Annotated in this window: 38 protein-coding genes and 2 tRNA genes; 20 read left to right on the top strand and 20 right to left on the bottom strand. The window is 60.7% G+C overall.

The annotated features are described in order from the left end of the window. Positions 1 to 155: 155 nt before the first annotated feature. From NW804_RS08640 to groES, 6 genes are all read right to left on the bottom strand, one after another. A complete protein-coding gene (locus tag NW804_RS08640; protein WP_414423332.1) occupies positions 156 to 1736 on the bottom strand; it encodes an iron uptake porin in 1581 nt (526 codons plus the stop codon). 285 nt (positions 1737 to 2021) lie between these two features. Next, positions 2022 to 2093: transfer RNA gene (locus NW804_RS08635), tRNA-Val, on the bottom strand. Between the two features lie 38 nt (positions 2094 to 2131). Next, positions 2132 to 3295: a GuaB3 family IMP dehydrogenase-related protein gene (locus tag NW804_RS08630; protein ID WP_414423331.1), complete on the bottom strand. Its 1164-nt coding sequence runs from the start codon at positions 3293 to 3295 to the stop codon at positions 2132 to 2134. 27 nt (positions 3296 to 3322) lie between these two features. Beyond that, positions 3323 to 4159: a DUF429 domain-containing protein gene (locus NW804_RS08625; protein WP_414423330.1), complete on the bottom strand. Its 837-nt coding sequence runs from the start codon at positions 4157 to 4159 to the stop codon at positions 3323 to 3325. 136 nt (positions 4160 to 4295) lie between these two features. Beyond that, positions 4296 to 5927: a chaperonin GroEL gene (gene groL / locus NW804_RS08620; RefSeq protein WP_414410901.1), complete on the bottom strand. Its 1632-nt coding sequence runs from the start codon at positions 5925 to 5927 to the stop codon at positions 4296 to 4298. A gap of 90 nt (positions 5928 to 6017) precedes the next feature. After that, on the bottom strand, positions 6018 to 6329 hold the full coding sequence (gene groES, locus NW804_RS08615) for a co-chaperone GroES (RefSeq protein WP_414393818.1): 312 nt from the start codon (positions 6327 to 6329) through the stop codon (positions 6018 to 6020). Positions 6330 to 6539: 210 nt separating this feature from the next. Between groES and NW804_RS08610 the strand changes: the two genes are divergently transcribed. Continuing rightward, positions 6540 to 7352, top strand: coding sequence for a PhzF family phenazine biosynthesis protein (locus NW804_RS08610; RefSeq protein ID WP_414423329.1), 813 nt, complete (start codon positions 6540 to 6542; stop codon positions 7350 to 7352). 52 nt (positions 7353 to 7404) lie between these two features. Here NW804_RS08610 and NW804_RS08605 read toward each other — a convergent pair whose 3' ends face one another. Continuing rightward, positions 7405 to 8388: an apocytochrome f gene (locus NW804_RS08605; protein ID WP_414393822.1), complete on the bottom strand. Its 984-nt coding sequence runs from the start codon at positions 8386 to 8388 to the stop codon at positions 7405 to 7407. Between the two features lie 153 nt (positions 8389 to 8541). Beyond that, a complete protein-coding gene (locus NW804_RS08600) occupies positions 8542 to 9060 on the bottom strand; it encodes a cytochrome b6-f complex iron-sulfur subunit (RefSeq protein ID WP_414405669.1) in 519 nt (172 codons plus the stop codon). A gap of 138 nt (positions 9061 to 9198) precedes the next feature. Between NW804_RS08600 and NW804_RS08595 the strand changes: the two genes are divergently transcribed. Next, positions 9199 to 9516, top strand: a complete 318-nt coding sequence (locus NW804_RS08595) for a DUF3067 family protein (RefSeq protein ID WP_414405649.1) — start codon at positions 9199 to 9201, stop codon at positions 9514 to 9516. 41 nt (positions 9517 to 9557) lie between these two features. Here the strand turns inward: NW804_RS08595 and NW804_RS08590 are convergent, their stop codons facing one another. Next, positions 9558 to 10799 carry an ATP-binding protein gene (locus NW804_RS08590; protein WP_414423328.1) on the bottom strand — a complete coding sequence of 414 codons (1242 nt, stop codon included), beginning with the start codon at positions 10797 to 10799 and terminating at the stop codon, positions 9558 to 9560. Positions 10800 to 11048: 249 nt separating this feature from the next. On the opposite strand from NW804_RS08590, the gene lepA reads away from it, so the two are divergent. The 5 genes from lepA to NW804_RS08565 all read left to right on the top strand — a co-directional run bounded on the left by lepA (position 11049) and on the right by NW804_RS08565 (position 15583). Then, positions 11049 to 12860: a translation elongation factor 4 gene (gene lepA, locus NW804_RS08585; protein WP_414393826.1), complete on the top strand. Its 1812-nt coding sequence runs from the start codon at positions 11049 to 11051 to the stop codon at positions 12858 to 12860. Further along, positions 12853 to 13494, top strand: coding sequence for a bis(5'-nucleosyl)-tetraphosphatase (symmetrical) YqeK (gene yqeK, locus NW804_RS08580; protein WP_414405651.1), 642 nt, complete (start codon positions 12853 to 12855; stop codon positions 13492 to 13494). Before lepA ends, yqeK begins: the two co-directional genes overlap by 8 nt. Next, positions 13495 to 13878 (top strand): ribosome silencing factor, encoded by a 384-nt coding sequence (gene rsfS / locus NW804_RS08575; protein WP_414412141.1) that lies wholly within the window; start codon positions 13495 to 13497, stop codon positions 13876 to 13878. 435 nt (positions 13879 to 14313) lie between these two features. Continuing rightward, positions 14314 to 14634 carry a hypothetical protein gene (locus NW804_RS08570; RefSeq protein ID WP_414420586.1) on the top strand — a complete coding sequence of 107 codons (321 nt, stop codon included), beginning with the start codon at positions 14314 to 14316 and terminating at the stop codon, positions 14632 to 14634. Between the two features lie 37 nt (positions 14635 to 14671). Then, positions 14672 to 15583, top strand: coding sequence for a histone deacetylase (locus NW804_RS08565; RefSeq protein WP_414420587.1), 912 nt, complete (start codon positions 14672 to 14674; stop codon positions 15581 to 15583). Here the strand turns inward: NW804_RS08565 and NW804_RS08560 are convergent. From NW804_RS08560 to sppA, 5 genes are all read right to left on the bottom strand, one after another. Then, a complete protein-coding gene (locus tag NW804_RS08560; protein WP_414393836.1) occupies positions 15580 to 16731 on the bottom strand; it encodes an NAD-dependent epimerase/dehydratase family protein in 1152 nt (383 codons plus the stop codon). The two genes, NW804_RS08565 and NW804_RS08560, sit on opposite strands and share 4 nt — an antisense overlap. Positions 16732 to 16817: 86 nt before the next feature. After that, positions 16818 to 17756, bottom strand: coding sequence for a spermidine synthase (locus NW804_RS08555; RefSeq protein WP_414423327.1), 939 nt, complete (start codon positions 17754 to 17756; stop codon positions 16818 to 16820). A 27-nt stretch (positions 17757 to 17783) separates the two neighbouring features. Further along, the gene (gene speD / locus NW804_RS08550) at positions 17784 to 18242 is read right to left on the bottom strand and encodes an adenosylmethionine decarboxylase (RefSeq protein WP_414393840.1); all 459 of its coding nucleotides are present in this window, start codon (positions 18240 to 18242) and stop codon (positions 17784 to 17786) included. A 225-nt stretch (positions 18243 to 18467) separates the two neighbouring features. Then, the gene (gene alr / locus NW804_RS08545; protein ID WP_414423326.1) at positions 18468 to 19679 is read right to left on the bottom strand and encodes an alanine racemase; all 1212 of its coding nucleotides are present in this window, start codon (positions 19677 to 19679) and stop codon (positions 18468 to 18470) included. A 46-nt stretch (positions 19680 to 19725) separates the two neighbouring features. Next, on the bottom strand, positions 19726 to 20733 hold the full coding sequence (sppA, locus tag NW804_RS08540) for a signal peptide peptidase SppA (RefSeq protein ID WP_414423325.1): 1008 nt from the start codon (positions 20731 to 20733) through the stop codon (positions 19726 to 19728). A 390-nt stretch (positions 20734 to 21123) separates the two neighbouring features. Between sppA and NW804_RS08535 the strand changes: the two genes are divergently transcribed. The 4 genes from NW804_RS08535 (at position 21124) to NW804_RS08520 (ending at position 26232) form a co-directional block, all read left to right on the top strand. Beyond that, positions 21124 to 21196: transfer RNA gene (locus NW804_RS08535), tRNA-Ala, on the top strand. Between the two features lie 174 nt (positions 21197 to 21370). Continuing rightward, a complete protein-coding gene (locus NW804_RS08530) occupies positions 21371 to 22561 on the top strand; it encodes a hypothetical protein (RefSeq protein ID WP_414423324.1) in 1191 nt (396 codons plus the stop codon). Positions 22562 to 22602: 41 nt separating this feature from the next. After that, positions 22603 to 24996 (top strand): primosomal protein N', encoded by a 2394-nt coding sequence (priA, locus tag NW804_RS08525; RefSeq protein ID WP_414423334.1) that lies wholly within the window; start codon positions 22603 to 22605, stop codon positions 24994 to 24996. Between the two features lie 153 nt (positions 24997 to 25149). Continuing rightward, positions 25150 to 26232 carry an isocitrate/isopropylmalate dehydrogenase family protein gene (locus NW804_RS08520; protein ID WP_414393849.1) on the top strand — a complete coding sequence of 361 codons (1083 nt, stop codon included), beginning with the start codon at positions 25150 to 25152 and terminating at the stop codon, positions 26230 to 26232. 24 nt (positions 26233 to 26256) lie between these two features. Here the strand turns inward: NW804_RS08520 and NW804_RS08515 are convergent, their stop codons facing one another. Beyond that, positions 26257 to 27183 carry a D-isomer specific 2-hydroxyacid dehydrogenase family protein gene (locus tag NW804_RS08515; RefSeq protein ID WP_414420592.1) on the bottom strand — a complete coding sequence of 309 codons (927 nt, stop codon included), beginning with the start codon at positions 27181 to 27183 and terminating at the stop codon, positions 26257 to 26259. A 409-nt stretch (positions 27184 to 27592) separates the two neighbouring features. On the opposite strand from NW804_RS08515, the gene pheT reads away from it, so the two are divergent. The 3 genes from pheT (at position 27593) to NW804_RS08500 (ending at position 33066) form a co-directional block, all read left to right on the top strand. Beyond that, positions 27593 to 30064, top strand: a complete 2472-nt coding sequence (gene pheT, locus NW804_RS08510) for a phenylalanine--tRNA ligase subunit beta (RefSeq protein ID WP_414423323.1) — start codon at positions 27593 to 27595, stop codon at positions 30062 to 30064. A gap of 100 nt (positions 30065 to 30164) precedes the next feature. Continuing rightward, on the top strand, positions 30165 to 31061 hold the full coding sequence (gene argB / locus NW804_RS08505) for an acetylglutamate kinase (protein ID WP_414423333.1): 897 nt from the start codon (positions 30165 to 30167) through the stop codon (positions 31059 to 31061). Positions 31062 to 31221: 160 nt separating this feature from the next. Beyond that, positions 31222 to 33066 carry an ABC transporter ATP-binding protein gene (locus NW804_RS08500; protein WP_414423322.1) on the top strand — a complete coding sequence of 615 codons (1845 nt, stop codon included), beginning with the start codon at positions 31222 to 31224 and terminating at the stop codon, positions 33064 to 33066. On the opposite strand, the gene NW804_RS08495 is transcribed toward NW804_RS08500, so the two are convergent. Next, complete coding sequence (locus NW804_RS08495; RefSeq protein WP_414393856.1) at positions 33063 to 33269, bottom strand: hypothetical protein; 207 nt, start codon at positions 33267 to 33269, stop codon at positions 33063 to 33065. The genes NW804_RS08500 and NW804_RS08495 overlap by 4 nt on opposite strands. Before the next feature lie 171 nt (positions 33270 to 33440). Between NW804_RS08495 and NW804_RS08490 the strand changes: the two genes are divergently transcribed. The 3 genes from NW804_RS08490 (at position 33441) to NW804_RS08480 (ending at position 35864) form a co-directional block, all read left to right on the top strand. Beyond that, entirely contained in the window at positions 33441 to 33812 is a 372-nt protein-coding gene (locus NW804_RS08490) for a hypothetical protein (protein WP_414393858.1), read from the top strand. A 70-nt stretch (positions 33813 to 33882) separates the two neighbouring features. Next, complete coding sequence (locus tag NW804_RS08485) at positions 33883 to 35394, top strand: AAA family ATPase (RefSeq protein WP_414393860.1); 1512 nt, start codon at positions 33883 to 33885, stop codon at positions 35392 to 35394. Between the two features lie 119 nt (positions 35395 to 35513). Further along, positions 35514 to 35864 carry a DUF1257 domain-containing protein gene (locus tag NW804_RS08480; protein ID WP_414360780.1) on the top strand — a complete coding sequence of 117 codons (351 nt, stop codon included), beginning with the start codon at positions 35514 to 35516 and terminating at the stop codon, positions 35862 to 35864. Positions 35865 to 35957: 93 nt separating this feature from the next. On the opposite strand, the gene NW804_RS08475 is transcribed toward NW804_RS08480, so the two are convergent. Continuing rightward, on the bottom strand, positions 35958 to 37196 hold the full coding sequence (locus tag NW804_RS08475) for a phosphoglycerate kinase (RefSeq protein ID WP_414393861.1): 1239 nt from the start codon (positions 37194 to 37196) through the stop codon (positions 35958 to 35960). A 134-nt stretch (positions 37197 to 37330) separates the two neighbouring features. On the opposite strand from NW804_RS08475, the gene pds reads away from it, so the two are divergent. The 3 genes from pds to NW804_RS08460 are packed head-to-tail and all read left to right on the top strand — an operon-like array spanning position 37331 to position 40545. Continuing rightward, on the top strand, positions 37331 to 38743 hold the full coding sequence (gene pds / locus NW804_RS08470; protein WP_414410914.1) for a 15-cis-phytoene desaturase: 1413 nt from the start codon (positions 37331 to 37333) through the stop codon (positions 38741 to 38743). A 48-nt stretch (positions 38744 to 38791) separates the two neighbouring features. Further along, entirely contained in the window at positions 38792 to 39679 is an 888-nt protein-coding gene (locus tag NW804_RS08465; RefSeq protein WP_414405664.1) for a phytoene synthase, read from the top strand. A 50-nt stretch (positions 39680 to 39729) separates the two neighbouring features. Further along, positions 39730 to 40545 (top strand): ABC transporter permease, encoded by an 816-nt coding sequence (locus tag NW804_RS08460; protein ID WP_414405665.1) that lies wholly within the window; start codon positions 39730 to 39732, stop codon positions 40543 to 40545. Here NW804_RS08460 and NW804_RS08455 read toward each other — a convergent pair. The 3 genes from NW804_RS08455 to NW804_RS08445 form a co-directional block, all read right to left on the bottom strand. Continuing rightward, on the bottom strand, positions 40542 to 45590 hold the full coding sequence (locus tag NW804_RS08455; protein ID WP_414423321.1) for a DEAD/DEAH box helicase: 5049 nt from the start codon (positions 45588 to 45590) through the stop codon (positions 40542 to 40544). The genes NW804_RS08460 and NW804_RS08455 overlap by 4 nt on opposite strands. A 92-nt stretch (positions 45591 to 45682) precedes the next feature. Beyond that, positions 45683 to 45889, bottom strand: a complete 207-nt coding sequence (locus tag NW804_RS08450) for a type II toxin-antitoxin system VapB family antitoxin (protein WP_414423320.1) — start codon at positions 45887 to 45889, stop codon at positions 45683 to 45685. A 30-nt stretch (positions 45890 to 45919) separates the two neighbouring features. Continuing rightward, positions 45920 to 46198: hypothetical protein (locus tag NW804_RS08445; RefSeq protein WP_414423319.1), on the bottom strand; the 279-nt coding region annotated here is incomplete at its 5' end.

Raw genomic sequence — 46198 nt, 5'->3', positions numbered from 1 at the left:
CGTGGAAGCAGGAAGAAAGCGTCAACCTGGAGCAAAAGTCCGCTTTTGTCCAGCGTTGTATAAGTCTTTCAGAGCGGCAAGGCTTGGGAAGCAAAAAAGGGATCCGTCGCCGCGGATCCCTAAGTTGTTTTTAACCTAGGCAGGACAGCAAGGGGTTAGAAGGTAAACACTGCCCGCAGAGCGCCCACACCAATGGTTGGGTCGTTGTCTCCTGGCCTGCCGCCGTTGGGGTTGCTTACAAAATAGGCAGCAGGTGTCAAGGTAATGTACTCATTGACCGGGAAGCTGTAGTAGACGTCCACTACGAAGGGGCGGGTATCCCACACGCCAGAATTGTCAGTGGTCACGATTGGCTGGCCGAAGACCACACCACCTTTGGCACCCTCCACGAACAGATCCGGGAAGACAAAGCCAAACAGCCAGCCGTTGAAGCTTTCGTCACCTGGATCGATAGTGCCAGCTGGTACCACATTAGGCAGGTTGTAATCGACATTGCCAGCGGTGAACCAGCCGGACACCGTAATCCGTGGACTTACATCCCACTTAGCGGCCACCGTAAAGGCATTGACCTGCGCAGAGGTGGTTACATCATTCCGGCGCAGCGGCCCTCGGAAGAGGTTACTGCCGGTGGCCAAGAAGCTGGGGCCTTTTGTGGCATCCTGCAGATAGGTGGTGGCGAACTGCAAGTAGAACTCCAGCTCTTTTGTAGGCAAAAAGCCCAGCTCCACCGTGTGAGCGCTGTCGTTGCCCGTCAAACCGCTGTCACCAAAGCCTCTGCCTAAGTCCTGGGCGCCGCGAGTGCTGTAGGCGTAGGCTAAGCGAAGCTGGTCGCTGAGACGAGAGCGGAAGCCAAACAGCGTTCCACTGGGCACATCTCCCGTGGATTTGGGAAGGTCGGCAAATTCAGAAAGGGCGTCGAAGGGAACGCTGTATTGAAGGACGCTGGACACCCCTGTGCCCGTGATGCCGGCGTAGATGGTGGCAGCGCGGTTAAAGGCAGGGAACTGATAGACCAACTGGGCCAGGGTGAAAGTGCCACCACCACCCCCTTGGAAGCCAACGCCTGGATCCCCAGAGAAGAAGGCGGTTACCGCATCGCGAGCCTGCAGGCGGATGCGCAAACGGTCGCGGCCAGCAAAGGAGGCGTCGAAGTTCAGCCGCACCCGATAGGGCAGGGTCATGTTGGCTTGGTCCTGCTCAGCCACAACCCTTCCCCCAACAACCCGATCCTCTGTCAGGGCGCTGCCCAGAATAGCCGTAATCACCTCGGCATTCAACTTGGTAACCGGGTTGAAGACCTTGCCTTTGAGGTCGTTAATATCGGCCTCTGCTGCCTCTACCCGCCCCCGTAGAGCCGCCAGCTCAGCCGCAAACTCCTCCTGCAGCCGCTGCAGCGTAGCCAAGTCCTCTTTGGAAACCTTGTCGGCCAGCCCAGCAGCGATCAGCTCGTTGATGCGATCCAAGCAGGCGTTCATCCCAGCGGCAAACTCATAGCGGGTCATGGCCCGGTTGCCGCGGAAGGTGCGGTCGGGGTAGCCGGCAATACAGCCGTAACGCTCGACCAGAGATTGCAGCGCCTGGAAAGCCCAGTCAGTAGGCTGCACATCCGAAAGTTCAGAGATGGAGGTGACAGGCCCCGTCGCTTGGGCATAGGCCACCCCAGGGGTCAAGACTGCCGCTGCACCTAGAGTCCCAGCCAGCAGCGTTTTCCAGTAGTTCGCGTGTTTTGCGGGCATGTTTCTCTCCTTGTTCTCTGTCCTCACACCTGTCTTGGCTGTAGCAGTGCCTTCTAGAAGTAACAGGCCGTCTACCTCGAGAGCGAGCCTGACAATTGCGGACTTTAGAAGAACAACATAGTACAGCCCCAGTCCATACCGTCTACCACTTTACACACTTTTTGAGCCAGACTCAATGCGAGATCCCCAGGGCTAGATAATTCAGGCTCCACACCCATTACTCTACCCCAGGGATCCGGCCCTGGCTAGCGGGTGTATCCCCCAAGCTGCCAGCCTGGATGAGGATGGGCGGTACCGGACTCGAACCAGTGACATCCTGCTTGTAAGGCAGGCGCTCTACCGCTGAGCTAACCGCCCTTGGGGATCCCGGCTACTGAGTTTAGCATTGGCGGGCGCTATCTCCCCATGCCCAGGCTCTGGGCTTTCTGGTACACCTTGCCCTCGGTGAGCAGGGAAGGGGCAATGCAGATCTCCACCTGCTGCATTTCCTTGAGGTTGGCAGCGCCCAGGGTAGCCATGCTGGTGCGCAGAGCACCCCAGAGGTTGTGGGTGCCGTCATCGAGGCGGGCGGGGCCGCACAAGATTTCTTCCAGGGTGCCGGTGCATCCCACGCGGATGCGGGTGCCGCGGGGCAAGACGGGGCTGGGAGTGGCCATGCCCCAGTGAAAGCCGCGACCGGGCGCCTCTTGGGCACGGGCCAAAGGGGATCCGATCATCACCGCATCGGCTCCACAGGCAATGGCTTTGCAAATGTCACCCCCGGTCACCAGGCCGCCGTCGGCGATGATGGGAACGTAGGTGCCGGTTTCGGCCAGGAACTGGTCGCGGGCGGCAGCACAGTCGGCAATCGCGGTAGCCTGTGGCACCCCCACCCCCAGCACGCCGCGGGAGGTGCAAGCGGCCCCCGGGCCGATGCCCACCAGGACCCCCGCTGCTCCTGCTTGCATTAGCTCTAGGGCCACCTCGTAGGTGACGCAGTTGCCCACCACTACGGGAATGGGCATAGAGCGGCAGAACTGGGCCAAATCGAGCTTTTGCATGCCCTCAGGCACCTTGTGGTGGACGGAAACCACAGTGGCCTGGACAAAAAACAGATCCCCCCCCGCTTCCGCGACCAGGGGACCGTATTGGGCAGCGTGGGCGGGCACACAGCTAGCGGCAGCAATGGCGCCGGCAGCTTTGATCTGGCGAATGCGCTCTTGGATTAGCTCTGGCTTGACCGGCTCGCTGTAGAGGCGCTGCATCAGGGGGACGAACTCGTCTTTGCCAACGGCGGCAATCTGCTCCAGCACCTCGTCGGGATCCGCGTAGCGAGTTTGGATCCCGTCTAGGTTCAGCACTCCAAAAGCCCCCAGCTTGGAGAGCAAAATCGCCATCTTGACATCCACCACGCCATCCATGGCGCTGGCAATGATGGGGATGGGTCGTTGGATCCCTCCTATAGTGAAGTGGGTATCCACCAGGCTGGGATCCAGGGTTCGCCTGCCCGGCACCAGCGCAATCTCATCCAGTCCGTATGCTCGTCTTGCCTGTCGATTGCGGCCCAGTTGGACGTTCATTTCTTTCCTCTTTAGCAAGAGGATCCCTTAATTAATCATGCCGCCAAGGAGGTCTCTAAAGCCAGAGAAAGTTTTGGGGTCGACTAGCCTCTTGGGCAGGGGTGTGAAGATGTGCCCTTCCTGCAGACTTCCGAAGCTGTGGCAGCGCTGGGATCCCCAGCGGAAGCCGTAGAGGGCGATGTAGGCGCACATCAAGGCATCGACTTGGTCTTCGTAGTTTTTGAGCTGGCGGCCTCTAAGGGATCCCACCTCCACTTGGAGCAGGGGCTCGTGGCCCTGCAGAGAGGGATCGGCGCTGGCCAAGGCGCGCAGATGTTGCTGGTACAGCCGCCAGGCCTGTTCTCGCTCCTGCCAGCTGCGGCGGGGACGCGCCTTGTAGGGGAGGCTGCGGCTAAGGCCAAACAGGCTCACGATGGCACTGTGGGGGAAGACTTCAGTAACCTGACGGGCCAAGCGCCCCTGCTCGATGCTGGCCTGCTCCTGAAAGCCATAGCGGGCGAGGGCTTGCACCAGCGCTTCTCCTCGCACCTGGCCATTTCTTTCTAGAAGCCGGCGGTTGGCCGGGTGAGCGCCAGCAGCGTAGGGTCGAAACACACGGTTGAGCTCGGCTTCTGCCTGCCGCTGGCCCCTCAAGTTAGGAACGCGCAAGGGGGCATCCACTGCCACCAGGCAGGGATCCCCTCTAGCTTGGGCTTGGATGTAGTCCACAATTTCCTCATTGGTCCCCAGGAGGCGGCTGTCCAGGAGGTAGCCTGTCAGGTTTTGAATGGCGGGATCCCGAATCTCCACCTCCAGCGTCGCCACCCCCGAAGGGTTGCGGGCTGACCAGGCCAGATCTAGGCCAATGCAGACTAACCGTGCCACGCCGCCTTCTCCTCTGCGCCCCCTGGGATAAGGAAAAGGGATCCCACCTGGGATCCCAAAAGCAGTCAGCTTTGCCCTGGCAAGGCAGCAGACTCTCTGCTAACTGGAGAAGCCGTTGCCTCTTCGTGCCAGGGGATTAGTAGTCGTAGTCATCCGCGCCGCCGCCACCAGCCGGCTTGTTGTTCTTGGGCTCGGGCTTGTCCACCACAATAGCTTCGGTGGTGAGCACCATGCCGGCAATCGAGGCAGCGTTTTGCAGGGCAGAGCGGGTGACTTTGGCTGGGTCAACGATACCCGCTTCGAACATATCCACATAGGCGTCGTTTTGGGCATCGTAACCCACCGTGAAGGGCTTCTCTTTCACCCGCTCCAGCACAATCGAGCCGTTCTGGCCGGCGTTCTCGGCAATGCGGCGCAGCGGAGCGCCCAGAGCACGGGCCACCAGCATAGCCCCCACCAGCTCATCGCCAGACAGGTTGGCCTGCGCCCACTCCGTAACCACCGGGATTAGGTGGGCCAAGGTGGTGCCGCCGCCGGGGACGATCCCCTCTTCTACTGCCGCCTTGGTGGCGTTGATGGCATCTTCCAGGCGCAGCTTGCGATCCTTCATTTCCGTTTCGGTGGCCGCGCCCACTTTAATCACCGCCACACCGCCAGCTAGCTTGGCCAGGCGCTCTTGCAGTTTTTCTTTGTCGTAGGTGGAGTCGGTCTCTTCAATTTGGCGACGGATTTGCTCGCAACGGGCTTTCACCGCCGCTTCGTTGCCCTCCGCCACAATGGTGGTGTGGTCTTTGGTTACCGTGACGCGGCGAGCCGAGCCAAAGGACTCAAGACGTGCATTCTCCAGCTTCAGGCCGCGCTCCTCGCTAATCACTTCGCCGCCGGTGAGGATGGCGATGTCCTCCAGCATGGCCTTGCGGCGATCCCCAAAGCCGGGCGCTTTCACCGCCACCACGCTCAGCACGCCCCGCAGCTTGTTCACCACCAAGGTGGCCAGGGCTTCCTTCTCAATGTCTTCGGCAATGATCAGCAGCGGACGACCGGCGCGGGCCACTTGCTCCAGAACCGGCACCAGGTCTTGCACCAGGGTAATCTTCTTGTCGGTGATCAGGACGTAGGGGTTCTCCAGAACCGCCTCCATCCGCTCCGTGTCAGTGACGAAGTAGGGGGAGATGTAGCCTTTGTCAAAGCGCATCCCCTCCGTCACTTCCAGCTCGGTGGTCATGGACTTGCCTTCTTCTAGGGAGATCACCCCCTCGCGGCCCACTTTTTCCATGGCCTCGGCAATCATGCGGCCCACTTCCTCATCGTTGCCAGCGGAAATGGCCGCCACCTGGGCAATGGCTTTGGAGTCTTCTACTGGGCGGGCGTGTTCGGCAATTTTGTCCACTAGGAACTTCACTGCCTTGTCAATGCCGCGCTTGAGGGCAATGGGGTTGGCGCCAGCAGCCACGTTCTTGAGCCCTTCTTTCACCATGGCGTGGGCCAAGACCGTAGCTGTAGTGGTGCCGTCGCCAGCGATGTCGTTGGTTTTAGAGGCAGCTTGACGGATGAGAGAAACTCCCGTGTTTTCAATGTGGTCTTCCAGCTCAATTTCTTTGGCAATGGTTACCCCATCGTTAACAATCTGGGGTGCGCCAAATTTTTTCTCCAGCACCACGTTGCGCCCTTTGGGGCCAAGGGTAACGGCTACGGCCTCTGCCAAAATGTCCATGCCGTGTTCAAGAGCGCGACGGGCTTCTTCGCTGAAAATAATCGACTTAGCCATAGTCAACCTCCAACGGTCAGCCAACGAAGGATAAGCTAGAAGCTAGCAGCAGTTGGTCTCTTTTACAGCACTTGCTGCCTCTTGCTAGAACTACTGAACAATGGCAAGGATGTCCCGCTCAGCTAGCAGCACATACTCCTCGGTACCCAGCTTCACCTCCGTGCCGGCGTACTTGGAGTAGAGCACTCTGTCGCCTACTTTCAGCTCTATTGGAATAACCTTGCCATCGTCATTGCGCTTGCCAGGACCGACCGCAACCACTTCCCCTACTTGGGGTTTCTCTTTGGCAGTGTCAGGCAAAAAGATCCCGCCTGCGGTTTTCTCATCCTGCTGGGCAACTTTCACCAGCACACGGTCGCCCAGCGGCTTTAGCGTAGAGACGTTCAGCGTTACTGCAGCCATACCAAGTGTCCTCCGTGATGCCTATGGCAGGAAGTCAAAGGGTGATTGAGGAGTCAACTAAACTTGCATCCGTTGAGGCTTTAGCACTCTCGGCTTCCGAGTGCTAGTTTATCAGTCAGCTCTGCAGCCTGACAATAGCTGCAACGACAGACGAGGCGGTTGGGTGTGGATCTCCCGACTTCCTCTGCGCCTTTTGGGGGAGGAGAGGCGGTGCGAATTCCCTTGTTTCAGGTGGATGCCTTTACGGCAGTGCCCTTTAGGGGCAATCCGGCAGCGGTTTGCTTGCTGTCCCAGGAGCTGCCGCAGGAGCTGTTGCAGGCAATTGCGGCAGAGAACAATCTGTCGGAAACAGCTTTTTTGCTGCCCCAGGGATCCTGGGATGGCCTCCCCCACTACAGCCTGCGCTGGTTTACCCCCACAACGGAAGTGGATCTCTGTGGGCACGCCACCCTAGCTGCTGCCCATGTGCTCTTGAGCGAAGTTCACCCAGAAGCTCAGGAGGTGGCCTTCTCCACCCGCAGTGGCCAGGTGTTGGTGCGGCAGCAAGGAAAGCGGCTAGCGATGGATTTCCCCTCCCAGACTCCCCAACCTTGGCTGGAAGCGCAAGAACAGGTGGCGGCGGCCTTGGGGATCCCTCCTCTAGAGTTGTACCGCGGCAGCATGGGGGTAGCGGTGCTGGCTTCGGCGCAGCAGGTGCGGCAAGTCCAGCCGAATTGGGCTCAGGTGGAGGCGCTCTCTGTCTCCGGGTTAATCGTCACCGCTGCCGGAGCAGATTTAGAGGAGGGAGCGGATTTTGTTTGCCGCGTTTTCGCCCCCCGCTTGGGGATCTCGGAGGATCCCGTAACCGGCTCTGCCCAGTGTCTGTTGGCGCCTTATTGGTCGGAGCGGCTGGGTCGAACTGAGCTCAGGGTGCGGCAGCTCTCGACGCGGGGGGGTGAGCTCTGGTGTCGCTATCTCGGCGCTCGGGTGGAGATTGCCGGGCAGGCAGTGCTGGTGATGGTGGGAGAGCTGAGGATTCCTTAGAAAAAACACCCCGGCTGGTTCCGGGGTGCTGGGAATGATGGGAAGGGTGGGGCTAGCCCAAAAGTTCTGCCGCCTGAATAAGTTCCACTTGCTTTTTCTTGAGTACCAAGAGGAGCTGAGTGATAGCCACTGCCGCCAGGAAGGCCACCATCCACTTCACCCGATCCGGGCTCTGCAGCACCAGATCCCGCTCCACTTGGCCAAAGCCGCCCACGTTGGGGTTGTTGGTAACCGGATCCCCTTCTTTGACGCTGTCGCCAATGTTAACCACCAACTCCGGCCCCGGTGGCACCACCAGATGCTGGATACCGTTCTCAGTTTCGAAGCTGAGCACTCGCGTGCCCGGCAACTCGTATTCGGGTGGCACCAGGGCGGCCAGCTCTGCCGGCAGGTCGCTAAGATCCGACTCGATAGTGGCGATGCTGGTCAGGCGGCCGGTGGCGGGAGCGCGGAAGACGTTGTTGTTGCTGAGGCTGCCATCGGGGTTGATCTGGCCACGGCCCCGGTTGGCGCCAATGTAAACCCGATATTTCATGAAAGCCACTGAGGGATCCTCTTTCGGGTCAGGGGCTACCACCGGGAAGACGATTTCCTGGTGCTGCTCACCGGGCAACGGCCCCACCAGGAGGATGTTGGGCTTCTGGTCACTGTAGGGAGTGATGTAGGTCTCAGCGGTCTCCTGCCGCTGCTTTTCGGTCATTTCCTCCTCGGTGGCCAGGCGGAAGCCCTCTGGCAAGATCACCACCGCGCCAACATTCAAGCCGCCCTTGCTGCCATCTGCTAGCACCTGCTGCTTGCTTAGGTCGTAGGGAATCCCAACTTTAATGGTGAACACCTGACCGGGGGTAACCGCCTGCGGCACTTCAGCCCGGACAGGCATGGCGTTCAGGTGGCAGTTGGCGCAGACAATTTTCCCCGTTGCCTCGCGGGGGTTATCGTAGGCCATCTGGGCATAGTAGGGGTAGGCTGCTGCTGGCGGAGATGCTACGACCATTAGCAGCAGCGCACACAAGGCCAAGAAAAAAATTCGCTTCATAAGCTCAACTCAAAATTGCAATTCCAATCTGCAAAAGCTCTGCAAAAGCTTTTTGCGCCCTCTCCTCGAGAGCCTGTGGACGCTCCGGCTAAGACCAACGCCGTGCCCTCTTCAGGCTTTCCTCTCGCCACCGCCAGCCCTGCAATGGCGCGTTTAGGCCTCGCGGAAATCGGGGCCCTGCCAGGGGCTAAAGCGAATGTTGTCGCCGTCCACCGTGACGCTGACTAGCTCCAACGAACGGGGAGCCGGCCCCCGGATGACCTTGCCATTGGCTGCGTATTGGGATCCGTGACAGGGGCACTTGAAGAGGTTTTCTCCTGCATTCCAGGGCACCACGCAGCCGAGGTGGGTGCAGACGGCGTTGAGGCCGTAGTTAGCCACCGCTCCATTGTCGATCACGATGTAGGTGGGATCCCCTTTCAAGCCCTGGGCCAGAACGCGATCCGTAGCCGCGTGGGTAGCTAGCAGCTCGCTGACGCGAATTGGCCTGCCGAGGGCATCTTGGGCAATTACCCCCTCCCCTGTCCCACCGGCAGAGGGAGGAATGAAATACTTCACCACCGGGTAGAGGGCACCCACGACCACCACCCCCACCGAGCCGCTGAGAAGGGCGTTCAAGAGAACCCGCCGGCTCATGGGGGGCGCCTCAAAGTTGCTCATCGCTTCGGTCATAATGGTCAGGAAAGCCTGAGAAGTTTTAACGTTCGTTGACAAACGACACCATCCTAACCGAGCCCCCTAGCCAATTTCATTAAGAAATGCAAAGCTAGGAGCAGCTCGAGGGGGAGGCCGATGCATCCAAGCCAACCTATGAGGGGATCCGAGTTGCAAGCTTTGCTGCGGGAGAAGTGGGGCTGCTCCTACGACGTGCAGCTGCGCCGCTTGGGGGGTAGGGTGGTGTTGTTGGTGATGTGGCGCTACCTAGAGCAGCCCTCTTTCCCCTTGACGGAAGCCGAGTATCTGGCTCGCCTGGAGTCGGTGATGGCCCATCTGCAGGCTTGGGGTGTGTGGGAAACGGTGCGGCGAGAAATTGAGGCTACCCGCCAGAAACCTCGCATAGGCAAGGCGGTGGCCATTCCTCTGAATTTGCAAGGGGTGGGAGAGCGGGCCTGCGAGTGGCTGCTGTAGCCTGGCTCTTCTTTACAACGGAAAACTCCACCGGCTTGGGGCTATCCAACTTCCACCAGGCCGGCCTGCAGGGCCTGCAAAAACTGGCGGGCGGTGCGACCGGAGAAGCCGTTCTGCTGCTGAGCCCAGATCAGCGCTTGGCGGCGCAAGGTATCTAAAGGCTGAGAGAGGCCCAGCCGCTGCGCCAAGTGTTCCACCGTAGCCAGATAGTCGGCTTGGCTAAAAGGGGCAAAGGTAAGGGTAAGGCCAAAGCGATCCCGCAGCGACAGCTTTTCCTGCACCGTATCCCAGGCGTGGATCTCTTGATCTTGGGGGTTGGGACGATCGCCAAAAAACTCGCGGATAAGGTGGCGGCGGTTGCTGGTGGCATAGAGGCGCACATTGGGCGGCGGTGGAACGAGATCTCCCTCCAAGAGCACCTTGAGCTGCTTAAACTCGGTTTCGTCCGCCTCAAAGGAGAGGTCGTCTACAAATAGGACAAAGGGCAGCGCCTGCTGTCGCAGCTCCGCCAAGATCTCCGGCAACTGCATCAAGTCTCTGGGTCTTAGCTCCAGTAGGCGCAGTCCCTGCGGGCCGTAGCGGCGCAACAACGCCTTCACCAGCGAAGACTTGCCGGTGCCCCGCGCTCCGTAGAGCAACACATGCAAAGCCGGATCCCCCCGCAGCAGCGCTTCGGTGTTGGCGGCCAGCTGCTGTTTCTGCTGTTCGTAGCCGTAAATCTCTTCCCATTCGGGCAAGTCGGGAGCAGGGATCCCTTCTAGCCCTGCTGGCCCCCAGCGAAAGGCCCAATAGCGGCCACAGAGCCCTACCCCTGCTTGGCAGTAGTGGGCAATCAAGGCCTCCAGGCTCTGGCCCCAATCGGCCAAGGGGCGAGGATCCCAGCCAGAGCTGCCGCTGTTTTCATCTGGCCAGGAGATCCCCAGGCCCAGCGCCTGCATTTGCTCGGCGATCGTCTCCTGGCTATTGGCTAGGATTTGCAGGCAACGGAGATCGTGGCGGGCCGCTTGCAGAAGGGGTGCTGGGATCCCTTGCGGTTGCAGCGCCGCCCGCGAGAAAGGGTTATCGGCCCAGCGGATCTCCCGGATCAGCCACTCCCGCCAGCTCAAGCCCTGCTGGGCCAAAAGCTCAAACCAACGCCCATAGGCTCTCCAGCAGGGCAAGGGATCCCCGCTCATCAACTGCTGAATGAGCTCCTGCCAGGCTAGGGCCAGGGGATGGGCGCAGATGTCCCGAAACACCAGCAGCCTAGCCGCCGCTTCCGCCGCTTCTTCTAGGGGAGTCATTACGGCCCGCTACCCCAAGCCTTGCGCCAAGAGGGCTGCCTCCAAGTAGCGCGAAGGGGCACCCTACTACCTACTATGCAACAAACCTTAACCCTGGTTTGTCAGCTAGCCTTCACCCCCACCCAGGTGGCTAAGCCCTGCTTGCGCCAGGAGTGCGGGCCACGGTGGTCAACCGCTGGATAAGCTTGGCTTAGCTAGAGGGACAAACAAGCTAGCATTGTAAAAAATCTTTGCCCTGACTTGGTTTCTATGACTGACGTCCCCGTCTCCCGCATTCGCAACTTTTCCATCATTGCCCACATTGATCACGGCAAGTCTACCCTTGCCGACCGGCTGCTGGAGGCAACCGGCACCGTCTCAGCCCGCGAGATGAAGCCGCAGCTTCTAGACAGCATGGAACTGGAGCGGGAGCGGGGCATCACCATCAAGCTACAGGCGGCCCGCATGAACTACCGTGCCCAAGACGGCCAGGACTATGTCCTCAACCTCATCGATACGCCAGGGCATGTGGATTTTTCCTACGAGGTCTCCCGCTCGCTGGCTGCCTGTGAAGGGGCGCTGTTGGTGGTGGATGCTTCTCAAGGTGTGGAAGCCCAAACCCTGGCCAATGTTTACCTGGCTTTGGAGAACAACCTGGAAATTATCCCCGTCATTAACAAAATTGACTTGCCTAGCGCCGACCCCGAGCGAGTCATTGCCGAGATCGAGCAGGTGATTGGCCTTGACTGCAGCGGGGCGATCCTAGCCTCTGCCAAAGTGGGCCTCGGTATCTCAGAGATTCTCGAGGCTATTGTGCAGCGGGTACCGCCGCCGCAGGATACGGTAGCGGATCCCTTGCGGGCTTTGATCTTCGATAGCTACTACGATCCCTACCGGGGTGTGATTGTCTATGTGCGCATTGTGGATGGGGAGGTGAAAAGGGGGGACAAGATTTGCTTCATGGCCTCTGGCCGGGAGTACGAGGTTACTGAGCTGGGAGTGATGCGCCCCCACCAAGAGCCGGTTGAGTCTCTCCACGCCGGGGAAGTGGGCTACATTGCCGCTGCCATTAAAAGCGTTGAGCACGCCCGCGTGGGGGACACCATCACCCTCGTTCATCGCAGGGCTCCTGAGCCTCTGCCCGGCTACAAAGAAGCCAAGCCAATGGTGTTCTGTGGACTTTTTCCCAGCAACTCGGATCAGTACGCCGAACTCAAAGAGGCCTTGGAAAAGCTGAAGCTCAACGATGCCGCTCTCCACTTTGAGCCGGAAGTCTCCCCTGCCATGGGCTTTGGCTTCCGCTGTGGTTTCTTGGGCCTCCTCCATATGGAGGTGGTTCAGGAGCGGCTAGAGCGGGAGTACGACCTGGACCTGGTGATTACAGCCCCAACGGTGGTTTATCAAGTTACCCTCAACAATGGCTCGGTGCTCCGGGTTGATAACCCCAGCAAGCTGCCTCCTCCCAACGAGCGCCTTAGCATTGAGGAGCCCATTGTCCGCGTGGAGATGATTTTGCCGGAGGAATTCGTTGGCGCGGTGATGGAGCTGTGCGAGACTAAGCGCGGCATCTTTAAGGATATGAGGTATCTGGCTCAGGGCCGCACGACGCTGGTGTACGAATTGCCTCTGGCGGAAGTGATCACTGACTTTTTTGACCAGTTGAAATCTCGCACCCGCGGCTACGCCAGCATGGACTACCAAATGGTGGGCTATCGGGCTGACGATCTGGTGCGCTTGGATATCCTCATCAATGGCGAGCCGGTGGACGCTCTCTCCACGATTGTGCATCGGGACAAAGCCTTTCAGGTGGGCCGGTCTCTAGTGGCTAAGTTGCGCGAGCTGATCCCACGCCACCAGTTTGAGGTGCCCATCCAAGCGGCGATTGGCTCGCGCGTCATTGCCCGCGAAACTATCCCTGCGCTGCGCAAAAATGTTTTGGCCAAGTGCTACGGGGGAGACGTAACTCGCAAGCGCAAGCTGCTGGAAAAGCAAAAAGAAGGGAAAAAGCGCATGAAGGCACTGGGAACAGTGGATGTGCCCCAAGAGGCGTTTATGGCAGTGTTGAAGTTGCAAAATGACTAACCTAGCCTTGCGGCGCGAGGAGGTGTTGGCCTGGCTGCAGGAGCGGGTGCCTCCTCCCCGCCTGCGCCACATCTTGGGAGTCGAGGCAATGGCCCGGCAACTGGCGGCTCACTACGGATTGGATGAGGAGAAAGCCGCTTGGGCAGGTCTGATGCACGACTTAGCTAAGTCTTTCCCGGCGGAGCAACTGTTGCAGCGGGTAGCTCGGGAGCGGGAGCTAGACGAGATTGAACGGGCTGAGCCCCACATCCTCCACGCCGAGGTGGGCTCCCTGTTGGCGCGGGAACAGTTTCAGGTGCAGGATGCGGAGATCTTGGCGGCCATCGCCAACCACACCCTAGGCCAGCCCGGCATGGGTCCGCTTAGTTGTGTGGTTTTTGTAGCCGATGCTCTGGAACCCAACCGCGGCAGCAGCCCAGAGCTGGAGCAGTTGCGGCGCCTGGCTTTTGTAGATTTATCTAAAGCTGTGGTGGGGGTTTGCGATCTAAGCCTGAGATTTTTGCTAAACCGGAATCAGGTGGTTCATCCACGCACCCTCATGACTCGCAATTATTTCCTGCTCCATCCTTTGGATCAAAAGGATTTCCAGAGGTCTGCGTCTCCAGTTCTTTCCGTCGTTTCAGGAGGGTCTTAGTTGCTACAGCTCATGCCTGCCCGTGCCAGGGATCCCGTCTATCGCATGGCGCTGAGTGCAGCTCGCGCAGCGGAAGAAAAAAAAGGTGGCGACATTGTCCTGCTGGATGTATCTCGGGTTTCCACACTGGCAGACTACTTTCTTCTAGTCAGTGGCTACTCGCTGACGCAAGTGCGCGCCATTGCCCAGGCAATTGAGGAAAGGCTTTGGGAGGAGTGGCAACGGACACCGCAGCGCATTGAAGGTCAAGACTCAGGCTCGTGGATCCTCATTGACTACGCCGATCTCATCGTCCACGTGATGATGCAAAACGAAAGGGAGTACTACGACCTGGAGTCTTTTTGGATCCAAGCCGAACGGGTTGAGTTGCCTTTAGCCGGCTAGATCCCTAGCTCTGCGGGTCGACCTTTCAGACTAGGGCTTTGCCGGTTTTCCCTAGTCGGCTGTCAAGAAATATGTGAAGCACGTAAAGTTTTTAATAGTTCCACAGTTTCTTACATAGTTGCGTGCTAGCATAAACGCCGAGGAGTAGTAAGACCCTTGTTTCCAGGTGCAGAAGAGTTTCTATAGTCTTTGTTAAAGTTCCCACTCTGCACTTTCCAAAACGCCGATAATTTCCCGCTGGCGGTAATGCCAGCAGGAGCACAAGGTTAATAATTGACGACAGCTTCCTGCTAGTGAGGGAGTTGATCTACTTTGGCTTGAATGTCAAGCCTCTAGGGGAAAGTCCAGTGCCAAGAGCAGGGGAGAAGTAGGAGCTAGCGCCCTTTGTTTAATGCTTGTTTAAAAGCGGCCGAGATTCTTAGGAGGGGAGTTCTGATGGAAAAAATGTTGGTGAATATCATTGAGTACCTGGCATTGGCAGAACTGGAAACTTTACTCTGCACCGAGCACCCCCACCAGCAAGTGTTTCATGACGCCAAGGAGCGGGAATCCCTGCTGCAGCAGATTCTCAACCGGGTTCCCCCTGCTTATAGGTTGCTGCCTGCCGATGAATGCCCTAGCCGCGACCAGCTTAGCCCCTCAGAACTGGAGTTGCTCCGCTCGGTGGTGCGGGATGTGGTCAAGCAGAAGCTGCAACAGGACTCTTTTGAAGATCCCTACGTGGGAGCAGCGATGTCGGAGGTGTTCTACGGGTAGAAGGAGGGTTAGCTACACTGCGAAGGCGCTGCCTTAAATGCTGCCCGTTTACTATTCCGAAACTTTTCTTAGCCACAATACAGGTCCCTTTCATCCGGAACGCCCGGCCCGCTTGCAAGCTATTTTCAAAGCCCTGCACAAGGCTCCCTTTGCCAACCAACTGGAGTGGCGGGATCCCCCCCTGGCTGAGCTGGGGGAGCTGGAGCGGGTCCACTCGCCTCGGCATATCCAACAGGTGGCCGAGCTGGCGGCAGCAGGTGGGGGTTACCTTGATGCCGATACAGTTGTCTCTCCAGGCAGCTTTGAAGCAGCGCGGCGGGCAGTGGGCGGCTGGATTGCCGCGGCAGCCTCGGCTTTGGCCACAGGACAGCCAGCTTTGGTGCTGTGTCGTCCGCCTGGGCATCACGCTGAGCCGGAGCGGGCAATGGGGTTTTGCCTCTTCAGTAACGCCGCCATCGCCGCCCTGTGGGCACTAGAGCAGTCAGGGGTCAGGCAGGTAGCCATTTTTGATTGGGACGTACACCACGGCAACGGCACCCAGGCGGTGGTGGAGCGCCATCCCCAACTGGCCTATGCCTCCATCCACCAGTTTCCTCTCTACCCCGGCACAGGACTGGCCGAGGAAACCGGGATCCACGGCAACCTCTGCAACGTACCTCTGCCTGCAGGATCCGACTGGTCGGCCTACGAAAAAGCTTTGCAGGAGAAGGTTCTGCCTTTCCTAAAAGCCTTTCAGCCCGATTTGCTGCTGGTGAGTGCCGGCTTTGACTGTGCCAAAGGGGATCCCTTGGCCGATATGCTGCTAGAGCCGGAAGACTTTGGTCGCATGACCCGTCTTTGCTTGAAAGAGGTAACCTCTAAGGCTGTCTTTGGCCTAGAAGGGGGGTATAACCTGGAAAACTTGGCCCGCGGCTGGCTAAGTGTAGCCCAGGCCTGTCTAGAAGGCTAGCCTCTCCATTTCACCTTAGGTAGAATCTGCCGCACGTCCACCCGGTCCTTGTACTTGAGGGCGAAGTTGAGCAGCGAATCCAGCAGCGAATCCGACAGGTAGTGAGGCTGAAGGCCCAGATCTAGAAGCTTGGTGTTCTTGGCGTTGTAGTAGTGCTCTTCCAGCTCAACGCGGGGGTTCTCCAGGTGTTGGATTTCCACCTTCAAGCCCATGGCAGCCGCAGCCTTTTGCACCATCACTGCTAGCTGCTCCACACTAAATTGTTCAGTGAACTGGTTCATCACCCGGAACTGGCCTGGCTCAGGAGGATTGGCGATGGCCAGCTCCACACAACGCACGGTGTCGCGAATATCCAAGAAGCCGCGCGTTTGACCCCCTTTGCCGTAGACTGTTAGCGGATGGCCGACTGCTGCCTGAACACAGAAGCGGTTGAGGGCTGTGCCAAACACGCCATCGTAGTCGAGGCGGTTGATCAGGACCTCGTCCATGCCTGTTTCTTCCGTGAGCACGCCATACACCACCCCTTGGTTCAGGTCGGTAGCCCGCAGGCCCCAGACGCGGCAAGCAAAGTGAATGTTGTGGCTGTCATGGACCTTGGAGAGGTGGTACATGGATCCCGGCTGCTTGGGATAGGGCAGGGTATCCTTGCGGCCGTTGTGCTCGATGGTGATGTATCCCTCCTCGATGTCAATGTTGGGAGTGCCGTACTCACCCATGGTGCCCAGCTTCACCAGGTGGCAGTCGGGAAATTCCTCCTTGATGGCATAGAGGATGTTGAGGGTGCCCACCACATTGTTGACCTGGGTCATCACCGCATGTTCGCGGCTAATCATCGAGAAGGGAGCAGAGCGCTGCTCGCCAAAGTGCACAATAGCCTCTGGCTCAAAGCGGCGCATGCAGGAAATTAGGGCTTGGTAGTTAGTAACATCGCAAACAAAGATGGGAATATCCTTGCCAGTCAGCCCCTTCCAGCGATCCACCCGCTGCTCAAGCTGGGCAATGGGTGTCAGACTAGAAACTCCCAGTTGCAGATCCCAAAGCCGGCGGATATACGAGTCGAGGATGGCCACCTCGTAGCCCCTGTTGGATAGGTACAGGGCCGTTGCCCAGCCACAGTATCCGTCACCACCAATAACTAAAACTCTCATTGGGGAAGCGGAATTCGCCTGTTCACGAATCTACCAAGTTATGGCACCAAAGACAAATACCTCAGGAGCCCATTTTTACCAGCGACTTAGTCGACCTGAGGAGGGTTGTCTAGGGTGTAGACGGTGGTCTCAGCGGCAATGGCGCGGCGCACATAGACAGGAACCTGGTAAAGACCCAGGAGGGCAGTGCCATCAAGGAAGCGCAGTTCCCCTCGACTGGGATCCAAGTGCTGAGCCAGAAGCTGGTCGATCTGTTCCGGCTCCGGCCTGGAGGGGATAGGAGCCTGAGCTGCTAGGGCAAATCCAAGAGGCCCGCCGTAGGTGGTGGCGTAGATGGCGTAGGGCTGCACAGCAGCAAACACGGTTTTGAGGGTGTGAACGATGCGGGTGTGCTGCTCCAACTCCAAGGGGCTTGTCGGCCCAGCCTGGAGGGCAAAAGCTCCACCGGGCTGCAACTTGGAGCGGATCTGGCAGAAAAACTCCTGGGTAAAGAGGCGGGCGGCAGGGCCAGCTTCCACAGGATCCGAAAGATCGGAGAGGATGACGTCCCAAACCGGCTCTGTCTCCTGGAGAAAGTCGAAAGCGTCGGCAATCACTACCTGCGCCCGCGGGTCCTCAAAGGCCCCCTGGTGCATTTCTGGCAAGTGTTCCCGACAGGCCTCCACCACCTCTCCGTCGATGTCCACCATCACCGCCTGCTCCACCGAGCGCCAGCGCAGCACCTCCCGCAGCGTTGCCCCTTCCGCTCCCCCCAGTACAAGCACGCGCCGAGGGATCCCACCCCCCTGGACAACTTGGAGAAGGGCGGGATGGACGAGCGCCTCATGGTAAAGGAACTCGTCCAGCGTGGTGGACTGCCAATGCCCATCCAGCATCAAGCCCTTGCCATAGGCCCCCATCTCAGCAATCAGCATTTCCTGAAAGGGGGTCTTTCGGTAGGCCAGGATGCGTGTAATAGCAAAGGCAGTGTAGCTCCAGGGGGTAAAGTACTCCTGGGCCCAGAAGAAGTTCCTTGGCAGGTTCATGGGTAGCTTGGCAAAGGTGGTGCAATCTCAGCGCCTTCGTCTAGCTGTTTCACAACTAACTGCCTCAGGCAAGGGCGTCACTTCCTCAAGGGACGCCGGCTCCGTGGTTCGGCGAGGCAGCTTGCGCAGCGAATGCCGTCGCGCTTGAAAGACCTCAATCAAATATTCACAGGCTGCTTCAGGCCGCGTATGGCGCCCGCAGGTAAACACATCCACCGCCGCATAACCCACTTCAGGCCAGGTGTGGATGGAGATGTGGGATTCTCCTAAGAGGGCCAGCGCCGTGATCCCCTGCGGCTCAAAGGGATGGTAAAGCTCACCCAAAAGGGTGGAGTTGGAGCGTCTTGCCGCCTCCCGCAAGGCTTGCTGCACCAGGGAGACATCATCCAAGAGGTGGGCCGGGCAGTCGTACAGCTCTAGGATGCAGTGGATCCCGATTAGAGCCAGAGACCTATCCCCTAATTGGCCAGATAGCGTGTGTACCATACTATCCCCTAATTGGCCAGATAGACGACAAGAGCCGTGCAAGCAAAAGCACAGTTTTCTAATTGTCTCACAAATTGAGGCAGATTACAAGGAGCAGCGGCTTTCTTCTGGCCTTTCGAGCAAGGGACGTGAGTTCTTCAAACCAGAGGAAAAGAAGCAAGCTCAGGAAAAAGCCCCAGGGGACGGGAATTCTCTAACTGGTGGGAGCTTGCGCCAGTGGCAGGCTCAGGCGTTGACTAGCACCCTTGGCAGGCGAGCAGAAAGCCCGCAAAGCAACTCGTAGGGGATAGTGCCCAACTGATCGGCCCAGTTTTGGATCGATAAGCCCATGCTGCCCAGATGGGGGCCCAACAGCTCCACCACGTCTCCCACTTGGATGTCCGGCCTCTCGGTAACGTCCCACATGCACTGATCCATGGTGATGGTGCCCACCTGCTGGATCAGGCCGCCACGCACCCACCCTCGCAGCCAGCCGGAAAGCCGCCTTGGGATCCCATCGGCATAGCCAATGGCCAGAGTGGCAATGCGGCTGGGACGGCGGGTGATGTAGCGATGGCCGTAGCTGACACCCGTGTGGGCAGGCACCGTTTGAATGTGGGTCAGCCGCGCTTTAAGGCGCAGGATGGGTCTAAGCCCAGGCACCTGCAGGTGAGGAGCAGGAGACAAGCCGTAGAGGACTAGCCCCAGCCGCACGCGGGAGTAGTGAAGGCGGGTGAGGGCGGCGGCGGAGTTATCCAGATGCAACGGCGGCAAGGGATCCCCAGCCTGGCGGATCTGCTCTACCACCTGGGCAAAACGGGCCTCTTGCTGGGCCATTGCCGGCGAGTTGGGCTCGTCTGCTGTTGCAAAGTGGGAGAATAGGCTACAGATCTCTAGCTCAGGGATCCGGCAGATCTGCCTCCAGACGGCGGCAGCCTCCTGCCAAGGGATCCCCAGGCGGGTCATGCCGGTATCGACATTAACGTGGACTGGAACGGGCCGCCCGGCCCAGGAGGCCACCTGGCGCAGCAGGGGGATCTGCTCGGCGCGGGTAAGGCTAATCTCCAGCCGCGCTGCCATGGCCTGCTGGAGCTCCGCCCAGGTATTCAAAGCGCCCAAGACCAGGATCGGCACCTGTAGGTCTGTCTGGCGCAGCTCGATCCCTTCGGCCAGCGTAGCCACGCATAGCCCCTTGGCCCCAGCAGCCACCAGCAGAGGAGCCACTAGCTGAGCTCCATGGCCGTAGGCATTGGCCTTGACCACCGCCCAGATCTCGACGTTTGGGCCTAGGCGGGCTTGCAACAGCCTTAGGTTTTCTCGCAACTGGGCTGCGTCAATTTCCACCCACGCGCGGCTGGTTAGCAGCTCTAGCTCCGGGTTAAACGCCGTCCAGGAGTCTGTCCTTGCTCCCGGCGCCGCAACCGCGGTCAAAGCAGAAGCGTCGCCCAACGTGGACACTTCTTGTTGATCCACAACTCACCCTCACACCCGGCCAAGGTTAGATTTAGCGCAAAGTCCAGGCCGGCGCCATCCACAACAGCGGCAGCTCTGGGATCCCGCCAGCCTCCTCGTCTCCCAGCAGTTGACCCAGCCAGAAGCTTTGCCCTGCTGGAGGCAGCCCTTGGCTCAATAGCCGCCGCAGGGCGCGTTGGAACGGGTCTCTGGTTGCCGGCGACAGAGAGGGATCCCCGGTCATCCGCCGCAGATCCTCCACGGCTTCGGTGTACCCCCCCAAGGCGTCCACTAGGCCCAGCTCCACCGCCTGCGCTCCGGTGAAGAGGCGCCCATCGGCCAACTGGCGCAGTCGCACCTCATCCAAACTCTGCCGCCGCGCAATCATCTCCGCATCCAGCACCTCTTCCGCCCCTTTTTCCGGCAAGTGCTGGCGCCCGCGGGCCACATCGCGAATAAACTGGTCGAGGGTATTCTCCACCAGCTCCTGCAGCAGACGCCGCTCTTGGGGAGTGGCAGGGCGAAAGGGGGAGAGCATGTCCTTGTACTCGCCGGTTTTGAAGGTCTGCGGCTCTATGCCGTAAGTGTCGAGCAGCTTGCTAAAGTTAAGGCCTCTGATGAGTACCCCTAGGCTGCCAGTCAGGGTGCCGGGGTTGGCGTAGATTTTGTCGGCAGCACTGGCCACGTAGTAACCGCCGCTGGTGGCAATGTCCTCCAGGACGGCCACCACAGGCTTGCCGGCTTCGCGCAGGGTGGTAACGGCACGGTAGAGTTCCTGGCTGGATCCCACGGCCCCGCCTGGGCTGTTGATGCGCAGCAGGACAGCCTTGACAGCGCTATCGTCAACCGCTTCCCACAGCTGCTCTAAAGGGGAGGTGGGCAAGCCCACCAAGCTTGAGCGGCGCAAGCCGCCGATAGGACCCTCGAGAGCGACCACCTCGATGCGACTTGCCCCTTGAGGAGCTCCCCCTCGAGCCAACTCGGCTGCAGGGCGTCTACTGCCGACAAGGGCCGCAATTAGGCAAACCACCAGCAAAGCAGCCGCCAAAATGCGGTTCAACTGGCTTTCCTGAGTCACAACCCCCCCGCTGTCACTGACTTTGTTCTATCACCCAGCAGGCTTTTGTAGCGACTGCATCCCCACTGCTCTGCAGGCGAGCGAGGGGAAGGGCAGTGCAGACGGGGGAGGGTTGTAGTATACTTGCAGTTGTCACCTAGGTAGCCTACGGCAGGGTATTGCCAGGGCTAGAGCCTGGAGAAGTACGGGCGGCTGAGGGCCCCCACTGCGGACTAGGGGACTACGTAAAGTCCCTGGCAGGCGTGGGGTAGAGATCTTCCAAAGCTGGAGAGAGGTCAAAAGTAGCTGGTACCTTTGGTCAGCAAGGCCGCTTCTCTAGGCTAAAATTAGAAGTAAGGCTGTTGTCCACACTTCTAGCTTCTAGTGGGACTTGGGGCTTTAGCTCAGTTGGTAGAGCACTTCAATGGCATTGAAGGGGTCAGCGGTTCGAGTCCGCTAAGCTCCATGACAGTAGTTAGGCTGGGGAGTGAGGGAGTTAAGAGGAGCAGAAAGCTAGGGCAGCTGCTTTGCCTAGCTGGGAGCCAGAAGGCATGGAGCTCTGCTCGCTAGCTTGAACCCCCTAGAAAATCTCCCTATACTTCAAGAAGCCTCGTCATTACCTCCACTGCTTCCTCTCCCTATGCAGGTTCCCTCCTCAGGCAAGCTGGACCCTACCCTTCCCGAGGCACAGGCTGGCCGTTCGGTCAAGGACTCTGTCTCGGAACCGGATCCCAAGTCAGAGCAGCCTTCGGCCCTGTGGCAGCAGCAGTTGGAGGCCCGGCTGCTCAAAGCTGAAGCGGAACTGCAAGAGCGGCGCACCCTTCAGGAAAGCCTGCAGGCTGAGGTGCAAGCCCTGCGCACTCAGCTGCAGGAGCGGGAGCATGCTCTGCACCAGCTCCAGCAAACCTTGGCAGAGCAAAAGGTTCTGCTCTCGGAGCAAGAAGCTCAGCTGGCAGCACGACAACGACTCAACGAGCGGCAGCGCCAAGATATTGAGGCCCTGCAGGAGCAGCTTGAGCAGCTGCGGTTGGCCCATGCCCAGGAGCGCCGTCAGTGGGAACACCGTCAGCAGGAGCTCCAAGCCTCGCTAGTAGAAGCCCAGGATCTGGCCCAAAAACGGGTGGAGATGTTACAGCGTTTCAAGGCCGAGCTTTCTTTAGCCCGCACCCAACTGGCGGAAACGCAGGCAGAGCTGAGCAGACTGCGGGCTCTCTACAGCGAGCAGCAGGCAGCTTGGCAGGGAGAGCGGGAGCGCCTTGAGGCGCGGCTAGCGGGCTATGCGGAGACGGAAGCGGAAGCGCAGCAGCGCTGGCAAGAACAACGACAGGAATTGGAGGCAGCCCTCTCCCAAGCCCAGGCAGAAATTGCCCACTGGCAGGAACAGTACGCCCAAGCTCAGCAGCGCATCGAGGCGTTGGAGCAGCAGCTTCAGGCGGCTTTGGATGAGCTTGCCGAGCAATCTGCCAAGCAATCGCAGCTACGCTCTGCCCAGGTGGCCATTGCCCATTTGCAAGAACAAGCCGAAGCCTTGGAGGCGCAGGTGAAGGCTTTGCAGGCAGAGCGAGAGGCTCTTTTAGAAGAGAACCGATCCCTGAAAGAGAAGTGCGAGCAGCAACAGATGCATGTGCTTAGCCTCAAGGCGGCCCTGGAGCGCAGGGGTCTAGAGATCCCAGCTCGGGTTGATGGGGTTGCCAAAGGGGCTGACACACCCAAGGGAGCGGAGTCTCCTGCTTCCCTCCAAGCCGCCAAGCCCGCGCTTCAGCCGCGACCCCTGCTGGCTCGGGCCGGGAAGCGGGCGGTAGATCTGCCGCGGTTTTTGTCCCGCCCGTGAGGGATCCCGTTTTGCAGTCCGCTCCTCCCCGCTGGTTGGAGGTGTGGGTGGATCATCCTCGTTTAGGAGGGTGCTTCATCTACCGCGTGCCGGAGGGATGGGAGCCAGAGGCCGGCGACCTCCTCAGTGTCCCCTTTGGCCAGCAGGTAGCGGGGGCAGTGGCGCTGGGCTGGCGTGCCGAGTTACCAGCAGGGGTAGAGCCCCAGTCGGTGCGGGCAATTGAGGCAGTGGTGGCCAAAGGGATCCTGCCCAAGGAGTTCTGGCCCCTGCTGCAGCGAGTAGCCGATTACTATCTCACCCCCCTGGCGCAGGTGGTGCGCACGGTCTTGCCCCCTGGCTTGCTTAGCCGCTCCCAGCGACGGATCCGCCTGGTTCGATCCCCCCAAGGGGAATGTTCGCCGGCCGCCCAGGCTTTGCTGCGGCTGCTCCAGGAAAAAGGGGGGGAGCTGTCTTGGCGCTACCTCCAGCAGCAGGTGCCCGGCGCCGAGCTGGCCCTGCGGGAGCTGCAGCGGCGGGGTTGGGTGGAAAGTTTCTGGCAGGAGCAGCAGGGGGGTAGGGTAAAAACCCAGCAGGCAGCCACCTTGGTGGAGGACTCGCTGGAGGGGCTGAGCTTGCCCCAGCAGAAAGCGCTGCAGATCCTCAAGCAAAAAGGGGGGGAGCTGCTGCTAGTCGAGTGGGAGCGTCTGGCGGGGGTGAGTCGGTCGGTGTTGCAGAGCCTGGCCCGCAAAGGCCGGGTGCACCTCTACGAGCGGCCCCTGCTGCGGCTGGGGGAGGCCGACCGGCCTGTGGAGCAAGATCGGCCCAAGCCTCTGACGCCAGCCCAGGCCGAGGCAGTGGCGGCCATTGGCCAAGCTCTGGGGCGAAACCAACGCTTTCTGCTGCACGGGGTCACCGGCTCGGGCAAGACGGAGGTGTACCTGAAGGTCATTGCCCAGGTGCTGCAGCAGGGACGGTCGGCCTTGGTGCTGGTGCCGGAGATTGGCCTTACCCCGCAACTGACGGACCGCTTTCGGGCGCGGCTGGGATCCCGCGTGTGGACCTACCACAGCGGCCTCTCGGCAGGGGAGCGCTACGACCTCTGGCGGCAGATGGTGATCTCTGTCCCCCAGGTGGTCATTGGCACGCGCTCGGCGGTGTTTGCCCCCTTGGCCAATCTTGGCCTGATTGTCTTGGACGAGGAGCACGACGACAGCTTCAAGCAGGATCAGCCCCAGCCCTGTTACCACGCTCGACAAGTGGCGGAGTGGCGGGCTGAGCTGGCCAACTGTCCCCTGGTCTTGGGCAGCGCCACACCCGCAGTGGAAACCTACGCCGCCCACCTCCAGGACCCGCAGCGCTGGGTTCGTCTGGCCCTGCCGCAGCGCATTCCTCAGGCGGGGATCCCGGCCACCCTGCCCCAGGTGGAGCTGGTGGACATGCGCCAAGAGCTGCAGGCGGGTAACCGCAGCATTCTTAGCCGTCGCCTGCAACAAGCCTTGCACGAGACTTTGAAGAGGGGGGAACAGGCCATCCTCTTTGTCCCCCGCCGCGGCTACAGCACCTTTGTTTTGTGCCGCAGTTGCGGCTTTGTCCTCACCTGCGCCCACTGCGACGTCTCCCTTACCGTTCACCTAGAGGGCGGGCAGGAGCTGCGCTGCCACTACTGCGGCGCCCGCCAACCCCATCCCCAGCGCTGCCCTGCCTGTGGTTCGCCCTACCTAAAGCACTTCGGCACTGGCACCCAGAAGGTGGTGGAGGTGCTGCAGCAGCACTGGCCGCAGCTAGGGATCCTGCGCTACGACAGCGATGCCACCCGCCGCAAGGGATCCCACCGCAACTTGCTGGAGCAGTTTCGCAGCGGCAAGGCTCAGGTGCTGGTGGGCACCCAGATGCTCACCAAGGGGCTGGATATTCCCCAGGTGACGCTGGTGGGGGTAGTGGCTGCCGACGGACTATTGCACCAGCCTGACTACCGCGCTGGTGAACGCACCTTTCAACTGCTCACCCAAGTGGCGGGCCGAGCAGGACGGGGATCCCTGCCGGGCCAGGCCATTATCCAGACCTATTTGCCAGAGCACCCCATCTTGCAAGCGGTGCTGGCCCACGACTACGAGGGCTTTGTCCAGGCCGAGCTGCGCCAACGCCAAGAGGGGGGCTACCCTCCCTACCGAGCCCTGATCTTGATCCGCCTAAGCAGCACCTCCCTGGAGGCACTGGAGCGCTATTGCCAGCGCGTGGCCGAACGCCTGCAAGGGATCCCAGCCGAGATCCTAGGCCCAGGGCCAGCCCAAGTGGAACGGGTTGCCGGCCGCTACCGCTGGCAGATCCTGCTCAAACAGCTTCCCGGTCAGCCCTGGGATCGCGCCCAGATCGATGCCCACTTGCGCAGCGCCCTTGGACATATCCCCCAGGGGATCCGCGTCAGCCTCGATGTGGATCCGCTGCGGATCCTCTAGTTCTGTCCAGATTGGGAGGCTAAGGGTTAGCGGGGCAACATTCTCGGCCCCAATCTGTTCTATAGTCGTTTAAGCTTCGTTTAAGCTCAGGGGATCCCTGGCCGATTGCGGCCAAGGGGGCTCTTGTGGGGTGTCAACCAAGGAGAAGCACTTGTGGCCTATCGGGTAACGTTGATTCCTGGAGATGGCATTGGCCCGGAAGTAACCAAGGCGATGACCACGGTCTTGGAGGCCACCGGGGTGGAACTGGAGTGGATCCGGGTGGAAGCAGGGGTAGAGGTGATTGAGAAATACGGCACGCCTTTGCCGCCGCAGGTGTTGGAGTCCATCCGAGAAACCAAAGTGGCCATCAAAGGGCCCATTGGCACCCCTGTAGGCACGGGCTTTCGCTCCGTCAATGTAGCCATCCGCAAAGAGCTAGACCTCTACGCCAACCTGCGCCCGGCCAAATCTATCCCTGGCATCAAAAGCCCTTTTCAAAACATCGACCTAGTGGTGGTGCGGGAAAACACTGAAGATCTCTACGCCGGGATCGAGTTTGAAAGGGGGACCCCCGAAGCTGTGCAGGCGCGAGAGGAGATGATGCGCCTTTCCGGCAAGTTCATCCGCGAGGGATCGGCCATTGCCATCAAGCCCATCTCAGAGTTTGGCAGCCGCCGCATCGTCAAGTTTGCTTTCGAATATGCCCGCCAAAATGGCCGCAAAAAGGTAACGGCCGTTCACAAAGCCAACATCATGAAGTTTACCGACGGGCTGTTTTTGCAGGTGGCGCGGGAGGTGGCCCAGGAGTACCCCGACATCGAGTTTGAGGATCGCATCGTGGACAACATGTGCATGCAACTGATGCAAAAGCCGCAGCTCTACGATGTGCTGGTGCTCACCAACCTCTATGGGGACATCATCTCGGATCTGTGCGCTGGCATGATTGGCGGGCTGGGGGTGGCGCCGGGGGCCAACATTGGCGATGGCATCGCTGTCTTTGAGGCCATCCACGGCTCAGCACCCAAATATGCTGGTCAGAACAAGGTCAACCCCTCTGCCCTCATCCTCTCCGGGGCCATGATGCTGCGCTACCTAGGCGAGCGGGAAGCCGCCGCGAGGGTAGAAGCGGCAGTGCAGTCGGTCATTGCCGAAGGCAAATACGTCACCTATGACCTGGCCCAAGGGGAGCCTGTGGGCACTCAGGAGATGGCCGAGGCCATCGCCGCCCGCGTCCAGGAGCTCGCTCGCGTCTAAAGCCGCAGCTTCAAGCAACCCCGCTCAATAGCCCAGAACTGGGTCTACCACCCCCAACAAAGGCTCCCCCAGCCGAAAGCGGCGCACGTTTTCCCGCACCCGCTCAGACAAAGCGGGGATGATCATGGCATCGGTAATGGCTGTGTGGGGGGTAACTAGGCAATTGGGCAAGCTCCAGAGGGGATGTCCAGGGGGCAGCGGCTCCGGGTCTGTAACATCCAGGGCGGCGCCCCGGATGATTCCTTCTTGCAAAGCAGCCACCAGGTCGGGAGTCACGATGTGTTTGCCGCGCGCCACATTGACCAGCCAGCAGCCGGATCCCATCTGCTCCAGCTCTGGCCGGGCGATGATCCCCTCTGTCTCGGGGGTGAGGGCCAAGGCCAGGATCACCACATCCGCCCCCGCCAGCACCGACTGCCGCTCTGCCAGCGTCACCACTCGGCCGGCTCCCGGCAAGGGATCCGCCCTGCGCCGCACTACATCGATGGCGCACTGAAAGGGCTGTAGCAACTGGATCAGGGCCTGGGCAATGCCCCCTGCCCCAAAAATCACCACCCGCTTGCCCCAGAGGCTGGTGCCGGATCCCGGCTGCCAAGTCTGGGCCAAAGCGCGGATCTTCAGATCCCGTAGGCCAGCCAGGGTGAGGGCCAGGGCATGCTCGGCCACTGCCTGGGCGTACACCCCCTTGCCGCAGGTCCACACGTAGGCGGGATGCAAGATCCCCGCTTGGGCAAAAGGCTCCACGCCCGCCCAGGGCAACTGCACCCAGCGGATCCCTTGGCCCTCTGCCAAGCAACGCCTTAAACCTGGCACGTCGAAACCATCGGTCCAGACCAGGGCTTCTGCTTCTGAGAGGGGCACAATTTCGCCGCCCCCCGCCAGGACTGCTGCTTTCAGCCAGGGGCGAAGATCCGCAGGCTCGACGGCAATGCGCTTGCCTTGAATGCCCATTGCGGCTGTTGGAGAAGTTCTTTACCTCTTTTTTGCCATCCTCCCCGCCCTAGAGGGTGGGAACTCTCGATGCCCTGCCCTAGGCTGCCTTGGTTGCCTACGGCCTGCCAAAGTACCCAGCAGGAGGGCAAAGCTTGTTGCGATTGGGGTCAGGACCTTGCCAGCCGGAAGAGATCCCAAACAGAGGGAGGAAAGGCAACTGGAAGAGTCTAGCCTGAAAAGTGATGCCTCTGCTTACCTCTAGCCTATGACGCTTTCCGAGTTCCTGCTCCTGATAGCCCTGCTCTTTCCAGGCATCTTGCTGTCATTGATCCTCATGGCCACCTTTGCTGCCGGGGGATAGGGAGTCTCTTGCCGGTTTTGGAGGGGGATCTGATAATGGGTGCGGCGTTGGCACCCTGGAGTAGCGATGCGCATCTCCTTGAAGTGGCTGCGGGAACTGGTGGATTTTGAGCTTTCCCCGGAAGAACTGGCGGAAGCCCTCACCATGGTGGGCTTTGAAGTAGAGGAGATTGAGGATCGCCGACGTTGGGCAGAGGGAGTGGTTCTGGGCAAGATCCTGGCTGCCGAGCCCCATCCCAATGCCGATAGGCTGCGGGTCTGTCAGGTGGATTTGGGAGGCGAACGGCCGGCCACGATTGTCTGCGGAGCTGCCAACGCCCGTCCTGGCCTGCTGGTTCCTGTGGCTACGCCAGGCACCCATTTGCCCGCCGTGAACCTGACCATCGCCAAAGCGGAAAAGCGAGGGGTACTCTCGGAGGGCATGATTTGTTCTCTAGCTGAGCTGGGCCTGGAGAAAGCTTCGGCAGGGATCCACGAATTTCCCCCCGATTTGGATCTCAAGGCTCATCCGCTGGGCTCTGATGTGCGCCCCCTGCTGGGCCTAGACGATGTGGTGCTGGATCTCACCTCCACTGCCAACCGGGCCGACGCTCTATGCATGGTGGGGATTGCCCGCGAGGTGGCCGCTCTTACCCGCAACCCGCTACGCCTGCCACCCGTCCAGCCCCTGCAGGCTCTGCCCATCCCCAACTTCCAGTTGCGCATTGCCAATGCCAAAGCTTGTCCCGCCTACAGCGGCGTGCTGATTGAGGGGGTAAAGGTTGGCCCTTCCCCCGACTGGCTCAAACACCGGCTGGCCGCCGCCGGCATGCGCTCCATCAACAATGTTGTGGATGTTACCAACTTGATCCTGCTGGAATGGGGCCAGCCCCTGCACGCTTTCGATTGGGATCGCCTACTGCAGGTCATGGGCAAGGAGGAACCCACCATCGAAGTGCGCTTTGCCCAGCCGGGAGAAACCCTGAAAACTCTGGACGGCCAAATCCGTACTTTGCACGCTGAAAACCACCTCATCGTTGCCGGCAGCCGACCGGTGGCCCTGGCTGGCGTCATGGGAGGGGAGGAGACGGAAGTAGACGCAGCCACCACCAAGGTTTTTCTGGAGGCAGCCCTCTTTGACCCCGTGGTCACGCGCCGCTCGTCCCGCTTGCAGGGGCTGCGCACCGAAGCCTCGGCCCGCTATGAGCGAGGGGTTAACTTGGCTACCCTTGAGCTGGCGCGGGATCGGGCGGTGCAGTTAATCTTGGAGCTGGCTGGAGGCGCGGTGGTGGGCCTGACCACGTTTGACCAGCGGCCACCCTTGGAGCGGACGCTCCAGCTGCGGCTGTCGCGGCTTATTGACGTGCTGGGGGACGAGGTGCGTCCAGAGGAGGTGGAGGAAATCCTGTCGGCGTTGGGCTTTCAGCTTTCCCGCTCTCAGGCAGTTGCCCCCAAGGCCGACCCCGCTACCGCGACGGCCAGCGTGGCTAGCTGCGTTTGGCAGGTATCTGTTCCCCCCCATCGCTTGCGGGATGTCGAGCGAGAGATCGACCTGATTGAGGAGTTTGCTCGCCTCTACGGCTACAACCGCTTCTCCGAAACCCTGCCCACGGAGCCGCTGGTGGGATCCCTCTCGACACGGGAAACTTTGACGCGGCAAATTCGCGAGGTGATGCGGGGCATTGGCCTGACGGAGGTGTACCACATCTCCCTTTGTCCGGCGGACGAGGACAGCTCCCTGGTCAAAATCGCCAATCCGCTTTCCCCCGAGTACTCCGCTGTGCGCAAGGCGCTGCTGCCTGGCTTGGTGGAGGCCTTCCGCTACAACTGGGCCCAGGGGAATGGCCCCCTGCAGGCTTTTGAGATTGGCCACGTCTTTGCCTATGCCCCTCCCTCCAGTCCTGAGCCCTATCAAGAGGCGGAGCACTTGGGGGGCATCCTGGGCGGGGATCTCAACCCCAATGACTGGCGGCACCACAACCGACCCATGGACTGGTTCGAGGCCAAGGGGCTCTTGGTCTCGGCACTGGAGCGGCTGGGGTTTACCCCAGAGTTTCGCCCGGATCCCCCTGAGGCGCAATCGCCGCTGTTGCACCCGGGTCGACAGGCTGGCATCTGGATTGAGGGATCCCGCCTTGGCCTATTCGGGCAGCTTCACCCCCGCCTTTGCCAGGAGAAAGATTTGCCGGAGGAGGTCTATGGGTTTGAGCTGGAGTTGGATCCCTTGCTAGCCAGCCTAGAGAGGCGGGGCCGGGTGCAATTTTCCCCCTTTTCCCCTTTCCCCGCCTCCGCCCGGGACATTGCCTTCTTTGCGCCGCTGGAGCTATCGGTGGCGGAAATCGAGGAGGTCATCCGCCAGGCGGCAGGCCCTCTGTTGCAGTCGGTGCAGCTTTTTGACGAGTACCGCGGCCAAGGGGTACCGCCAGGGCAGCGCAGTCTGGCCTTCCGGCTGGTCTATCGCGCTCTGGATCGCACGCTCACCGATGCCGAAGTGGAAGCTGCGCAAAACCAGGTGAGGGCCCAGCTAGAAAAGCACTTTCCGGTTACCTTGCGCAGCTAGCCGTCTGCTAGTTTCTAGTACGATCTTCGGGAAGTTTTACACGGGACTTTTGGCCGTGCAGAGCAACGCCTCTCTTTCGGCAGCAACCAGCTCTCAGGCTGTGGCCTGTGATCCCCTAACACGGGCGCAGATTCTCCTCGAAGCCCTGCCCTACATCCAGCAGTACCAGGGGCGCATCATGGTCATCAAATACGGCGGCGCCGCCATGGTGCAGCAGGAGCGCCGAGCTGAGGTGCTGCGGGATATTGTTTTTCTTGCCTGTGTCGGCATTCGGCCGGTGCTGGTGCATGGCGGGGGGCCGGAAATCAACAGTTGGCTCCAGAAGCTGGACATCCCTTTCAAGTTTGTCGACGGCCTACGGGTAACCGATGCCGCCACCATGGAGGTGGTGGAGATGGTGCTGGTGGGCAAAGTCAACAAACAGATTGTCCAGCTCATTAGCCTGGCTGGCGGATCGGCGGTGGGGCTGTGTGGCCGGGATGGCAACCTCATTAGAGCTCGCTCCCAGGGTCGAGCGGAAATTGGCTTTGTGGGGGAGGTGAGCAGCGTCAACCCGCAGGTGCTGCACACTCTGCTAGAGGGCAACCAGATCCCGGTCATTGCCAGTGTGGCCGCTGACGAGACCGGCCAAGCCTACAACATCAACGCCGACACCGTGGCCGGGGAGCTGGCAGCCTCTTTAGGGGCAGAGAAGTTAATCCTCCTCACCGATACCCCAGGCATTCTCAGGGATCCTGAGGATCCCAGCTCCCTGATTACGCTCCTGGATATCGAGACGGCCCGCCAGTTGATCCGGACAGGGGTGGTCAGAGGGGGAATGATCCCCAAGGTGCAGTGCTGCATTCGCGCCTTGGCCCAAGGGGTGCGCGCTGCCCACATTCTGGATGGCGGCTCCCCTCACTCCCTGCTCTTGGAGCTGCTGACCGATGCCGGTGTGGGCACCAAGATGATCCCTTCTCAGTTCTCTGCCCAGGTGGGGAACGGAGCTTCCCTCTAGTCTTCGTTCGCGACAGCGGTGCGGCAATGGGATTTGCGCCCATGGCTGAGACATTGAACCACGGCTTGGCGGACTCTTGTCGGGTTTAGCTGGGCCCCAGCTCCTTGCTGGCGCGCACCAATCTCCACGAGGTGTCATCAGCGTTCTTGGGTAGAAGTCCGTGAGCCTTCCTACCTCTTCCTCCGAGGCCGCTTCCTCCAGGGATCCCCGAAGCGATTGGCGGCTGCTGCGGCTGCTCTGGCCCTACGCCCGGCGGCACCTGAAGCTGTTGTTGGCTGCCTTGGCCTTCCTGCCCCCCCTGGCCTTGGCGGATGCGGTGCAGCCCTTGATCCTGCAGCGGGCTCTGGATGGCCCCATCGCCCAAGCCTTTGCCCAGGGGGATAGTAGGCCCCTTGCCGGCCTCTGGCCCTACTTGGGCCTGTTGCTGCTCACGCTGCTTGTCCGCTGGGTTTTTCAAGCCTTGGAAGGGTATACCAGCCAGAAGCTGGGGCAGTTGATAACCCGCGACATCCGCAACGATCTCTTTGCCCACGTTCTGGCCCTGCCGGCTCAGTTTTTTGACCGCACCCCCGTGGGCAAGCTGATTACCCGCATCACCAGCGACGTGGAAGCGTTGGGGGACGTGTTTTCCACCGGTGCGGTTGGCATTGTCAGCGACCTGTTTACCCTGCTGGTCGTTGCCACGGTGATGCTCAGCCAGCGCTGGGATCTGGGCCTGCTGCTCATCCTCCTCGTCCTGCCTATTAGCGCTTTGGTCCTCGAGCTGCAGCGCCGCTTTCGCCTTGCCGACTTTCGCGCCCGGGAAGAGCTCTCCAAGCTCAACGCCTGGATCCAGGAAAACCTCTTGGGCATTGCCGTGGTGCAACTGTTTTGCCGGGAGCGGCTCAACAGCAAGATGTTTCAAACCATCAATCGGCGCCATATCCAAGAGGTGGATCAGACCATCTTCTACGACGCTGCCCTTTCTGCCGTTTTGGAGTGGGTTGCGTGGTTGGCAGTGGCTGCTCTCCTCTGGGTAGGCGGGCAGCAGGTCATCGCCGCTAGTAAGAGCAACTGGAGAGGATCCCTGCCCCTGCTCACGGAGCCTCTGACCTTGGGCAGCCTCTACGCCTTTATCCTCTTTTCCCAGCGCTTTTTTAACCCGCTGCGCCAGTTGGCAGAAAAGTTCACTGCCCTCCAGTCAGGGTTCACCGCTGTGGAACGCATCGACCACATCCTCAGCCTGCCGGTGACCCTTCGGGATCCCGCCCAGCCGCGCCACCTGCCCCCCACGGCCAGAGGGGAGGTGCAGTTCGAGCACGTCTGGTTTGCCTACAACCCTGGCGAGTGGGTGCTCAAAGACCTCAGCTTCACCATCCGCCCCGGCGAAAAGGTAGCGCTCGTGGGGCCCACCGGTGCCGGCAAAAGCTCCATCATCCGCCTCCTTTGCCGCCTCTACGACGTCAGCCGCGGCTGCATCCGCATTGACGGGGTGGACATTCGCGACCTGCCCCAGGCTGAGCTGCACCGTCACCTAGGGGTCCTCCTGCAGGAGGGCTTCCTGTTTTCCGGGGATATCCAGCAAAACATCACCCTAGGCGAGCAAGGGGATCTGGCCGAGGTAGAGCGGGTTGCCCGCCAACTTCACCTGCACGAGTTCATCGGCAGCCTGCCCCAGGGCTATGCCACCCCTGTGCGGGAGCGGGGCAGTAACCTTTCCAGCGGCCAGAAGCAGCTCATCAGCTTCCTGCGGGTCATGTGGCGGGATCCCAAGATCCTGGTCTTGGATGAGGCTACCGCTAGCCTGGATGTGGGCACCGAGGCCCTCCTCCAATCTGCTCTGCAAACTCTGCTGCGGGATCGCACTGCCCTCATCGTCGCCCACCGTCTCTCCGCCATCCGCGATGTGGATCGCATCCTGGTGCTGCAGCGGGGGGAGCTGAAAGAAGAGGGATCCCATGCCGAGCTCCTGGCCCGCAACGGTCTCTACGCCAAGCTCTATCGGCTGCAAGGTCTGGGTAGCTAGCGGGTCGAGCCGAAGCGAGAGCGAATTGCCCTTAGAGTGGTGAAGCTGGCATCCGCCAAAGCAATGCGCGCCCTACAGAGGAGCAGGTTGCCGCTGTCTAGGGCCGTATCTTTCAGGCTGGCCAAACCGTCGCCGGCTTGCACCAGGAAACGACGGCCCCACGTGAAGAAGCTTTTGCTGAAGGTGGCAATGAGGCGTTCCATGGGGAATGAACTTCTGCATCTCCTACTCAGCCTACTCTGCCAGCAGGGGATCTCCACAAGCCAGGAAAGCCCCCAAGAAGATCGTTACAGATTGTTAAGATTTTGCCGTCAAGACGTCAGGCTGGCTATGATGGCTTGCAAGCCCGGCGCGTAACGAGAAAACAGCTAGCCATGAGTCAGCGGCCAGAGGTTGGGGAAGGCCCAGAGGCCAAGCAAAAGGTAACGCTATATCTCTCGCCTGAACTGCACCGCAGGCTGAAGATCCGGGCTGCCGTGGAGAGGGAGCCGATGTCAGCGGTGGCCGAAAAGGCGCTTAGCTTCTACTTGCTCCACCCAGAGATCATCGAGGGAGTTCAGGGCAGTACCTACCGAGTTCACCGCTGTCCCGAGTGCAGTCACCCGTTTGTCATTCGCAACGGGGAGGTGGTCTCTCTCCGCCAACAGTCTGCCGCTGAAGCCATCCTGGAAGCGGTGGAGCCAGGATATTGGGAGGCTGCCACAGGTTCAGGGGAAGAGCGCCAGGACGCGCTGGTGCCCTGCTAGGCCGCTTCCCAGTTAGCGCCCACTTGCCTCAGCCTTTTTCCAGTTTCCCTCCGCGCAGTTGGTGTTTTCCATGCAAGAGCTCAGCATCCTCATCCAAGCTCAATACCCACTGCTTTACCTGGTTACCTCAGAGGAGGAGCGGGCGGAGGCAACCCTGGCGGCGATTGCCCGTACTCTTAGGCCGCAGCGGCGCTTGTTTACCTGGACGGTTACTCACGGCATTGTTGAATACGGCAACCCCCGCAGCCTAACCCAGCACAACACCCAGTCTCCGCAGCCCGCTATCCAGTGGGTGATGGAGCACAAAGATCCTGCCATCTTTGTTTTCAAGGATCTGCACGACTTTCTGGACAACCCTGAGGTCAAGCGCTGGCTGCGGGATGCTGTCGCCAGCCTCAAGGGATCCCACAAAACGCTTCTCCTCATGTCGCCGGTGCAGGTAATCCCAGTTGAGCTGGAAAAGGATATCTGCGTGGTGGACTTCCCCCTTCCCGACATGGCCACGCTAGAGCGCATCCTCAACCGGCAGCTGGAGCAGCTTCCGCGCGGGGGATCCCTGAGCCCCGAAACCCGAGAAAAGTTGGTCAAGGCAGCCCTGGGGCTGACGCAGGACGAGGCGGAAAAAGTTTACCGCAAGGCGGTGGTGATGCATGGCCGCCTCAGCGAGGCGGAGGTGGACATCATCCTTTCCGAGAAAAAGCAAATCATCCGCCGCAATGGCATCCTTGAGTTCATCGAAGAGGACGAGTCCATCGACGCGGTTGGCGGCCTTGAGGAGTTAAAGCGCTGGTTGCTGCAGCGTTCCGAGGCCTTTACCGAGCGAGCCCGCGCCTACGGGCTACCTGCCCCCAAGGGCTTGCTGATCCTGGGCGTGCCCGGCTGCGGCAAGTCCCTGATTGCCAAGACTACGGCTCGTCTCTGGGGCCTGCCTCTGCTGCGCCTGGACATGGGCCGCGTTTACGATGGCTCCATGGTGGGGAAATCAGAGGCCAACCTCCGCAGCGCCCTGCGCACCGCTGAATCGCTGGCGCCAGCCATCCTCTTCATCGACGAGCTGGATAAAGCCTTTGCAGGAGCAGCAGGCTCTAGCGACTCCGATGGGGGCACCTCCAGCCGCATTTTCGGTTCCTTCCTCACCTGGATGCAGGAGAAGCGCGCGCCGGTTTTCGTAATTGCCACTGCTAACCGCGTGGATCGCCTTCCTGGAGAGTTCCTGCGCAAGGGCCGTTTTGACGAGATCTTCTTTGTGGATCTGCCCAACATCAACGAGCGCATGGAAATCTTTCGGATCCACCTGCAGAAGCGGCGGCGCGATATTAGTCGCTTTGACCTGCGCCAGCTAGCCGCTGCCTGCGAAGGCTTCTCCGGCGCGGAGATCGAACAAGTTTTGATTGCTGCCATGTATGAAGCGTTTGCCCAAAACCGTGAGTTTACCCAGTTGGACATTTTGGCAGCAACGAAAGCAACTCAACCGCTATCCCGCACCATGACGGAGCAAGTGGTAGCGTTGAGGGAATGGGCCCAGCAGCGGGCTCGGCCAGCAGCAGCTGCTGTAGCCGAGTACCAACGGCTGGAGTTCTAGTAAAAGGTTGAGGCCCACATCACTGCCGCATAGGTAGAGATGGCCTCAACCCTTCGCTAGAAGTCGCCCGTTGTTTCTGTTGACGTTCCAACCCCTACACAAAGGAGGAGAGAAACACCATGTCCCATTTTAGCACTCTGCGCACCAAAATCACCGACGGCCAAATCCTGATCAACTCCCTGCGCGATCTTGGCTACACCGTTAAGCTGAACGCCGAGGTGCGTGGCTACAATGGCCAGCGTGTTCGCGCTGACATCGTGGCCCAGTTGGAGGGCGACTACGATCTGGGCTGGTCCAAGAACCCTGATGGTTCCTACGACCTGATTGCCGATCTGTGGGGCGTGGCCAAGAAGTACAACCAAACCGAGTTGATCAACTCCATCAACCAGAAGTACGCCATCAACAAGACCTTGGCTGAGGTGAAGCGTCCCGGCTTGAACAACGCCAACGTTAAGGTGGTGGTGCACTAAGCCGGATCCTCTGTCCTCATCGCTGCAGCGATCTTCAAAGGAGGGGGCTGGGCCCAGCCCCCACTTTTTTGCCTTTAAGGGGCTGCGCAGAACCTACGCTTCGCTGAGGGCAGCAATGCCAGGCAGCTCCTTGCCCTCAAGCAGTTCCAGGCTGGCGCCGCCACCCGTGGAAATGTGGGTCATCTTGTCCGCTAGGCCCGCTTTTTCCACAGCCGCCACCGAGTCGCCGCCGCCAATGATGGTGATGGCCCCGGCCTGGGTGAGGTCGGCCAGGGTGCGGGCAATGGCTTCTGTACCTGCGGCAAAGCGGTCAAATTCAAAGACGCCCATCGGCCCGTTCCAGACTACGGTCTTGCACCCCTGTAGGGCAGCCTGGAAGGCTTTGACCGATTCCGGGCCAATGTCCAAGCCCATCCAGTCTTCGGGGATGGCGTGGATGGAAACCGTTTGGGCGTTGGCTTCAGGGTCAAACTTATCGGCTACCACCACATCCACCGGCAGCAGCAGCTCGACGCCCCGGGCTTTGGCTTTCTCCATCAGGGAGCGGGCTAGATCCAGCTTGTCAGTTTCCACCAAAGACTTGCCAGTTTTAATCCCTTGGGCTTGGTAGAAGGTGAAAATCATGCCGCCACCCAGGAGGAGCTTATCCACTTTTTCCAAGAGCCGCTCGATGACGCCAATCTTAGTAGAGACCTTGGAGCCGCCGATGATGGCCGCCAGGGGCCGCTGCGGATTCTCGATGGCGCCGGAAAGAAACTGCAGCTCCTTTTCCAGGAGATAACCAGCTACAGCAGGCTGGAGGTAGGCGGTGACGCCAGCAGTAGAGGCATGGGCGCGGTGGGCGCTGCCAAAGGCATCGTTGACGAATAGATCGGCCAGCGAGGCCAGCTTGCGGGCAAATTCTGGGTCGTTGGCTTCCTCTTCGGGGTAAAAGCGAACGTTTTCCAAGAGGGCCACCTGGCCGTTTTCCAGGTTGTTCACCACCGCTTCGGCCTCAGGGCCAATGCAGTCGGGGGCAAAGGCCACCGGCTGGCCCAAAAGCTGGGCAAGGCGGACGGCTACAGGAGCTAGGCTGTTGCCCTCGCGGGTAATGTGAACAGCGCCGGTCTCTTTGTCTTTTTTGATGGGGCGGCCTAGGTGACTCGTGAGGATGACCTTGGCCCCTGCCTGGGCCAGGGCCTGGATGGTGGGCAGGGAGGCGCGGATGCGAGTGTCGTCAGTGATGTTGCCCTGAGGATCCAGAGGGACGTTGAAATCCACTCGCACCAGTACGCGCTTGCCTTTGAGATCAAAGCCAGATGACAACAGAGATCCCAGTGTTTGCTTGGCCATCTTTGTCGCTCCCCCTGGATTTTTTCCGTATCCTACCAGGGATCGGATCCCGGCGGGAAAGCAGGGCTCTCGCAGCCGCCAGCAATTGTAACGGTTTGCAAATAGAATGGTAGTGTTGCTTGAGCGTCACCGTCATGCGCGTTGCCATTGCTGGGGGAGGGCTGGCAGGGCTGGCCTGTGCCAAGTACCTCTGCGATGCTGGGCATCAGCCGCTGCTTTTTGAGCGGCGGGATGTGCTGGGGGGGCTAGTGGCCGCCTGGAAGGATGCCGACGGCGACTGGATCGAGACGGGGCTGCACAACTTTTTCGGCGCCTACCCCAACACCTTGCAACTGTTCCGGGAGCTGGGCATCTCGGATCGCCTGCAGTGGAAGGAGCATAGCTTGATCTTCAACCAGCCAGACAAGCCGGGCACCTACTCCCGCTTTGACCTGCCGGACATTCCCGCCCCCTTCAACGCCATTGTGGCCATCCTGCGCAACAACGACATGCTCACCTGGAGCGAAAAGGTAAAGTTTGCTCTGGGGTTGGTGCCGGCCATGGTGCGCGGCCAGCGCTATGTGGAGCAGATGGATCGCTACACTCTGCTGGAGTGGCTGCGGCGGCAGGGCATTGACGAGCGGGTTAACACGGATATTTTCATCGCCGTCTCCAAGGCGCTGGCGTTTATCAACCCGGACGAGATCTCGGCCATGGTGCCCCTGACAGCCCTCAACCGCTTTTTGCGCCAGAAAGACGGCTCCAAGATTGCCTACCTGGATGGTGCCCCGCCGGAGCGGCTCTGCCAGCCGATGGTGGACTACATCGTAGCCCGCGGCGGCCAGGTGCACTTGAACGCGGCGCTGCAGGCGATTGACCTCAACCCTGACGGCAGCGTGGCCGGCTTTCGCGTCGTCACTCCTTCCGGACCCCTGCAGGTAACTGCCGATGCCTACGTCTCGGCCCTTTCGGTGGATGCGCTCAAGGAGCTGCTGCCAGCTCAGTGGTGGGGGATCCCCTTTTTCCAAAAGCTGCGCGAGCTGGAAGGGGTGCCGGTGATCAGCCTGCAGATTTGGTTTGACCGCAAGATTACTCACATTGACCACTCCCTGTTTTCCCGCTCGCCTCTCTTAAGCGTGTATGCCGACATGAGCAACACCTGCCGCGCCTATGCCGATCCCCACCGATCCATGCTGGAGCTGGTGCTGGCCCCAGCTGCCGAATGGATTGAGCGCAGCGACGAGGAGATCTTTGCCGCCACCCTGGAGGAGCTGAAAAAACTCTTTCCCCAGCATCTCACCGGCCCCAACCCGGCGCGGGTGCGCAAATGGGTGGTGGTGAAGACCCCGCGCTCGGTTTACAAGGCTACTCCAGGCCGGCAGCAGTACCGCCCCACCCAAGTTACCCCCATTCCCAACTTCTTCCTGGCCGGCAGCTACACCTTGCAGCCCTTCCTAGGCAGCATGGAGGGAGCCATCCTCTCCGGCAAGTGGGCGGCTGAGGCTATCCACAAAGGGATCCCCTCCCCAGCGGCTGCTTGCTCACGTTTGGCACCGGCAGGGGTCTAGCTTCCCATAGTGTTGAGATGTGGCCCTGCGCCTCTGGAGACGAGCCCAATGAGTCCGCTTGAGCAGTCCTTTGCCCTCTGCCGCCAGATCACGGCTAAGCACGCCAAGACGTTCTATTTGGGGTCCCTACTCCTGCCTCGACCCAAACGGCGGGCCATCTGGGCCATCTATGCTTGGCTGCGGCAAACGGACGAGCTGTTGGATGGGCTAGAGGCCAGCCAAGTAGAGGTGGAAGTCACCCGCCGCAAGCTGGAGCAGTGGGGAGCTCATCTGGAGTCCCTGTTCCAGGGAGGGGAGCCGCAAGTCCCCACTGACCTGGCCCTTATCCACACCATCCGCACCTACCGTCTCTCCATTGAGCCCTTCCGCGAGATGTTGCGGGGGCAGAGCATGGATCTGGACATTCGGCGCTATGCCACCTGGGAAGAGCTGCAGGTCTACTGCTACCGCGTGGCTGGGGTAGTGGGCCTGATGTGCTCCGAGATCATGGGGTTTGTGCCAGGGCGGGATGGCCGCGAGGAGGCGGTGGCCCTGGGGATTGCCATGCAACTGACCAACATCTTGCGGGATGTGGGGGAAGATGCCCGTCGGGGTCGGATCTACATTCCCCTTGAAGATCTGCGCCGCTTCAACTACTCGGAGCGGGATCTGTTTAACCACGTCATCGACGAGCGCTGGATGGCGCTCATGGACTACGAGATCCGGCGGGCTCGAGAGCTCTATGCCCAGGCGGAACGGGGGATCCCCACCCTGCAGCCGGACTCCCGCTGGCCGGTGGCGGCTTCGTTGATGCTCTACCGGCAGATTCTCAACGCCATCGAGCGCAACCACTACCAGGTGTTTCGCACCCGCGCCTATGTGTCCACGCTGGGCAAAGCCTTGGCGCTGCCGGTGGCCTGGTGGCGGTCGCGCCGCTCCAACTACTACGGCTATTAGCAAGCCGTTGGCAGTAGCGGCAGAAAACCAAGAAATAGCGAGGAAAACCTATGGTCAGCCGTGCCCTGAGCCTACCCTATCGGCAAATCTGGGAAGACAGTTTAACCATCTTCTGGCGCGACTGGCTGGATCTGCGCGGGCGGGTCTGGCAGGTGGTGGCCTCGGGGCTGGTAGCCCCCCTCATCTACATCGTTGCCTTTGGGGTGGGGCTGGGCGGATCCCTACGCTCAGAAGCCCTGGCCGATGTAGCGGGATCCACGGCGGCCGGCTCCTACCTGCGCTTTATTCTGCCAGGGATGGTGGCGCTTTCTGCCATGACCATTAGCTTTGCCGGCACCACCTTCTCCATCTGTGGAGCGCGGCTATTTACCAAAAGCTTTGAAGAGCTGCTGCTTTTGCCCGTGCATCCGCTGGCGCTGCACCTGGGCAAGGTGTTGGCCGGCATTGCCCGGGGTTTGCTGACGGCTTTGGGGGTCTTGGCGGTGGGGGTGCTAGGTACAGGGGCCTGGGGCCTGCTTCACCCCCTGGCGCTGTTGGTGCTGCTTTTGGATTGCGCCGTCTTTGCCGGCATTGGGGTCATCGCTGGCTTGAAGGTGCCCAGCCTGGAGAGCGTGGGCGTGCTCACCAACTTTTTAATTACACCCATGTCCTTCCTAGGGGCCACCTTTTTCGATCCCAGTCAGTTGCCAACCTACCTGCAGGTTTTGGTCTACTGCCTGCCCCTTTCCTACGCCAGCATTGGCATGCGGGCGGCGGCCTACCAGCCCCTCTCCCAGTTCCCCTGGTACACGGTTGTGGTGCTAGCGGGCCTAGCGGCCATCCTAGCCCTGGTGGGAGCCTACCTGTTTTCCCACCAGCAAGACTAGTTGCCTTGGCCAAACACCTCGGGGTAGCGAGCCAGTTGCTCCCCCAGATCCTGGTCGTAGCGCAGGACAATTACCCGGTAGCCCCGCCCCAGGAGCTGAGCTCGAATCTGGTGATCCTGCTCCACTTGGGGAAGCTGGTCGTGCACAGCGCCATCACAGAAGATGCAGACGTTGGGATCATAGAAGAAGTCGACAACACAGCGGGGATCGGCAATGGCTTTCTGAGCGTCGTCGGGAAGGCGATAACCCCCTGCTGCGAGGGTCTCCAGAAAGCGGCGCTCCAGTTCCGAGCGGGGATCGATGAGCTGGCGCAGCCACTCCAGGTGCTCTTGACGGGAGCGGCCCAGGGAGCGCAGCTCGGTGCGGCTGTTGGCCAGCGCCCCCAAGAGATCCCGGATTTGGTGACGGTCAAGCTGCAGGGCCTCCCTTTGGTTGGCGTAGCTAAGCAGGCACTCGTAGCAGGCTGCCCGGCACTCCGGTTGCCGATCTTGGATCCCCTCTTCCGAAAGCTGGAAGTGGCAGATCTCCAGAGCCACTTGGGCCACCTCGGCAAGGGCATGGGGCTCTTCCACCAGCCGCCGCAGGACGCCAGCTCCCCCTTCGGCGGTCTCGTAGAGGAGGATGGCGCGATGGGATCCCTGGCCAATGGACTCGGCCGCCAGCTCCGTCTCCTCCAGCTCAAAGGTCTCCTCGATGCCCCGCTTGAGGGCATAGCGCAGGGTCGTTTCTAGGGCCTGCAGACTCCCCAGGCTGGGCTGAACCAGCCGCACCAGCAAGAGGTTTTGGGTAGCGCGCACTGCCAGGCGGATGGTCTGCAAGGACATCTGGCTAGACGAGCTAGCCCTATTGCCCCCAAGCTGATCTCGAGAAGGGACTTCGCCATTGTCAAAGTTGACCAGGAAACCTCGCCCCCCACTGCCCCGCCAGCCGGAGTTGATGCGCAGCAGCGTGGCGGCTGGGGCATAGCGCAACTGCAGCAGGGGAGTTTCGCCCCTTAGCACGTCGGCTTCCTGGACGCGGTAGCCTGAACTTTCGGGAGCAAACTGAAAGAAAGTCTGCAGCTCGTATCCCTGTCGCCGCCGCTCTTCTTCGTCGGCAGTAATGCGATCCCGGCGCCGCATGCGCACATTAGGCATTTCCAGAAGCTGCGTTAAAAGGCTATTTTGCCCATCGAAGCGGGTACCGCAGACGGGGCAGCAATCCAAGGAGGGATCCCCAAAGGCCCCACAGCTAAAGCAGAGCTTGTGGCTGCTTTTGCGCTCCTCCAGGCCGCCGGGCGGAGCCTGAAAGGCCACCGATTCCCACTGGCAGCCCTCGTGGTAGAGGAAGTTGTGGGGGGCAAACTCGCGAATGGCCAAAAACCGGGGCCGGGCGATAAACTCCCCTTCGCTGCCGCGGGGCACCCAGGCGCGCACGGGCAAGGCAGGGAAGTTGTAGCCGGGCAGGAACCCTTCGCTGGCTAGGTAGCGGTAGGGGTAGAAGTCGCTTTCCTCCCGCTGGGTATCGATTTGCAACAGTAGGTTCCGCTGGCGCAGAGCCTCCTGCTGGCGGCGCCTGGCTTCCTGCTGGTCTTCCCGACGGCGAGCCGTCTGCAGTTGCTGGTTAGCGGCTTCCAACTGTTGCGTGGCGGCCCGATAGAGTTCCCGCCAGCGGTCAAAAGCGCGGTCAAAGGCGCGGGGGGCTTCTTCAATAACCTGCTGGATCCAGCGCCGGCTAAACCAGCCGCTGCGCTCTAGCACTTCCCGGTCAGCAGCCAAGAGCGCCTCCACCCGCTCTGCCACCTCTTGGCGGGCTGCCTCCCCTAGCTGGATGGAGGCAACCACCTCTTCCCGCAGGGGCAACTCTGGCCGATCCAAGTTGATGACCGTTTCGATGGAGTTGCCCAAGGGCAGGCGCACCTGGGCCAGCCAGACGGCGTGGATGTGGGCCCGCAGCAGCGACTCATTGGCCAGGTCCAGGCGGGGAGGTCGCACCCGTCCAGCCACCATTTCGGCCCGGCGGCGAAAGTAGTACTGGTCGTGGCTGTTGAAGGCGCCGCAGTAGCTGAGGATGAGCCCCGGCTGCCCCTGGCGACCGGCCCGACCGCTGCGCTGGGCGTAGTTGGCTGGCGTTGGGGGAACGTTGCGCAGGTGCACCAGATCCAGATCGGCAATGTCGACCCCCAGCTCTAGGGTGGGAGAGCAAATGAGGTAGGGAAGGCGGCGCTCCCCGGGCTCATTGCGGAAGCGTCTCTCTCGCCGCTCCCGCTCCCCCGGCTGGACCACCTGGGCGGTGTGCTCTCTGGCTTCCAGGGATCCTAGCCCTGCTGCCCCGGCTCGGTAGAGCTCCTGAAAGAAGGGGTTGATGGGACGGCGGACAGAGGTGTAGCCCTCCTGCTGGGCGCTGCGGGAGTACAGAGGATCCGGCGGCGGCAGGCCATCCCCCAGACACCAGCGCAGACAGCCGGCGTCTAGCTGGTAGGCTACCTGGCCATTTTCCACGTGGCGCCGTAGCAGGCCCTGTCTGACCAGGAGAGACAGCAGGGACTCCAAGAACCTGTCGTAGGCTTCCTGGGTTAGATCAAGGCGCCTGCGGAGGAAGCGACCAATGGTGCTGCGGCGGCCCAGGCTGAGCATTTGCCCGTTTTCCCGGGAAGGGTTCTGGCCAAAGCAGCGAGCCGTCCGCAACTCCTCATGCTCTTCCAGGCCCCAAAACTCATTGAGATATTGCTGGGCGCGCCGGCGCAGCCTTCTCTGGGGCTCTGCCTTGAGCACGGGCACATCGATGGCCAATTGGCGCCGAAACTGATCCAACAGAGCCCGCAGCAGTTGCTCTTGCTCCTCAGGGCTGGCTTGGGCAAACCAGGGGTGAAGGGAAGCCAGGGCTGAATTTTGGCAGAGCTCCCCGAGGCCGCGGTACTCGATTTTCAGCAGGCCCACCTGTTCCAAGTTGGGGTGGGTAACCCGCCAGCCGCGCCGCAGATCTTCATAGAGCCGGTATTCGGTTAGCTCGCTAAAGGTCTGCCACACTTCCTCGGCACTGGGCGAGTCGGGATCCAAAGCCGGGTTTTGGGCGATGTCGGCAAGCTCCAGGCCAGAAGCCCGCACCACTTCCTGGGCCACCTCGTCAAAGCCCAGCTCTTTTTTCTTGAGGAGGGCAGCATAGAGCGAGGCCCGCAGAAGGGCCACATGCACAAAATCGTTGAAGTGGCCGGCCTGCAGGGAGGCGTCCTGGCGGTTGTCGGTAAAAGTCAGCAGCTTGCTGCAAGCGGCCTGGGTTTGCTCGGCATGGCGCAGCAGGGAGGTGGCAAGGATGGTGGTGGCGCTGGAGCGGCCTTCGCTAGAGAGGGAAGCCAGCTTGACAAACTCCCGCTCGCGGCCACTGTAGTACTCGCCGCAGGCCAGGCACAGGGAAAAGGGGTGGGGCTGCCACCACATCTTCTGCGCCTCCGCCTGGGGGTACTCGGAAAAGGAGCCATCCGGGCGCACCCAGACGGCTTGGGGGACGCGCTTTCCCCAGTCGGTCTTGAGTCTGCCCTCAGGGGTGTACCAGTCTTCGGGGATCTGCTCCAGCGACCACTCGTTGTCAAGAGGATCCAAGCTCAGGTAACCGGCTTGCTGGTCTTCGTCCTGCTCTACCTCTTCTCCCACGGGATAGGGCAGGAACTGATCCCTGGACTTGAGGACGTGGTAGTAGTCCTGCCCACACTGGCGGCAGAACTTGACGGGGAAAAAGAGCTTGCCCTCCCCCGCCTGCATCTGCCCTTCTAGGGAAAATTGCCGCTTTTCCCGACTCTCCAGGGTGGCGTAGAGGGTGCGGCCTTGGGAGATAAACTGGTGCAGCTTGAAGGCCACTCCTCGGCTGTGGCCGTCTTTGAGGCTGCTGGCGTGGGCGAGGAACCGGCGCAGCGTTGCCGCACAGTTTTCGCTAGCGGTGCCGGTCAGTTGGGCCAGTTGGGCGGCCACCTCGGAGAGCTCCCTGGGCACGCGGCGCTTGAGGCTGCCGTCGGGACTTAACTCTAGGCCCAGCTCGTACTCCAACCAGCGCATCAAGGGGTGGCGGCGCAGGCTAGCTAGGTCGGTGGGCCAGGGGGGATCGAGGGCGGGTTTGAGCTCTTCAGGTGAAGGCGGGCCACCTTCGCTCAAAGGGGCCAGGGTCTCCTCGATAATCTGCTCCGGTGTGAAGGGATGGCCAAAGAAGCGGCTGGCGAAGTCGGCCACGGTCTGGCGGCGCTCCAGGGCACTGGCCTCGGGGTGGGAGATCATGGTGGCGCTGGTGCCAATGTGCACCAGGTTCTTGGCGGCGCAGCGTCCCTTGAGGCGGCGAACCAGCATGGCCACGTCGGCCCCCTGCCGACCCCGGTAGGTGTGCAGCTCGTCAAAGACCAGAAAGCGCAGGCCGTTGGGGCTGAGGAAGCGCTGATCTTCGGGGCGCACCAACAGTAGCTCGGCCATCACGTAGTTGGTCAGCAGGAGCTGGGGTGGATCCCGCCGCAGGTTTTCCCGCTCGCTTTCCTCGGTTTCGCCGGTGTATTTGGCAAAGCGCAGCGGAAAGGGGCGACTGTAGCGGCGCTCATACCGCTGGCGGAGATCTTGTAAAGCCTGGTACTGGGAGTTCACCAGCGCGTTCATGGGATAGACCACTAGGGCCGTCACCTGGCCTACGGATCCCCCCTGGCGGATCCAGTTGTCGATGATGGGTAGGAAATAGCAGAGGCTTTTGCCGGAACCGGTGCCGCTGGTTACCACAAAGCTTTCCTCGGCCAAGGCTTTGGCGATGGCCTCCTCTTGGTGGCGGTAGAGACGAAAGGGTCTGCCGTCCTCAGAGCGGAAGATGCGGGCTGTTTCTTCAGTAATCCGCCCCGTTTCAGCCAACTCATCAACGGTTGGGCCGGCTACGTAGGCAGGGCTAAGCTGCACAAGCGGCTCTGGCCAGAGGTGGATCCCTTCTTCCAGAGCTTGGTCTACAAACGCCTGTGCCCGTGGGTCGGCAATGAGAAAAAAGGAGCGGACGAAATTGGCGTAGTCCTTTAGAACCCTCTCGTGCAGGTCAAAAATGGTAGCCATCGGGGCTCTCCAAAGCCATTTTGGCTAGGTTAAGCCTAGCAGGTGTTCTAGCGACTGCAAGAGGATCGCCCTGAGGCTTGGGCTGGGAGATCTTAGGGAGAGGAGAGGCGTTGCTCGTGCAGATCTCCCTCCCATTTCAACTTGCCGCGTAAGTTGCGGATCTCGGCTTGCTCGTAGAGCCGAATGAGGGTGCGCAGCGCTTCGTGAATTATCTCGCGCTTGGTCTTGAGGCCGGCTAGCTGGCGAGCCCGCTCGATCAACTCGATCAGCTCGTCATCCAAGACAACGTTAGTCCGCATGGGAAGCTCCCCTGTTTACGCATAATGAAATTAGTGTTGCGCCAGCTTCTCCCATGCCTCTAGCACCAGCCGCCGGGTGCGGTACTCGCCAAATTGGCGGATTTCTTTTTCCTTGAGCACGCGAAAGGTTTCGCCGGGGAAGGTGCTAGCAGCAGCGCGGGTAGCGTAGCCAGCCGGGTCGAGCGGGTCTGCCACCTCTTCCCGCGGGTCGAGTATGTCTTCCAGTTCGCGTTCGGTGAGGTCTGCCGGGTCGAGGATGTAGCGCAGTTGCTTGCGGGTGAGGCCGTAGAGCCGGGCGTAGTACGCATC

The sequence above is a fragment of the Synechococcus sp. WC10meta genome (assembly GCF_047461475.1).
Note: the sequence above shows the minus strand (reverse complement) of the source record. Positions and strands in the feature narration are given on the sequence as shown.

What these genes read in the sequence shown, in the direction of transcription:
- NW804_RS08605 (WP_414393822.1), bottom strand. Translation starts at nt 8,388, where the DNA reads ATGAAGCGAATTTTTTTCTTGGCCTTGTGTGCGCTGCTGCTAATGGTC.
- NW804_RS08565 (WP_414420587.1), top strand. Translation starts at nt 14,672, where the DNA reads ATGCTGCCCGTTTACTATTCCGAAACTTTTCTTAGCCACAATACAGGT.
- NW804_RS08630 (WP_414423331.1), bottom strand. Translation starts at nt 3,295, where the DNA reads ATGAACGTCCAACTGGGCCGCAATCGACAGGCAAGACGAGCATACGGA.
- NW804_RS08475 (WP_414393861.1), bottom strand. Translation starts at nt 37,196, where the DNA reads ATGGCCAAGCAAACACTGGGATCTCTGTTGTCATCTGGCTTTGATCTC.
- pheT (WP_414423323.1), top strand. Translation starts at nt 27,593, where the DNA reads ATGCGCATCTCCTTGAAGTGGCTGCGGGAACTGGTGGATTTTGAGCTT.
- NW804_RS08485 (WP_414393860.1), top strand. Translation starts at nt 33,883, where the DNA reads ATGCAAGAGCTCAGCATCCTCATCCAAGCTCAATACCCACTGCTTTAC.
- NW804_RS08600 (WP_414405669.1), bottom strand. Translation starts at nt 9,060, where the DNA reads ATGACCGAAGCGATGAGCAACTTTGAGGCGCCCCCCATGAGCCGGCGG.
- speD (WP_414393840.1), bottom strand. Translation starts at nt 18,242, where the DNA reads ATGGTACACACGCTATCTGGCCAATTAGGGGATAGGTCTCTGGCTCTA.
- NW804_RS08595 (WP_414405649.1), top strand. Translation starts at nt 9,199, where the DNA reads ATGAGGGGATCCGAGTTGCAAGCTTTGCTGCGGGAGAAGTGGGGCTGC.
- NW804_RS08560 (WP_414393836.1), bottom strand. Translation starts at nt 16,731, where the DNA reads ATGAGAGTTTTAGTTATTGGTGGTGACGGATACTGTGGCTGGGCAACG.
- NW804_RS08570 (WP_414420586.1), top strand. Translation starts at nt 14,314, where the DNA reads ATGGAAAAAATGTTGGTGAATATCATTGAGTACCTGGCATTGGCAGAA.
- NW804_RS08450 (WP_414423320.1), bottom strand. Translation starts at nt 45,889, where the DNA reads ATGCGGACTAACGTTGTCTTGGATGACGAGCTGATCGAGTTGATCGAG.
- NW804_RS08495 (WP_414393856.1), bottom strand. Translation starts at nt 33,269, where the DNA reads ATGGAACGCCTCATTGCCACCTTCAGCAAAAGCTTCTTCACGTGGGGC.
- NW804_RS08590 (WP_414423328.1), bottom strand. Translation starts at nt 10,799, where the DNA reads ATGACTCCCCTAGAAGAAGCGGCGGAAGCGGCGGCTAGGCTGCTGGTG.
- NW804_RS08465 (WP_414405664.1), top strand. Translation starts at nt 38,792, where the DNA reads ATGAGTCCGCTTGAGCAGTCCTTTGCCCTCTGCCGCCAGATCACGGCT.
- NW804_RS08490 (WP_414393858.1), top strand. Translation starts at nt 33,441, where the DNA reads ATGAGTCAGCGGCCAGAGGTTGGGGAAGGCCCAGAGGCCAAGCAAAAG.
- NW804_RS08555 (WP_414423327.1), bottom strand. Translation starts at nt 17,756, where the DNA reads ATGAACCTGCCAAGGAACTTCTTCTGGGCCCAGGAGTACTTTACCCCC.
- groES (WP_414393818.1), bottom strand. Translation starts at nt 6,329, where the DNA reads ATGGCTGCAGTAACGCTGAACGTCTCTACGCTAAAGCCGCTGGGCGAC.
- NW804_RS08460 (WP_414405665.1), top strand. Translation starts at nt 39,730, where the DNA reads ATGGTCAGCCGTGCCCTGAGCCTACCCTATCGGCAAATCTGGGAAGAC.
- NW804_RS08480 (WP_414360780.1), top strand. Translation starts at nt 35,514, where the DNA reads ATGTCCCATTTTAGCACTCTGCGCACCAAAATCACCGACGGCCAAATC.
- groL (WP_414410901.1), bottom strand. Translation starts at nt 5,927, where the DNA reads ATGGCTAAGTCGATTATTTTCAGCGAAGAAGCCCGTCGCGCTCTTGAA.
- pds (WP_414410914.1), top strand. Translation starts at nt 37,331, where the DNA reads ATGCGCGTTGCCATTGCTGGGGGAGGGCTGGCAGGGCTGGCCTGTGCC.
- lepA (WP_414393826.1), top strand. Translation starts at nt 11,049, where the DNA reads ATGACTGACGTCCCCGTCTCCCGCATTCGCAACTTTTCCATCATTGCC.
- yqeK (WP_414405651.1), top strand. Translation starts at nt 12,853, where the DNA reads ATGACTAACCTAGCCTTGCGGCGCGAGGAGGTGTTGGCCTGGCTGCAG.
- NW804_RS08640 (WP_414423332.1), bottom strand. Translation starts at nt 1,736, where the DNA reads ATGCCCGCAAAACACGCGAACTACTGGAAAACGCTGCTGGCTGGGACT.
- NW804_RS08515 (WP_414420592.1), bottom strand. Translation starts at nt 27,183, where the DNA reads ATGGGCATTCAAGGCAAGCGCATTGCCGTCGAGCCTGCGGATCTTCGC.
- NW804_RS08455 (WP_414423321.1), bottom strand. Translation starts at nt 45,590, where the DNA reads ATGGCTACCATTTTTGACCTGCACGAGAGGGTTCTAAAGGACTACGCC.
- NW804_RS08530 (WP_414423324.1), top strand. Translation starts at nt 21,371, where the DNA reads ATGCAGGTTCCCTCCTCAGGCAAGCTGGACCCTACCCTTCCCGAGGCA.